We start from the raw sequence: 47,490 nt of genomic DNA, 5'->3' as shown, positions 1-47,490 counted from the left end.
GGGCGAAGGGGCGCTATATTTTAAATATAAACGAGGTGTTTTATTTGCCTTTTGATGGTTTGGTATTACATAAAGTATTAAAAGAAATAAAAGACAACATTGTGGGAGATAGAATTAAAAATATTTATCAACCTATCAAATCCCAAGTATTAATTCAGTTCTCTCAAAGTTTTGTGCTTCTTTCATTAAAAAGCCCTTCATATGTGATCTTACTTTCTCAAAAACCAAACGTACCCATACAACCAGCAAACTTTGCTCAGTTTTTAAGAAAAAAAATAAGAAACGGAAGAGTGATAAATGTCGAACAGTTAGGTTTAGACAGGATAGGGTTCTTTGAAATTGAAAGCTACGATCAAGAAAACTCTACTATGCGAAAATATAAGCTATTTTTTGAATTAATGGGAAGAAATTCCAACGTAATACTCGTTAACGAAGATAATAAAGTAGAAGAATCTTTAAAAAGGGTTTATAAAAAATTTAGACCCATAATTCCAGGAGTTAAATACCTACCTTACTACGATGATTCTCAAATAAATATATTGGAAGTAAATATAGAAAACATTGAAAATATTGATTATGATAGACTCATGGGATTTTCTAAAAAATCAACAGGGTTTTTGAAAGAAATAGGTATCCAAAGAGCTGTAAAAGACCTCAAAAAGCCTTATCTTTTTTACTTCAAAGAGGGGAACACATATGATTTCTCCGCAATAACCCCGAATAATTTTAAATACGAGGGATTAAAACCATCAGAGGCATTGCTCAAAGTCTTTCAAGAAAGGGCTAATCAATCACGACTATTGGAAATAAAAAGGGATTTGGAAAAAAGGGTGAAAAGTGAAATCGACCGACTAGAAAAGACAAAAGAACAAATATTACAAGATTTAAATGAAGAAAAAAATCTTATGGATTTAGAAAAAAAGGGAGAACTTCTTCAAACTTATCTCTACAAAATAAAAAAAGGTGAAAGATACTTTACAGTAACCGATTGGAATACCGGTGAGGAAGTCACAATAGAGATAGATCCACTTTTATCTCCAACGCAAAACCTGGAAAAGCTGTATAAAAATATAAAAAGGACAAAGTCAAAAGTCGAACATGCTAAAAAAAGAATAAAAAAAGTGAATAACGAACTCGAATATTACAATCAGTTATTTGAAACAATCTCTTCCGCAGAAGAAATCGAAACCTTAATAGAGATAAAAGAAGAAATGAAAGATATAGGACTGATAAGTGAAAACAAAAAATCTAAAAGGGAAAGAAAAGTAAAAACAACTTTTCGGAAATTTAATTACAAAGGGTTTGAAATACTAGTTGGGAAAAATAACAAGCAGAACGATGAATTAACAAGATCAGCCGCACAAGCCGACATCTGGCTTCATACACATGAGATCCCAGGTTCTCATACAATAATAAAATCTTCTGGTAAAGAAATACCAGAAGAAGTAATAGATTACGCAGCAAAAATCGCTGCCACATTTTCTAAAGCAAAAATGTCTTCCAATGTAGCGGTTGATTACACTCAAAGAAAAAACGTATGGAAACCAAAAGGAGCAAAACCAGGAATGTGGTTGTATAAAAATTATGAAACCATTATCGTTGAACCTTTTAGAGAAATACCTGAAAAACCTTAACCTTTATACCCCAACAACTTTGAAATATTTTCGGCACATTCTTTGACATAAAGAATATATTCATCGACTTTTTCTTCTTCTGCCCTAGCGGTACTCATCGAAATACTTACACCCGCTATCACTTTTTTATCGTAGTTAAATATAGGAGCTCCTATACAAAAGATCCCAATTTCATTTTCTTCGTTATCTATTGAGTATCCTCTTTCTCTTATTTTTTTAAGTTCATTTTTCAATTTGTTGGAATCAGTAATTGTGTTTTTACCCCTTTTTTTCAACTCCACATTTTCTAGATATTCTTCTATCTCTTCTTCAGGTAAATGAGCCAAAATAGCTTTTCCAAATGCTGTTGCATAAAGGTTTATCTTCATTCCGATCCTTGACATCATTGGTAAAGAATTAGGACCTTCTATCTTTTCAATATATATTCCTTCATATCCTTCTTTAATAGCCAAATGAACTGTTTGACCTGTTTTTACCATTAAATTAACTAAGTGGGGATGTGCAATCTCCCTTAGATTTATTTTTTTTAAAATAATACTCCCATACTCCACAAGTTTAAAACTCGGGAAATATGACTTATCACTATTCTTTGACAGCAGGCCCCCTTTGTACAAGTCGTCTAAATACTTGTAAGCATTAGATATAGACATATCAAACTTTCTTGCAATTTCTGTTACATTAACTGGTTTTGGTGCATAGACTATATAATCTAATACCTCCAGAACTTTTCTGATAGTTTGAATATATTTTCACCTTCCTATTTGTAAAATACTAAATTTCATTATATCACAAATTTTAATAATTAAAAGGACTTTGAAACCCGTTTGATTATTAATTTAATGACATTTTTATCTATCTTTGAATCCTACCTGTGGAATCTCCTTTTGTTAGAGTTTTCACTTCTTCTACTGTAACGTGGTTAAAATCTCCGATTATAGAATGCTTCAGACATGAGGCAGCTGTAGCAAATTCTATTACTTCTTGATGAGGATAATTGTTTATTAAAGCGTATATTAATCCACCGGCAAAGGAATCTCCTCCCCCTACTCTATCAACTATGTGAATTTGATATTTTTTGGAGGAATAAAATTTGCTGCCATCATAATATAAGCCTGCCCAACCATTATCAAAGGCAGAAAAGCTTTCTCTGAGTGTTATAGCGACTCCTTTCAAATCAAACCTTTCAGAAATTTGTTTGGCTAAATTTTTATAATCGTCTAATTGTAGATTTTCTTGGGTTACATCAGAATCTTTAACTTTTATATTGAATACCTTTTCAGCAGCTTCCTCATTCGCTATAACTATATCGACATATTTCATAAGTTCTGCCATCACTTCGTTTGCTTTTTGTGGTGACCACAGTTTTTTCCTATAATTCAAATCACAACTAACAATAATTCCTTTATTTTTTGCTGTTTTCACCGCATCAAGGCATGCCTGTGCCGCATTCTCGCTCACTGCAGGTGTTATCCCTGTAAAATGAAACCACTTTGCCTCATCTAAAATCTTTTCCCATTTGTATTCTGTAGGTTTAGATTCTGCAAAAGATGAGTATTTTCTATCATAAATGACTAAAGAAGGTCTTTGAGATGCTCCAAATTCGTGAAAATAAATACCTAATCTTTCTCCACCTCGAACTATGTAATCAGTTTTTACCCCATATCGCCGAAGATGATTTATTGCCGATTGCCCTATCGGATTGCTTGGAACTTTTGTCACAAAATAAACATTTTCTCCATAATTGGCAAGAGAAGCAGCAACGTTAGCTTCAGCGCCACCGTAAGTTACATCAAAAGAATCTGTTTGAACAAATCTAAAATAATTGGGAGGAGAAAGTCTCATCATAATTTCACCAAAAGTAACAATTTTGTTAGCCATTACAATATCTCCTTTCAAATATTTATTGTATTCTTGAGAATTATCTTGCCATTGCTATGGCTTCAACAAATTTTTTTGCTGTTTCTTGGACAAGCGCATAATCTCCAGACTTTGCGCCTTTTGTTAATTCTCCTCCAACGCCAACTGCAACACAGCCAGCCTTTATCCAATCTTCTACATTTTCGAGACTCACTCCACCTGTAGGAACTATCGGTACTTGAGGAAGAGGCCCTTTAATCGCTTTGACTATTGAAGGGCCAAAAGCACTACCTGGAAATAATTTAACAAAATCAGCACCTTCTTCCATAGCTTCTACAACTTCTTTTATTGACATAGCTCCAGCCATAGAAACTTTTTGATATCTATTGCACATTTTTACCATCTCTTTATTTAGATAGGGACTTACAAAAAATTCTGCTCCAGCTAACATAGCAATTCTCGTTGTTTCAGGATCAAGAACAGTTCCTGCACCTATAAGAATTTCTCCTTTTGAATATACCTTTTTCAGTTCTTTGATAACATCATTCGCTCCAGGAACAGTCATCGTGATCTCAATGGCCTCGATACCACCTTTTCTAACAGCGTCGGCAATTTTCAAGGCTTCTTCAGGAGAATCAGCTCTTACTACAGCAATTATTCCAACATTTATAATTTGCTCCATCACTTTTAATTTATCCATGGAATCCTCCTCAAAATTTTTTCGTTCCTGACCTTTTTATTTATTACTTTACACTCTTTTTTGACTTTTGGACCATAGTAGTTATAAAATCTATTAATAACTACAAATTTTTTATTTTACTAAAAAATCAAAATTACTAAACACCAGAATAAGCTAAAAATCCTCCATCTATTGGAATAACAGTACCGGTAACAAATCCAGAGTCTTCTTCATTACATAACCATTTAATTGTTCCTATAAGTTCTTCAGGCCTACCTAGTCTTCCCATTGGTGTGTTGTTGATTATTTTTTGATGCCTTTCGGTAGGGTTTCCTTCCTTATCTAATAGTAAATTCTTATTTTGTTCTGTTAAGAAGAAACCAGGAGCTATTGCATTTACTCTTACTCCTACCTTTGCAAAATGAACAGCTAACCAAGCAGTGAAATTACTTACCGCAGCTTTTGCTGCACTGTATGCTGCTACTTTTGTCATCGGCGAAAATGCGCTCATAGAGGATATATTAATTACTGTGGAATTTTCAAGCTTTACCATTTCCTCTAAAAAAACTTGAGATACTATAAAAGCACTTAAAAAATTGAGATTAAATACAAACTCAAATCCGTTTTGCTCCAAATCAAAAAAAGTGGTCAAATCTTCTTTTCCCAAATCAGTTAATTCAAAAATTTCTTTTGTGGTGGTTCCTTTAGGATGATTCCCTCCTGCACCGTTTATCAAAATATCACATCTACCATATTTATTAATCACTATCTCTTTCGCTTTTTCGACTTGTTCTTTTTTTAGTACATCGCATTTGATAGCTAAAGCATCTCCGTCTTTCCCAATTATTTCATCTTTTACAGCTTTTGCTTTTTCTTCTGATATATCCAATAATGCTGTTTTTACTCCTTCTTTTGCTAGGCCTTTCGCTATTGTACTGCACAATATTCCTCCACCACCAGTAATTACTGCAACTTTATCTTTCAAATTCATCCTTTTTCTCTCCTTTCTATATTATTTAAGTTTATTTAATGTTTCCCAGATGCCGTATAGATAGCTTACCCCTAATGCCCTATCGTATAGACCATATCCGGGTCTTGCTTTCTCATTCCATATGTTTCTCCCATGATCAGGTCTTAGATATCCATTAAAATTTACTTCGTACAAAACTTTAAGAATTTCAATCATATCTAAGGTCCCTTCTTTAGACATGTGTGAAGTTTCGAAAAATCTTTTATTTCCGATTCTTTTGATGTTCCTAACATGTACAAAAGAAATTTTATCTCTCTCTCCAAAATGCCTAATTATTTGTGGGATGTCGTTATCTTCCCTTGCACCTAAAGAGCCTGTGCAAACGGCTAATGTGTTGGAAGGGCTATCTATGCATTTAACTATTCTTTCAAGTTTCTCTTTTGTGCTAACTATCCGAGGTAAACCAAAGATAGACCAAGGAGGATCATCAGGATGTATTGCTAATTTTATATTTAATTTTTCACATTCAGGTATTACAGCCTTAAGAAAATATTCTAAATTCTTAAAAAGCCTCTCCTCATTAACATCTTTAAAAATTTCAAAAAGTTTTTCTATGTCCTTTAATTTTTCGTTTTCCCATCCAGGTAACGAAAACCCAGCTGAATTGCGCTTAAATTCATCAATGAGTTGTTCAGGAGTTATATCTTTAATTTTTTCGTCAAAATAGGCCATAGTTGTTGATCCGTCGTTTAATTTGTAATATAAGTCTGTTCTTATCCAATCAAAAATCGGCATGAAGTTATAACAGATAATTTTGATTCCTATTTTACTTAAATTTTGTATAGTTTTTATGTAATTGTCTATATAATGGTCTCTCGTTGCAAGACCTGCTTTTATGTCTTCATGGATATTTACACTTTCAATTACTTCTAATTTTAAACCTTCCTTATTTACTTTATTTTTTAAATTTTCAATTTTGTCAAAAGGCCAAACTTCTCCAACAGGAATATCATCTAAAGTTCCAGCTATTCCAGATATAACAGGTATTTGCTTTATTTGTGAAAGCGATACACTGTCATCTCCTTCTCCAAACCATCTCATGATAAATTCCATTTGTACCTCACCTCAAGCCTGTATTTAGTTCCATAATTATTTACAATAACAATAAAGATATTATATTAACTAATTTTGAAAAAAATATTTTTAAATTATACTCTTTTAAAGTTTGGATCTGTAAATATATCAGTTGCATCGTCACTGTGAGAAGAAAATTCAGAAATAACGGCACCTTCTTCTCCAGCCTTGAACCAATGTAAGGTATTTGGAGGTATGGTGTATTGTTCTGCTGAGTTTAAAATTATTTCATGTGAAGCTGTGAAATATTCATTTGGTGGTTGTACATGCCAAGTGTTCTTTTCTCCCTCAACGAAAAGAAATACTTTACCATATCTGCACCTGAAGGTCTCTTCTTTTCCAATATCTCCATCATGAGGCGGATGCTTATGTTCAGGACATGTTTGATTAGGCAAAAGGACCATTTCTTTAGCACAGTATCTATCGGTATTTACATAGGTAACAATTTCAAGACCTAGTTCTTCGACATTTCCTAATCCTCCATCAACGATCTCTATATTTTCCTTTTCATCTTCTCTTAGAGCGATACCTGCTTTCTCAAAAAGTTCTAAACTTTTCTTTCTCACTTTTTCATATGTTTCTTTGTCCAACATAGATTTAAACCTCCTTATTTACCATCTTTTGCAGCCTTTGTAAACCCTAAACACAAATTTTAACCAACTTTTAATACCTTCAATAAACTTTTAAACCTTTTAAAGAGAGTTGAGAAGCAAAATGGCACGCAACTAAATGTTCATTTTCCTCGTTTCCTAAATTTTTTAGAGGGGGATATTCTTTTTTGCATATATCTTGAGCATAAGGACAACGTTGATGAAAATAACAACCTTTTGGAGGATTGGCAGGATCAGGAACTTCTCCTTCCAAAGGTTTCAATTGTTCGGCTCTTTTTTTTGGATCTGGAATAGGGACTGCTTCCAAAAGCTTTTCTGTATATGGATGTTTGGGATCTTCAAAAATTTCATTAGAATCTGCTAATTCAACAATCTTACCTAAATACATAACCGCGACTCTATCACTTATATGTTCAACAACGCTTAAGTCATGAGAAATGAAAAGATATGTCAAATTAAACTGTTCTTGTAAATCCATTAAAAGATTCAAAATCTGCGCTCTTATGGATACATCTAAAGCTGCTACCGGTTCATCAAGTACAACTAATTCAGGCCTTAGAGCTAACGCTCTGGCTATCACTATTCTTTGTCTTTGGCCCCCACTAAATGCATGGGGGTATCTTATTAAATATTCCTTCCTTAATCCTACTGTTTCCATTAATTTTTCAACTTCTTCTTGAAGTTTTTTTCCTTTTGCTACTTTATTTACTTGTAGAGGTTCACCTATAATATCCCTTACTTTCATTCGAGGATTTAGAGATGTAAAAGGATTCTGAAACACCATTTGAGCAGATTTCCTTAGTAACTTTTCATCTTTTTTGCTCATATTGGATACATCTATTTTTTCTCCGTTAACATGAAGAAAGATGTTCCCTTCCGTTGGTTCAAGGGCTTTTAAAATAGTTTTTGCAATTGTAGTTTTTCCACAACCGGATTCTCCTACAAGTGAGAGGGTTTCTCCTTTTTTGATCGAAAAACTTACGTCATCCACAGCCTTCATATGTCCGACAATTTTTGCAAACATTCCTCTTTTTATTGGATAATATTTTTTTAAATTTAATACTTCAAGAAGGACTTTACTGCTAATAGTTTTCTCATTCATTGTTTTTCCCTCCATACAAAAAACATGCAACAGTGTGATCTTTAGAAAAGGTGATATTTTTTGGTTCTTTGGTATCACACACCCCTGCTATGTAATTAGGACATCTGTTATGAAAACTACAGCCTTTAGGTTTGTTGAAAGGATCTGGAACGATACCTTTTATTGCTTCTAATCGTGTCTTTTTTATTCCAACTTTTGGTATAGAAGTCATTAGGGCTCTTGTATATGGATGAAGGGGGTTGTTGAAAATATCATAAACAGTTCCTTCTTCAACAATTTTTCCCAAATACATAACTGCAACTCGATCAGCCATCTGAGCAATAACCCCTAAATCATGTGTTATAAAAATAATCGAACTTTCAAATTCTTTTTGTAATTCCTTCATTAAATATAGTATCTGTGCTTGGATAGTAACGTCCAATGCGGTGGTTGGTTCATCTGCTATTAATATCATAGGATTACATGAAAGGGCTAAAGCTATCATGCATCGTTGAAGCATCCCACCCGATAGTTCAAAAGGGTAGGAATTTATGATTTTTTTTGGATCTGGAATTTTAACTTTTTCTATCATTTCTAAAGCTATCTCTTTTGCTTCCTTTTCTGAAAGGGTTTTGTGCAGTATGATATTTTCTATCATCTGTTCTCCAATGGTATAAACTGGTGAAAAAGATGCAGCGGGTTCTTGAAATATCATAGCTATATCGTTACCCCTAATTTGTCGCATTTTTTCATCAGTTGGTGTTAAACTTGTTATGTTTATTATTCCATTTTCCGTATGAAGTAGAATTTCTCCAGATCTTTGAGCATTCTTAGGTAAAAGTTGTAAAATAGAAGAAGCGGTTACACTTTTACCACAACCTGATTCGCCCACAATGCCGAATACTTCATCCTTTCTAATAGTAAAATTTATTCCATTTAAAACCTTAACTGTACCTTCAGGTAAATTAAAAGAAACATTTAAATCTTTTATATCAAGAATATTTTCACTTTCCATTTTATTCCTCCTATCATTCTCTATAATTCTTAATTATGTATGATAAGGATCAGCTGCATCTCTTAGGCCATCACCCACAAAGTTAAAACAAAGAACCGTTATAATAACGAATAAAGCAGGGAGCATTAACCAAGGTTGTAAGGCTACGGTTCTTATATTTTGGGCTTCTTGAAGCAAAACTCCCCAACTTATTGTTGGTGATTGTAAGCCTAATCCCAAGAAACTGAGTCCTGTTTCTCCCAGGATCATACCAGGAATTGAAAGAGTGATAGAAACTATCATATGACTTGTTAGGGAAGGTAGCATATGTCTAAAGATGATACGGGATTCTTTTGCCCCAGCTAACTTCGCAGCAATAACAAAATCTTCTTCTCTTAAAGTAATAAATCTACTTCTGACAACCCTTGCTAAATCGGTCCACCCTCTCAACGAAAGAATAACTGTTATGGCGAAGTATCTTTGTATTTGCGACATGTATTGTGGTAAAGCAGCAGCAAGTGCCATCCATAATGGAATATCCGGTATACTTCTTACTACCTCCATTAACCTTTGAATAGTAAAATCTACCTTCCCACCGTAATAACCAGATATTCCACCTAAGACCACACCAATTAGTAGACTCAAAAAAACCCCTACAAGCCCTATAGTTGTTGATATTCTTGCTCCATAAATAATCCTTGATAACACATCTCTTCCCATTCTATCCGTCCCAAAAGGAAAAAATTCTCCTTCTTCAACTCCAATAAAATGAATGTTTGATTCCCATATTCCCCATAATTTATAAGAGTCTCCTTTCACAAAAAAAGAGACAGGATATACTTTTGATTCGTCTGTTAAATAAATTCTTTGAAGTGTTTCGGGATCTCTTTCCATTTTGTAACCATACACATATGGCCTAACTAATTGCCCGTCCCTAATAAATCTTATCCTTTGAGGTGGTGCGTATACATAACGACTATTTAATTTGTTAGGATCATATGGAGCGAAAAACTCCGCAAAAATACCTACAATGTATAATAGAATTAGTATTATCATACCCACAATTGCCAATTTATTCCTTTTAAAGCGCCACCAAATCAGTTTTGATTCGGATGCATAATAATATGCTTCTTCAGATTTCTTCTTCTTTTTATTGAACAACTGAATCACCTTCCTTACGAAAGTCTTGCCCTTGGATCTGCCCAAGCAAGTAAAATATCAGAGACTATCGTTCCTATAACAGTAAACATTGTTAAAATTAAGATTATGCTTCCAGCTAAATACATATCCTGAGCTTTCAAGGCATCCATCAACAAAGTACCAACAGTTGGAAGATTGAGTACAATACCAGTAACAACCGCTCCAGAAATAATATTTGGAAGAGTCCATCCTGCGGTGCTTAAAAATGGTATAATAGCAACCCGAAGAGGGTACTTCCAAGTGAGTTTATTCTCAGGCACGCCACGAGCTCTTGCAGCAGTAACATATGGTTTGTTAATTTCATCCAACAAATTTCCTCTGAGGACCCTAATGAGGCCCGCCATTGTAGCTGTCCCTGTTACAATGACGGGTATCCAAAGGTGCTGTAATAAATCTAATAGTTTCCCCCAACTCCATGGAGCTGAGGCGTATTCAGGAGAAAATAAGCCTCCTAAACTTAATCCGAAAGCGGTGAATGCCCACCACATTAAAAGTAAAGCAAAGAGAAAATTTGGTACAGAAACTCCGAAGTATCCCACAACAGTAAACGCATAGTCTCCTACAGTATATTGGTGTGTTCCAGAATATACGCCTATTAAAAAGCCTGTTACCCAAGCAAACGCAGTTGCCAAGGAAGATATTAGAACAGTGTACCACACTCGGGCTCCTAAAAGATCCGCCACCGGTTTCTCATACAACATTGAGTAACCAAAATCTCCTCTAAATAAGTTACCAAACCAATAAAAAAACCTAACATAAACAGGTTTATCTAACTTATATCTTTCTTTAAGGAGTTCTATCTTGGCTAGGTCAACTTCTTCGCCACTTTGTCTCAGAGCCACTTCATATGTTGTCAAATAATCTCCAGGGGGGAGTTCCATTATAATAAAGGAAAGAAGAATTATAATAAGAACTGTAGGAATAGATAAAAGAAGTCGCTTAACTATATATTGAAGCATAGTATCAAACACCTCCAAAACAATTTGTATTTTAGAGACTTTCAGAAGTTTGAATAAAAAATATTTAAAGTTTCCTTCAACCTTTTTTAAAAGGTTGAAGGAAACAAATATACCATAATTATTCAACAATGTAAAATTGCATCGGCATTGTGTTCAATGGAGATCTTAGCACATCATCTGTGACAAGCTCTCTTGCTACGTTTTTGAAATTGTTTTTAACGATAACAGGAGCAATATCTTCTCCAACTGTCCCTATCATCCATATATTTTCTCTGTGTGTTTTTGTAACTTCTTTCATCAATTCTTTTAATTTTTCTTCATCTGTGGTCTTTTGTATTTCAAGCCAAAGATCAACCAACTCAATAACTGGCTCTGGAGGTACTATATCATCTGGTTCTGGTTCATTTCCTTCTATATAGGCTTTTATCCAGTCTGTCCAACCTATGTACCAAGTTGTGGAAATATCTGCAGCACCGGGGAAAACAAAGAAAGGATCAGCTAGAGGTTGAGCAGCTCTATCCATCATCCAAACTTGCCCATCAAAGTCATGTGCGTCTAGCCTTTCATAGTATAAACTTTGTTCTAGGTTTTCTACTTCAATTTCAATACCGAGGTCATTTTTCCAGTATTCTCTTACCATAGTCCAGACGTCTACATGGGGTTGTCCCACTACTTGTACCGTAAATTGCAGAGATTTTCCATCTGGTCTGAGCCTATACTCATGCTTTGAATCCCATACAAGCCCCATCTCATCTAAAAGCTCATTCGCTTTTTCGGGGTTGTACTCAGCATAAGCACTTTCCCATTCGGGATCGTAATAAGCTGACCCGCTTACTAATGAAGCTTGACGAGGCTCAGCTAAACCGGAAAATAAAATTTCATTTATCTCTTCTCTATTGATCCCTAAAGACAACGCTTGTCTAAATCTCACGTCACTAAAAATTTCTTGGAGGATAGGATCACTATGATCAAAAGTGTTTAACATTAACTGGCTCACAGAACCATTGGCTGCTATCCAGTTATAGATTTGATAATCTCCACGTTCCTTATTCATAGCTAAGAGGGTATAATTGCCAGCACCAGCTCCCATCATTCCAATGTGTCTCCATTGCATGTCAATTTCACCAGAAATTGCTTTCAAAAGAACAACTTCATCGTCCATAACGTATTCATGTCTTACGGTATCTATGTATGGTAATTGATTTCCTTCTATGTCAACAGCAAAATAATAAGGATTTCTTTCTAGAATATAAAATGAACTTGTTGGATCCGTCTTGGGTATCCATGTCCATAGACTAGGGAGTTCTAAGTTTGAAATTGGGTCATATTTATCTTCAAATACATCTACCCAAGAAGAATACATCTTTTCTTTTTCTTCTTCAATAATCTTTTCTATTTCTTCCATAGGTGTGTAATCCGGATGAAATTGTTTTAGATAATGTTTTGGGGCACCAGTAAATCCTTGACTGTAAGCCACTTGTAGCAAAAACAAACTGTAAGGTTCTGCAAATTCAAATTTAACGGTATAGTCATCGATTTTTTCTACCTTTGCTCTTTTTCCTCCAGCCATATACCATGCAGGTTTAGCGCTTGTATATTCATCGTTCCCAACTATGTCATTTGCCCAAAAAACTATGTCATCTGCCGTGTAAGGATGTCCATCAGACCATTTCATTCCTTCTCTCAGATGGAAAATGTAAACTTTCCCGTTTTCTAAAACTTCCCAGCTTTTGGCTACACCAGGGAGAAATTCTCCACCATCTGCACTAAAATAAATAAGATGTGGTTCGTTGATTTTGTACACTCCCCATTGATCTGAAGGTCCTTTCCAGACTCTTCTCCATGTTCCTCCAAACTTACCTACTTCTTCTTCGGGTACGATAACCAAGGGTTCCTTAGGAAGTCGCTCTTCTAGTGGTGGTAATTCTCCTTGTTTTACTTTTTCAGTAAGTATTGGTGATTCTTTGAATTCAGTAATTCGTTTGTCCGTTTCTTTGTAATACTCTTGAGGAGTTGAATAAGCATTCCAACCAAAGATGCTTGTTACCAATAAACTAGCCATCAACAAACTTACTACAACTACCTTTTTATTCATAATTACACCTCCTTGATCACTTATGCTTTTTACCCATTTACTCAATATTTTGATGTTTTTCACCTCCTTTTTGTTAAATCATTACAATCTTTATAAACTCTAAAATCTGTTTTGTTGAACATCTTCTATTGGCAACAAAAAAGGGATAAGTTTTCTGCCAACTATATGATGTTGGGAAAACGTCCCCCTATTCCCCTTAGTTCATTCCCTACAAATGATTTTTTCGTTTTATAAATCTATTTTGTAATTTTATGAAAGTATGGGAATTGCCAATTATAATTTTTACTCCTACCAATATGTCACAGAGCAAAAACTAGGTTTATTCCCTTATTTAGTAGTTAAAAAGTAATGAAAAAAGCTTTTTCCAGTAGAATAGTAAGTTTATTCAACCAACTAATATTTAAGATAAAAAACTTCAAATTTTTATACTAACTTTTAACGTGCTCATACATTAAAATATTCTTTCAATTCTTTATTGATTGGATGGTTCATAATATCGGATAATACTTCTTCAACTTGTTTAAATGATTTAGTTCGTGGGTCCCTAACTAAAAACTCTTTTAATATTTCCACATCTCGTTTTATGTAAGCTTCTAAAGCCATTTTCATTCTCATAATTCTTGGAATCAGATAATATTCTTTAATCCTCTCGTCCAGATCGGGTTCTAAACTTTGCGGGTGCAAGCCACTTTTATCAACCAAAACGGGAACCTCTACAACTATATCATCGGGGATATCTTTAATTATTCCTTTGTTTTCCACATTCAATATTAATCTTACCTGTTTATTATGAGCTAAGGCGTTAATAAATGGAACATGTTGTTCCCCACTCATTACACCTTTTTTGAAAATTTCTGGCCAAACTTCTGTTAATTTAATATTAGGATCTTTTTCTATTTCTTTAGATAATTCGATCATCCTTTTCCTTGACTCTCTGAGAGAATTATGAAATTTTGGCCTTTCTATTTCATTATCTATTCCCCCAAATTTTCCATACCATTTCTTTTTCGTTTCTAAATTGTAGTTGTATTTCCAACTTCCATTTCTAACAGTGTCACCAATTGGGATCATTCCATAAAATCTGTACATATCGATAGCAGCTGGAGATAATTGTATATCCCACGGCTCTCTTGATTCCCATTTGTATGATTCCTCTTCTATCCATTTATCGAGCAATTCATAAGCATTTTTCCCTTCATAATTGAATCTATTCAACCATATACCGTGATTGATACCAGCAACTTGCCAATCCACCTTAGATGAAGGTAAATTTAAACGGTTAAATATTCCATTAACGCCAGAACTACCGTGACAAAAACCTACTATCTTGGCTTTAGTTAGTTTTTTGACAATCTGGGTTATTTCAAAAACAGGGTTAGCCGTTTGCATTAACCAAGCATTTGGTGCTAACTTTTCTATTTTTTCTGCAATATCAAGTGCCAATTTTATATCCGGATAAGAACAAATAACGTAAGAGTAAGTTGATACCATGTTAAACTCTTGACTGTCTATTCCTCTATAGTACCCATGTTTCTCACCTATTTCTGTTACTATCTCCCATCTCTTATATCCGTCTTCTATTTCTTTGGGATAAGGGTAGGCGGTGTTTATTATGAAACTTGCTCCCTTTATTGCCTCTTCTAAATTCATAGTTTTTTCAATTTGAATATTTGACCCAAGTTCTTCACAATACTTTTTAGCTAATGAATATGTTGCATTTAATCGTGTTTCGTTTACATCCATCATGCATATTTCACAATCTGCCAATTCCTCTGTTTGAGCTATATCACCTATTAACTGCAATGAAAATCTAACACTACCTGCTCCTATAATTCCTATTTTCAATCTTTACCCCTCCTGTATAAGTGTATTTTATGATTTTTTGGAAACTCTAAAAACGCATTTTAAATTTCTTTTAAAACCTTTTACATATTTAAGAAAATCAATAACTTTACTGTTTGTACTGAAAGTATTTGTTTTCTTATTAAGAAAGTAACTTTCTTAATTTCAAACCAAAAAAATTATAATAAAATGATACCTACTTGTCAAATCCGATTAGAAGGAATTAGGGGCATTTATTAGCGATTATTTAAGATTAGCTAATAAATACTTGGATTTTCTTAGTTTTTTATTTTATTAAACTTTTCTAAAACCGCATCTAAAATGTCTTTACTTTTATTAATAATATTTTTATCTATTTGATTAAATGGGAAAATTGCTGTTGGATTTAATTCTACCCCTCTGTATACCATCAGCAATTTGAATAAATAAGAAAAATTACTATCCATATTATATAAAGGCATTAATTCTTGAATTAATGATTGATAATTAATAGATTTGTCAAAATACCCTTCATTGGATGCTTTCACTAATTCACTCCATATCTCTGGCACGATGTTACTTAATGCGGAAATACATCCTTTTCCACCCGCAGCAATATTGTATAAGAATTGATCATCAAAACCAGAAAAAACATTGAAATTATCTTCTCTTGTTTCTAATATGCACAAATTAGTATGAACTGGTTCTGACACTGAATCTTTAAGGCCTATAATATTAGTGTTGTTGTTTATTAATTTTTTTATTGTTTTGTGGTTTATAGAATATCCTGTTCTAGCTGGGAAGTTATAAAGATATACACTTCCATTTACAGATTTCGCAAGTTTATCATAATATATAAATATCTTTTCTTGATCTAAATTATAATAATAAGGACCAATAACAACAGCTCCTTTATAATTCAGATTCTTCACGTCATTTGATAATGTTACAACTTCATCAAAACTCATACATCCTGTTCCTGCATAAAGGTCTATTCTTCCATCTACATATTCAGAATAAAATTTAAAAAAGTCTTTTTTTTCTTCATAGCTTAATCCTGTAAATTCCCCAGCAGAGCCAAGAACCAATATACCATTTACACCACCCTCTATTAAAAAATCGATAATTCTTTCGTTTGCTTTGTAGTCTATTTCTTCGTTCTTATTAAAAGCTGTAACTACAGGGGTAATTATCTCATAATTCATTTAATTTATACCTCCAAACATTCAATTTAAACTTTAAAATATTATACAGGTTTACATTAAAATGCACTTCTAGCTCTTCTCCAAAATCATAACTAAAACTTTAAATGTATAGCTTGCTTTATAAATTTGTAAAATTTCATTAGCGAAACAAGAATTAAAGATTTTTTTCCGGTATGCCATAGGCAATTACAGATACAATGGTCATAATTAGTCCTATTAACAGTCTAAAAGGCAAAAACTTTAGCCGTTCTTTTATTTCCTTAAATACAAACCATTACTGATGTTGTAATTTTATTGATTTTATCACTCCATATATGCGCCCTTCATAGCTGAAGTAGCTCTCTCTGTATATTTTTTAAAAATTCCTCTTCTACCTGAATAATCAGGTTTTACCCAATATTCTTTTCTCTTTGCTAATATCTTTTGGATGTCCTTTTCTTCCATCTCTTGTCCATCAATACCAATGATATTTAATTTTCTATTATTAATATCTAATTCAATTAAATCGTTATCTTCAACAAAAGCAATTGGTCCACCTACCATTGCTTCCGGAGATACGTGCCCTACACATGGTCCTTTTGTTGCACCAGAAAATCTTCCATCGGTTATTAGTACTGTTGAGGATCTTAGTTTTGGATCATTCATAATGGCTTCAGTTGTCATAAACATTTCAGGCATTCCTGATCCTCTAGGTCCTTCATATCTGATAAAAAGAACATCTCCGGCATCAACTTTTTCCTCCACTACAGCTTTATTACAATCTTCCTCACTGTTAAATACTCTAGCTTTTCCTACATGATACATCATATCTTCTGAAACTGCCGAATATTTTATGACTGCACCTTCAGGAGCAATGTTTCCTTTTAATACAGCTACTGAACCATACTCTTCACATTTATTTATAGGTGTAATGATTTCTTCTTTTTTCAAATTATAATTAAATAAGTATCCTAAATTTCTCTCGTAAAAACCAGACTCTTTAATATCTTTTAAGTTTTCACCCAATGTTTTTCCAGTCACTGTCAAAACATCCAGATTTAAATATTCCTTAAGTTCTTCTTCGACAGCTGGAATTCCCCCTGCAAACCATAAGGTTTCTGTTGGATACTTTCCGCTTGGAGCTATATTACACAAATGTGGTATAAATTTATTAATTTCATCAAATTCTTCCACTTCTAATTCCCAACCTAACTCGTGTGCAATGGCTGGAAGATGAATCATAGCATTCGTTGAACCTCCAATTGCCGCATGTACAATAATAGCATTTCTAAAAGCCTCAGGAGTTAAAATATCTCTTGCGGTAATGCCTTTCTCCATAAGTTCTATAATTTTTCTACCTGCTTGTCTTGATGTATGTAATATATCTATCATGGTAGAAGGAGATAAAGCCGTACCTGGTAAAGCTAAGCCTAATGCTTCTGCCATACATTGCATAGTGCTTGCAGTCCCCATAAATTGGCACGCACCACAAGAAGGGCATCCTGTCTTTTTATATTGCATGACCTCAAAATCATCAATTAATCCTTGTTTTACTTTTAAGCTTATTTCTCCGGCCCTACCTGAAGTTGTCATATATGGGCCTGGTCTCATTGATCCACCTGGAACAAAAATAGTTGGATAATCCAACCTAGCTGCTGCTATTAGATGAGCTGGAATAGGTTTGTCACAAGATGAAATTAAAATCATACCATCAAATGGATTTACATTACCATGTGTCTCCACCATATCAGCAATTACTTCTCTGGATGCAAGTATATAGTTCATGCCATTGTGACCTTGAGCCCATCCATCACATATATCGGTGACATGGAAATCATGTGGCCTGCCACCCTTCTCTATTATTCCTTGGTTTACTTGATCAGTTAATTTATTAAGATGGATACTTCCAGGATGAGATTCGCCAAATGTATCTTCAACTAAAATATATGGCTTCTCTAGATCATATTCATCCCATCCTATACCCATACGTAGAGCATCACTTTGGGCCCATATTTTTCTTACTTTTCTTGCCTTTTGCTTTTCGTAATATGTAGCCATAAACTCTTTCCTCCTCATATAATATGTATTATAGACACTTTAAAAACTCTGGAACATGCATTTTAACCAACTTTTAATACCTTCAATATAAAATATTCGCCTCCTCATGGTAAAACATCATATTATTTTTAGAAATTTGTGAACCCGAATCCAAATCGCCTTCTTTTTTCTAAACTGTATTTAAACCATATTTTAACGTATTTTCTATTGTTTTTTCCAAAATGATGATTTTTGCTGCATTCGGTAATCTTTTTAAAAAATTTATTCATTTCTCAAAATTTTTCTATTCTAAGTGCTTTTTGGCTTTTTCAGGATTACTTTGATTTTTCAAATCATAGAAATATAATTTTTTCTTTGTCGGCAGATTGAAGGGCTTTTAAACATATCCTTGTCACTTCAAAAGAATCCTCAGCAGTGACCATACACTTTCCTTTCTTCTCTATCTCACTTAAAAAATCTAGAAATATGCTTTTTTCTTGTTCTAACGGTAGTTCACGAATCCCAGGCACTTCATTATTGATTAAATATACTTTATTATGCATTATTTCTATTATGCCTTTTGTGCCAACAACTCTTAATCTATCGTCATCATGTGTAGGAGCATTGTTGGGTCTGTAGTAATCTATCGATAATGAAGCAAAAATTTCATTTTCAAGTTCAAAGTGGCATAATGCACTTGTCTCTAAATCCCCATAGTTATTATTGTATTTTTTCGAATGAGCTGCATATACAGAAATAAAATTTAGTCCTGTAAACCACCGGATCCAATCAACCCCATGGCTTCCAACCCATGGAATAGTGCCTCCATAAGTTTTTCTTTGTTTATAAAATGGCTCTCTTTGACCAAGTTTATAAGATTTTTGAGCATTGAGAAGTCTTATTTCTCCTACAACACCTTTTTTTAAATAATTATAAGCTGTTAAAAACCATGGTTTGTACCTTATACCGAACATAGCTGTGAAAGAACATTGACTTTTTAAGTAAGCTTCCTTTAATAAATCAAGATCTTCAAAATTTGTGGCTGCAGGCTTTTCTGTAAAAACATGAATCTTTCTGTTTAGAGCTTCAATTGAAGCTTTAGCTAAATCACCAAAAAAGCAATTAATAACGGCTATATCTGGGTTAGTTTCGTCAAACATTTTTTTGTAATCTTCATATATTTTTGGTTTATATCCCAAGTCTTCTATTTCTTTACGTAATTTATCTATGCTTTCTCCAGTTGATCCGGGAGCAATCCCCACAACATGTATATTCAGATCATGGTAAAGTCTTAAAGGCGTTAAAACATCATGATAATGGCCACTTGAACCTACAAAGCATACCTTCATATTAAAGACTCCTAAGCTTCTTTTTTCAAAAATGGGTTGAAAGATTTATATTCCTTTATATTTATTTCTTTTGTTGCACGAGCCCATGGGATTTCTAAATCTGAAAAAAGCACTTTCTTTTCAAAGGCTTCATCTATTATTTCATCAATATTATTTAAAACACCTGAGTTTGACAGTTACAAAAACGTAAGAATTCTAAAACAGGCATGAATAATTGCAAAAAAGCGTTTTTTGCTTTCTCTGTTTTTCAAAAGTGTCACTACATGCCTTTCTTTTCCTTTATTTATCAGTGTTTTAGACTTACGCTTTTGCTTTGCTCCTTTCTAATCCTTTATTTTCCTCATTTTGGCCCTGTAGTTTCAGTTTCTCTATGAATTCCTCATATGGGGTTACCACTTTTGGAATTGGTATATTAAGTATCTTCAATATCTTTTGAGCTAAAAGATTCATGTTGGTTCTAATGGCAAAATGCTGTTCGTTGGTTTTAATATCTATGTATTCCATGTTTTTAATCGCTTCTCTTATCTTTTCGTGTGAGTATTCTATATTGTTTCTTTCAAGTTCTAATTCAAGTGTTCTTTGCATTATGTAAGATACGAAACTCATCACTATGTGTCCCTTTATCCTTTTCTGTGTCCAATGAAATATCGGTCTTGTTTCAAGATAATTCTTTAGTGTTCTGAAACTTTCTTCCACTTTCCACAAGGTATGGTATTGCTCTAATATCTGTTTTGGATTCAATTGTGTGTTTGTTATTATTCCATAGTATCCGTCATATTTTTCGTCTTTTTCTATCTTTTCGATATCAAGTGTATAATCTACTTCGTTCTTCGTCTTTAAGTACTTTTTTGCACCTCTTTTGCTTTTTGATTCTATTTCCCCATCTTTCAACATTTTCTTCGCTTTTTCAATCAATCTAATCCTGTCTTTTCTATCTTTTTCGGCCCTTTCCTTTGAATGTATTATGAGTAATCTTTTCCCTTCGTATTCTATTTCTCTGTATTCAATCCCTTTTGATATTTCAGTGAACTCCCCATCGAATATATCTACCTTTTTTAACTGTTTTATCGATTTACCAACTATGAATTCGTAATCGGAATTCTCTACTATTTCCATATTGGTTCTACTCATCATCCCCCTATCAGAAACCACTATTACCTTTCCCAACTGATATCTATTTTTCATTGCCTCTATCGTATCTTTGAACGTATGTCCTTCAAACGTGTTACCTGGATATATATCAAAACTAACTGGCATCCTATCCCTATCTATCGACATCCCTAAAACCACCTGTGATTCGTTGAACTTCTTATCTTTAGAATATCCCATTTGTAGTAACTCGTTCGTTTGTTGTGTCTCAAAGGCTAACGTCGTTACATCGTAAAACACTAAATCTACTACAGAATTGAATAAACTTATCCTTTGATCGTACAGATGTTTCTCCAACTCTTCCTTCTTTTGCGCTAACACATCTAGCGTCCTGTACATCCATTGTAAGGCTATCCCTTCTTCGTCCGTTTCTGCCTCATCTATTCTTTTGAATCCATAATAATCTAATTCTTTGAATATTCCCAACTTGCTTTTCGGTTCTATTATTCTGTTCATAACCATTATTTTCAACAAATCCTCCACATCGAATCTTATCTTTTTATCCATCTTTTCAAAGAACTTATCCATCTCATACCTTTCAAACAATCTATCCACTATTACCTTTATCCCATAATTCTTCTTATCAGGTGCTTCCTCAACATTATTCAAATTCACATAACCTTTTATATCATATATCTGTACGAGTTTTTTAATAATATTTTTCACTTCTTCTTCACTGATCGTATCGATTCTACCCAAATTAGCAATTATCTTTTGTTTATTCTTACCGTTTTCACGATAACTTTCCACTATTCTTAAGTATTCTTTCCCTTGATTGTTTTTTACGGTTCTAACATACATCCAAATCATCTCCCAACTTCATAATGTCTTTAATATTATACCACAAAACTATTATGAAGTCAAGAGAATAATATAATTAGAGAAGAAAAAAGTGTCACTACAGTAAAAGAATTTTTTCAAAAAAATAGGTGTTTTATCCCCTCAAACCCGCTTTCTTCCGTTTGGTTTATTGAAAAAGCATCTCCCAACTGTCAAACTCAGGAAAATGGGTTGAAAGATTTATATTCCTTTATATTTATTTCTTTTGTTGCACGAGCCCATGGGATTTCTAAATCTGAAAAAAGCACTTTCTTTTCAAAGGCTTCATCTATTATTTCATCAATATTATTTAAAACAGTTTTATATTCATTTTCTTCTTCATATTCTTTTATGAAATTTTTTGGTATAGGAATAATCTTTTCAGCTGAGTCGTAGACACCATTTACAGCTACTACAAAGGGTCGTGAATTTTTTGGTGTGGAGTATAGTTCATCTATAATACCTAAATGCCTTTTAGCTACAATTCTAAAGACTTCTAAATGAGGGTCTATTCCTTCATTATCAAACTCTATTTTTTCCCCATTATTTAAATATATGGTTGTTTTTTCAGAAAAATCCCAAAAGGCTTTCCCTTTTGTTCCTTCGATTACCATATAGGGATCTAATTTTTTATTTGAAGCATGAGTTACATAGAAATGTATCTTTGTACCATTAATTGCTTTAGCTTCTATACATGAAGTATCTTCTGTTTCAATGTAAGTGTGAGCTCTATATAATTCAGCTCTCACAGTTTCAAGATCGATTGATTCGTTCATACTAGGACCTATTAAGTAAAGCATATTATTTAAGTAATGGGCTAAAGCGTTATTTATAGGTCCATCTAATATAATATGTCCGTTGTATATACTTTTACCGGCCCATTCATTTCTGGTATAATATGAACGATATCTTGGCCATATAGCTTTACAACTGATTTCTTTAATTTGCCCTAATTTTCCTTGCAAAATAATTTCTTTCAACTTTCTGATAGATCTCGAATGAATCATATGAAAGCCTATCGAACAAAACTTTCCCGTTTCTTTCTCTGCTTCTATAATTTTATCCACTTCTTGAACGGTAGCAGCTGGAGGTTTTTCTAATAAAACATTATATCCGTATTTCATAGCTTTTATTGCCATTTCGCTATGAGTATGAATAGCAGTCGGTAAGGTGATTACATCTACAAAATCTCGAGCGTTTTTTAAAAGGTCATCATACGAGTAGAAAATCTCTACTCCTTCTTTTTTAAATTTTTTCTCAAGGTCAAAATTTTTCCTTCTATCTTCTACCCCTATTCCTATTCCTGCTAATTTGAGTTCTCCCTCATTTTCCAATTGTTTTATAAACTTGATATGTTCTGCTGCAAAGTTTCTAACTCCTACTACTGCAAAATAAACTTTTTTCATACACTTTTCTCCTTAATTAATATATTTTTACTGAGTTTACAAATTCTAAAACATGCATTTTCTCATTTTTTAATGCTTTCGGATATTTAGGAAAATCAATAATTTTACTTTTGAGCTGGGGATATTTCTTTTCTTATTAAGAAAGTAACTTTCTTTTTTTAAATCAGAAAAATTATAGTAAAATAACATTTACTTGTCAAATCTGATTATAAACAATTAAGAGCATTTATTAGCAATTATTTAAGTTTAGCTAATAAATGCTCCTGTTTTCTTAGTTTTTTGTTTTTATTTTGTTTCTTCAATTTTAAGTTCTTTAACATGTTTCTCTATATGATTTTCAACGTTTTCATGGTATTCATTTTGGTATTTTATAAGGATCTCAAAGAACTTTTCTCTGAAATCGTATTGTGGGTTCAAAACGAACATATATGAAACATGCAGTGTTTGCCTTGCATCTGGATTTTTGAGGTACTCTGTTGGGGATAGATCTTTTGGAACAGAGAAAGGGTCACAGGAAAGATGGTAATATTTATCCATCTCTTCTCTTTTATCAAGGCATGTTTGCCAAATTTTTTTGAAGAATTCAGGATCTTTTTGAGCTATAACCTTAATTGCTTCGAGATAGCTGGTTCCAGATGTTTTTAGGTGGTAATTCCCTTGAGTAACTTCACCTATTATGGGATAAATAGAGAATTTATCGCTACCAGAATGAATGGAAAGCCTATATCCAAAGTATTTGGCTATTTTGTCTTGTTTGATAAGAGACTTTTTAAACTCTTGTATATTTCCTATATAGTCAATACCTTTTTGAAACTCTCCAGGGAAGCGAGGAGCCAGTGTATCTATTTTTACTCCTTCATCGTAGATATATTTAGAGATCAAAAAATGTGTTTTTTCATCTGTTGGAACATCTGTCTCGTCAACTGAAACTTCAAAAGTTACCTCTTTTTTATTTACCTTTGGAAATTTGTTCCATACATCTATAACTCTTTCGATAACGCTGGCATAAATTGAAACAATTTTATTCAATTCGTTTTTATCTGAATATTCTATGGGCATATCGTTTACAAAAAAGCTTTTGTTATAAAATTGTTCAAATATTTGGTCTTTTATAGAAGAATCTTTATTCATATGTTCCGAACAATCCAAAGTCAACATTGTAATTCCCGAATCTAAAGCATATTGAATCTCCTCGTCACTTTTCAAATGATCTCCATCAAATCCACTGTTTCCAACATAATTTTCTTCAACAAGCGCGTTTAGTACGTCTTTTCTTACATCAGTAAACGTTCTTCCTGTAAAATTTAACTCCCTAATACTTTGTTGTGCGAAAACAGGAAAGAAGTTGTATTTTTTTGCAACTTTTATATGGCCCGTGGTTGCAATCCCTATTCTATCTCCAAGACCCAAAGAGATCCCTTTCTTTGGTAAAATTGTAAACATTTAAATTTTCCTCCTCATGGTATTAATTCTTCTCTTGCATATTTTTCGAAGGCATAAGTCGCAGCTCCACAAGCTGTTATATATTCTCCTATCGAAGAAACTTCAATAGTTACATCTTTATTTGCGTAAAATATATGCTGGTTGTAACTTTGTTCAGTGGAGTCTTTGAGAAATTCCCATCCGTTTGACACCCCACCTGCTATATAGACCTTTTCTGGATTTAAAATATTGACTAAAGTAGCAATGCCAATTCCTAAATATTTTCCAGCTCTTTCAAACGCTTTTACCGCATTTTCATCACCTTTTTTGGCTAATTCATATACCAATTTAGATTCACAACTTCCTTCACACTCTAATTTTTTCCCGGATATTTCTTCGTAATTTCTAACAATCGCCTTACTGGAGCTTTCTGTTTCCAAACAACCATTTTTACCGCAGTTACACCTTCTTCCTTCGGGGTTAACCGTAACATGGCCTAACTCTCCCGCAGCGTTCTTATATCCCCTCAATATCTTTCCATTACTTACTATCCCTACTCCTATACCTGGACCAATGTTGATTACACAAAAATCTTTCTCTTTGTGGGAATTGTTAGAAATTAAGCTCCGTGCCATCATTATTGTGTTATGATCCACGTAAGCTGGCAGATTGAACTCTTTTTTCATTACCTTTTTTACCTCAAAGTTTGATATATCAATATTGTGACATCTTATAACCACACCACTTTCTGGGTCTATATAACCAGGAAAAGCCATCCCTATACCGATTATGTCGAATTTGTTTTTAACAATTTTTATATTTTCATAAATCTGCTTCAACAATTTGTCGTTTTTCTCTGAGGCGAATCTTTTGGAATATAAGATGTCGCCCTTCCCGCTTGAGACAATAACCCTTGAGTATGCAGAACCCACATCATATCCAATAAACAAGAAATTATCGTAGTTTATATCAAGTAGAATACCCTTTTTCCCAACGCGAGAAACATCCTCACTTCCAACTTCTTTCAAGACCTTTTTATGTATTAAAAGGTTCGTTATATAACTCACAGTCGAAGGCATGAGTCGTGTTTCTCTTGCAATTTTGGCCCTTGTCATAGGGCCATTAATCCTTAATGATTGAAAAATAAGTGCTGCATTATTTTCTTTTAAAGAAGACAAGGATGCTTTTTTCATCAAATTGGTACCTCCGAGTTTAATAATTTTTATCTAAATTTTTTCAAAAAACAACCTTTTTGGTCTAAAGTAACTAATATCTCTCACCAAATCAAATGCTTCCCTGATAGGTATTTGACCTTTTTCTACCATTTCACCAACCACGTTAGACAACTCTCTTCTGAACATCTCTGTCCTTGAACCGTAGGAGATTAGCTTTCTTGAATCTGTTACCCAACCCGCTAAGTCGCTAAGAAGGTCAATGGTGGATATATATTTTAAATACATCTCCATTCCAAAGGGGCTGTCGTTGAACCACCAAGGTGCTCCAAGGCTAACGTTTGGAAAGGCCCTTGCTATTGTGGCAACGGTTGGAAATAGTGACGGATCCAAACAGTACAAAACAACTTTCAATTTTTCATCAAATTGGTTTAAAAAGTATCTTAACCCATTTGCCAAGTCAACGTTGCTGGTTGAAATATCCCCTCCAGTGTCTGGCCCCAAAGTATTATATAACTTGTCTCTATAATCTCGCACAGCACCAATATGTAATTGCATAACCCAATTGCTCTCAGCGTTCATCTTGCCAAATTCATAAAACATGAAGGATTTAAAGTCTGAAATTTCTTGTTTAGTTAACTCTTTTTTTGAAAGTGCTTTTTCATATACTTCTTGTACCCTTTCTTTTTCAACTGGGTATGAAACGGGTTCAAATATCCCATGATCGCTCGACACTCCACCAAGTTCTTCAAATTTTTTGTGAGTCTTGTAAAGAGCATTTAAGAACCCTTCAAAGCGTTCAACATTTTCTTTTGTTATTTCTCCTAGCTTTTCTACAAATTCTTTCCAATTTTCTTTTTCAATGTTCATAGCTTTGTCTGGTCTCCAAGTGGGAAGAATCTTTATTCCTTCAATATCTTTAGCTTTTTCATGGTATGAGAGATCCTCAGTTGGATCATTTGTTGTACACATTATTTCTACGTTCATTTCTTTTAATAATCGTTGAGGTTTCATACTTTCACTTTTTAGTAATAAAGAAGTATCTTGCCATATCTTTTCAGCGGTATACTTTGAAATGGTATCCTCTATTTTAAACCTTCTTTTTAGATCGAGGTGTATCCATTCGTATGTAGGATTGCCAACGAACCCAGGGAAAACTTCAGCCAATGCCATCCACTTTTCCTTATTTGAAGCATTTCCAGTTATTTTTTCTTCGGGAACACCTCTTTTTCTCATTAATTCCCAAACATAATGATCTGTCTCGCCTTCAACTTGCCAGATGTCATCCCAACCTTTGTTCTCAACGATCTCTTCCACATCCCCGTGATTGTGAGCATCTAAGATAGGGAGATCTTTAATTGAATTATACAACATCTTCGAAGTGTTGTTTTGTAGTAAATAATTTTCGTCTAAAAAAGACATTTTTCTAACCTCCTATCGTAAAATTTTATACCACCTTTAGAAAGTTTAAAACTTATTTTGGCGCCCCTTCACCCCGCAACCCGCCCACAAGGATAACTGTCTATTAAATTTTATACATCTTAATTCTATATAATATCAACCTTCTGAGGTCTCTTGGTTCTTGATGATTCATATAACGCTAATACTACTGATAAGGTATTTCTGGCATCTATTCCAGTGACCATAGGTTTTTTATTTTCTAAAATACTTTCAATTATATTTTTTAACTGCCTTTGATGTAAATAATAATCGATTTCTGGAGAGCTTTGCCCAGATATTTGCTTTTCGCTTTCTTTTCTTTCAAAAGTGTATTGGTCCGTTTTCCAAGTGTCTATTTTTTCGTCGACAATTACCACTAATCCTTTTTCACCATAAACGTCCAATCTAGTATACAATCCTGGGTAAGCAGCTGTGTTAGCTTCAATAAGTCCAAGTGCCCCATTTTTGAACTTAACTGTCCCAGTTAAAATATCTTCTACTTCGATATCATGCGTCCTTGTAGCGGAAAAAGCAAAAACCTCATCAATTTCTCCCATAGTGTAACGCAGGAGATCAACATAGTGTATTGACTGGTTAATTAATGCACCGCCTCCATCTAATTGCCATGTTCCATGCCAATTACTATCGTTAAAGTAATCTTGGCTTCTATACCATTTAGTATGAGCTGCACCAAAATTCAATTGTCCAAAATTGTCTTTTTCTATGGATTTTTTTAATTTTATTATCGCATCTGAAAATCTCCTTTGAAAAATCACACTTAACTGAACATGTTGTCTTTCACACTCATTTATCAATGCATCTGCCTTTTTAAGTGTTATATCTATAGGCTTTTCAACTACTACATGTTTTCCGAATTTCGCAGCTTCTATTCCAATATCCGCATGTAATCCACTTGGAAGAGTAACACATACTACGTCTATATCACTTTTTTCTAGGAGCTCTCTGTAATCAGTGTAATAATCACAATTAAACTCTTTTACAAAAAATTCTCCTTTTCTTTTGTTTCTTGTAGAGATTGATACTAATTGGCCATCTTCTAAATTATGTAAAGCTTTAGCATGAACTTTTGCCACACTTCCCGCACCTATCAAACCAAATCTGACCTTATTGCTCATTTCAATCCGCCTTCAATTTCTAGAATGAGATTAGAGATGGTAACCATTCCGCAAAAAACGGAACATATGTTACTAGTAACAGTATTCCAATCATGGCAAGATAAAACGGCCACATCGCTTTGAAAACATTTTCGATAGTTGACTTTCCGACTACAGTTCCAACAAATAAAGTGTTTCCGACAGGAGGGGTACATAATCCTATTCCCAAGTTTACCATCAAAATTATTCCAAAGTGTATTGGACTAATACCTAGATCCACTACCAGGGGTAAGAATATTGGAGTAGTTATAACTATCAAAGGTGCCATATCCATAATCATCCCTAACAACAACAAAACAGCGTTTATTATTAGTAAAATGATGTACTTATTGGAGGAGATATTTAAGATTGTATTTGCAACCAATTCTGGAATATTTAGATAGGCTAATAGCCAACCAAAAGCTGAAGCTGCCCCAATTAAAAAAAGAACGGCTATAGTAGTTGCTAAAGTTTCTCTCATAATTTTGAGAAATTTTGTTGTTGTTAGTTCTTTATATACAAAAGTAGCAACTAATAAAGCATATACTACAGCAATTACTGAGGATTCTGTTGCCGTAAATATTCCTGACAAAACGCCTCCAAGAATTATGACAATAGTCATCAGGCCCCAAATAGAATCTAAAGCGACTTTTAAAGCGGCTTTTCCTTTTGGAGGATTCCCTTTAGGATATCCTTTTTTTACTGCTATAATGTAAGCTGGTATCATCAAACCTAAACCTATCATAATTCCTGGTATTGCACCAGCTAGGAATAAACTCGCTATAGAAACGCCACCAGCAGCTTGAGCGTAGATTATTGCGTTGTGACTAGGAGGTATTACTAAACCTTCCGTTGAAGACGTAACAGTAACTGCGATAGAATAGTCTTTCTCATAACCATGTTTTTCCATTTCTGGTATTAAAATAGAACCAATTGAGGCTGTATCGGCCACGGAAGATCCTGACATTCCGCCAAAAAACATTGATGCAACAATATTCGCAAAAGCTAATCCCCCGCGTATTCTTCCAACCAAAAGATTGGCAAAATCGACTAATCTTTTTGCTATTCCTGATTCAGCCATTATCTGCCCAGCTAAAATGAAAAAAGGGATAGCCATCAAAGAAATGTTGTCAAGAGGGTCGGCCATTCTTTGTAATACAATCATTGGAGGGAGACCCAAATAAAATACTGTTAAAAAAGAGGAAAATAATAGAGAAAAAGATATAGGTATTCTCAAAAAAATCATTACTAAGAAACTTACAATAAGTATAATAGCAGCATTCATATTTTATCCCCCTCTTTTTTGCTTTTCCACAATGCAAATATTCTTTCAAATACAAAATAAAACATTATAAATCCACTAATAGGGATAACTCCATAAATGTAAGATTGCTTTATTCCAAGGGTAGGCAATGTTTGAAATTTTGTTAAATCTGCAAGTTGGAATCCATAAATGATTGCTAGAATGGAGTAAGCAATATATGCTAAAATTTCCAATATATCGGGTATTATAGGGGCTTTCTTAAATAAAAAGTTAGAGACTACTGAAATCGAAATATGAATAGATTTCCTGATTCCCCATGTAGTTCCTATAACCACTAAATAAATCATTGTTACACCTGACATTTCCTCCTGCCAAAACAAAGGAGAATTAAAAATATATCTAGCAATCACTTGTGAAAATGTGATAGCAACATTAAAAAGTAGTGCGGCACCCAATAAGGCAAAAAAGATTTTGTCAACCCTCTCGAAAAATCTATGCATTTTCGTTTCCTCCTTGTGTTGGGAAGTTAATGCTACCTTTAAAATTATTAAGAGAAGGGGAGAGTTTCCCCTTCTCCAAAAGGAAACTCATTCTATCGATTGGATTTGTTCAATGAGATCAGAATATTTTGCACCATATTTTTTATAAACATCCTCCATAGCATCTATAAAAGGCTGTTTTTCTGGATGAATAATCGTCACTCCTGCATCTTGTACCTCTTTCAAAGCAGCTTTTTCTTGATCAAGCCAGAGTTTAATTTCTGCTTCTTGAGCTGCTTGAGCAGCCATTTTTATAATTTGTCTGTCTTGTTCTGATAATTGATCCCAAGTAACTTTACTCATATAAATCATTTCTGGAACCATTGAATGCTCATCTAAAGAATAATAAGGAGCTACTTCATAATGAGCTGTTTCTAAATAACTAGGAGGATTATTTTCTGCCGCATCTATAACGCCAGTTTGTAAAGCTGTATATACTTCTTCAAAAGCCATTGGGGTAGGCTTTGCTCCCAATGCCCCCACTACATCCATCATTAATTCACTTTTTTGAACTCTAATTACCATACCTTTCATATCATCCGGTGAATATATGGGCTTTTTAGCATAAAAGCTTCTTGCACCGGAGTCCATGTAAGCTAATCCTACCAAACCTACTTGTTGTAATTCTTCAAGAATGCTCTGACCAATGTCGCCGTTTAAAACATTCCACATATGGTCTCTATCTCTATATAGGTAGGGTAATGCTAAAACGTTTAGCTTATCGTATAGCGAAGTTAAAGGAGAAATAGAAGTTCTGTTTATGTCTATTATACCCATTTGTGTTTGTTCGATAGTTTCTTTTTCAGATCCTAAAGTAGCGCTAGGATAGATTTTTATTTCTATTCTTCCGTTAGTCCACATATTAACTAGTTTTGCCATAACATCTAAACCTTCTACCGTTGGATAACCCCATGCATGATCGTCAGAGGCTCTCAAAATGATTTTGTCACCTTGTTTTTGTAAAGGAAAGATAGTTACTGAAAACACCATTACCAAAGCTAACGTAACAATAAACAACTTTTTCACCACAAACACCTCCTGTAATTTGGTTTTTTCCAATCTCCAAGAATCAGAATACCTGGTATCATCTTCGACAAATATTGAATCTTTTTGCACGGTTTATAAATCACCTCCCTCGTTTAAACACGTTATTAACTTCTATAATGTTCCTTCATTTCCTTGTTAAATGGTAGATCGAATATCTCATTCCACAATTTAGGAATATCATTATAATTTTTGGTTCTTGGATCTCTTACTAAAACTTCTTCTAAGATATTTCTGTTTCCCGTTATAAAGGCTTCTAATGCCATTTCCATTCTTGTGATTCTGGGGCTTATATAGTAATTTTTAATCTTTTCTGGTAGATCTGGTTGTATCTTTTCAGGGAATATTCCATTTTTGTTAACTTTTACAGGCACTTCTACAACTACATCGTTAGGAATGTTTTTTATCGTTCCATTATTCAAGACATTCAAGAATAATCTTGCTTCAACATCGTTAGTTAAAGCGTTTATAAAAGGTACCTGTTGTTCACCGCTCATTTTTTCTTTAGGGAATTCTTCAGGCCAGTGTTCTGTTATTTTGATACTTGGATCTTTCGAAACTTGAATTATCAATCTTTTTATTTGACGTAGTTCTTCATAGAACTTCGGCCTTTCAACTTCGTTGTCTATTGCCCCGAACTTTCCATACCATTTCTTTTTTGCTTGTAAACTATGATGATGTTTCCAAGTGCTGTTTCTAGTTGTGTCTCCTATGGGTAACAATCCATAGAATTTGTACATATCGATAACTGCAGGAGCTAAATGTGTATCCCAAGGGTCTTTTGGTTCCCAATTGTTTGATTCTTCTTCTATCCATTTATCTAAGATTTGGTAGCCATCTTCGCCTTTGTATAGAAATCTGTTCAACCAAATCCCATGGTTTACTCCAGCTACCTGCCAATCAGTTTCTTTTTCTTCTAATCCTAAAGTTTTTAGAACTTCATGGACACCACCAACCCCATGACAAAAGCCTACTACTTTTACGTTGGTCAGCCTTTTAATCAATTGTGTAATTTCAAAAACGGGGTTAGCAGTTTGTATAAGCCATGCATTCGGACATATTTTTTCAATCGATTTGGCTATATCGAGTGATAATTTCAGATGGTTGTAGTTTGTGAATGTATAATAATCCGATACCATGTTGAACTCTTGACTATCTATTCCTCTGTAGTAACCATATTTTTCTGCAACATCTCTCATGATTTCATAACTTACATAACCATCTTCATGATCTGGTGCTCTGTATAATGCCGTGTTTATAACAAAGTCTGCATCTTTTAAAGATTCTTCACGGTTGGTAGTCTTCTCAAATTTAAGATTTCCACCTATTTCTTCTGTGTATCTTTTAGCAAGGTTATCTACGGCATTTAACCGTTCTTCGTCTATGTCCATGAATGAGATTAAACTTCCATTTAATTCCTTTGTCTTTACTAAATCACCTACTAATTTCACTGTGTATCTGACACTTCCTGCTCCTATAAAAGAAATTTTAACTGGCATGTTTTTTAGCTCCTTTAATTAATTCATTCTAAAATCGAATTTATTTATATCCATTTTAAATTAAAATAAACAAAAAGTCAATCTTGATTTTACTTGATCATAGTCAATGTAATCCAATTAAATGCAAATATTTTTGATTAGGTTGATTTTTCTCATTTTTTCTAAAGATTTGAAAACTAGAGTATAATTAAAAATAAGAGGTGATCGAGGTGAGATTTTTAATCTCGTTGATTGCGAGTTATCTTATTGGTTCGATACCATGGAGTTTTATTTTTGCAAAAATTTTTTCAGGAAAGGATATTAGAAAAGAAGGAACTAAAAATGTTGGCACAACTAACGCTTGGAAAATAGCCGGACCTGAGGCAGGTGTATTGTCTTTTACGGGAGATTCTACCAAAGGGGTTTTGGCTATTTTAATTGGTTTTACGCTTGGTATAGGTAAGAGTTGGTGGCCATTACTTGCTTTAGTAGCAATAATAGGTCATTCTTGGTCTATTTGGCTGAAGGGTAAAGGTGGTGTTGGGGTAGCAGCCGCTGTGGGATCTTTTGTTGTTTTGTTTCCATTAGAGTCTGCAGCTTTTGGTATATTAGCTGGAACGTTATGGCTTACTTTTGGTAAGGGGATAATGTTTGTTTTGTCATTTTTGTGGCCTTTTGTTATTTTGATAGGATATCTGAGAGGTACTATGGATTTATTGGGTATTATTTTGACTATTATTTTGGTGGCTTGGCTTTTTATTAAAGGTTGGGAGAATTTGAAAAGTGCTTTCAAAGAGGTTAAAAAGCCTTTAAAAGAGAATTTTGTTAGAAGAAAGATCTGGCGTTATATGGGCCTTTTGTTTCCAGCACTTGCTTACCCTCTCTGGGGTCCTGTAGTTTTTAGGTATATTGTTGTAATTGCTGGTTTAATAGCACTTTCTCTTGAATTAATAAGAAAATATTCAAAGAGTATAAATGAATTTTTGAAGAAAATTTTTAAACCCGTTGGAAAAAGTGAAGAAGCTCATAAGATTTCGGGAACAAGTTATTTTCTTATGGGTTCAGCTATTGCGGGATTGTTCCCTGTTCCATATTCTTTGATCTCTATTGTGATGTTAGTACTGGGAGACTCTTGGGCTGTGTTGGTAGGAAAAAAGAGGGGTAAACATCAATGGTTGAAAGGGAAGTCCGTGGAAGGGAGTTTAGCATGTTTTTTCATTTCTTTTGTATCAGGAGTTGTTTACATGAATTTGCTCGGTTTACCAATTAGTTATATGAGCTTGGTTGCGGGTGCACTTTCGGCAACTGTTGTGGAGGGGTTTGGTAATTGGTTAAACGATAATTTGACTATGGCTCCAATAGCAGCTTTTTTCATGTGGCTTGTTAATATATAAAAAGTCGTTTCTTTCATAAAAGTTTAATTTGAATGTCAGAAAATTAGTTGTGATAGAATATTAATTATCGAGGTGAATAATTATGAAAATCCTTGTTGTTGAAGATGAAGAAAAACTTGCGAATATAATAAAAAGGGGACTTACGGAAGAAGGATACTGTATCGACGTTGTTTACGACGGAGAAGAAGCGGAAAACTATGCAAAATATGCTTCATACGATTTGATAATTTTAGATATTATGCTACCAAAAAAAGATGGGATAACCGTTTGTCAAAATTTAAGAAAAGAAAACATCAATACTCCAATATTGATGCTAACAGCAAAAGATAGTGTGGGAGACAGAGTTAAGGGTTTAGATTCCGGAGCAGATGATTATTTGATAAAACCTTTTGATTTCGACGAATTATTTGCAAGGGTTAGATCTTTGCTAAGAAGAGAAAGTTTTACTCGCAACCCAATTCTTAAAGTTGGAGATTTAACTTTAAACACCTTAACAAGGGAAGTTTGGATGGGGGAGAAAAAATTGAAATTAACCCCAAAGGAATACAATATCTTGGAGTATTTTATGAGAAACCCAAAAATAGTAGTTACCAGAACTATTCTTGAGGAAAAAATGTGGGATATCGACTTTGAAGGGAATTCAAACGTTATAGACGTATATATAAGAAGGTTGAGAAAGAAAATTGGTGATAAAGAAGGTAAAATTTTAGAAACTGTCAGAGGAGCTGGTTATAGGTTAACGGTATCTTAAGTTTTTTTAAGAGCATAAAATTCAAATTGACCGTTTGGTACTTGCTGATCATGGCCATTTTGCTTTTAGTATTTGGGCTGAGCTCTTATTATGCTTTGAGCTATAGCCTATATGATAACATTGATAATTTTTTGTTGACAAGAATGGATGATTTTAAAGGAGTATTGAAAAAAGCAGTGAATGTTGAAGATATTGAAAATATAAAAGCCTTGCCAAACGAAATGATTTTCATTTATAGTGACGATGGTAGCTTATTACGATTTTATGGTTATCTTATAAAAATACCTGATATTCAGGGTAAAGTGCAAAAAGCTAACTCTGGCGAAACATTTTTTTTCAATTTAACTACTGATTTCAATTGGAACACTAGATTTTATATTTCAAACGCACAACTAAACGAAAATTCAAATGTTGTCATAATCATTGGAAGATTTACAAATGAAATAGAGAATGTTTTGGCTCGTTTGAAAATGATTTTGATATCGACTGGTGTTTTAGTAATGATTCTTGCGGGGATAGGGGGATTTTTTTATGCCGATAGTTCTCTTCGACCTGTTGAAAAAATTATAGATACGGCAAAAAATATCGAGGAAAATAATTTGAATGAAAGGATAAAAGTAAAGTCACAAGATGAGTTAGGAAGGCTAGCCTCCACATTGAATCAAATGATTTCTAGACTTGAAAAAGCCTTTGAACAACAGAAGCAATTCACCGCAGATGTTTCTCATGATTTGAGAACGCCACTTTCTGTAATTCAAGCTGAAAGTAGTTTGTCTTTGAAAAAAGACAGATCGGTAGAAGAGTATAAAAAATCTTTAGAGTCGATCTTAGAAGAAACTTCTTATATGTCAGAAATTATCGATAAATTGCTTTTTTTAGCTAGGAGTGATAACAAAACTCAATTCTACAATTTTACGAAAATTAATTTGAAATCTTTGTTGGAGGAAGTCATAAAAAAAGTAAGTCCTTTGTACCACAACAAAGGTTTAACTTTGCAAGTTGAAAAATTGGAAGAGTTAAATATCTTGGCAGATAAAGATAAATTAAAAGAAGCAATCATAAACATTTTAGATAATTCTTTAAAGTACACGGATAAAGGAAAAGTTACTATTTCTTCTGTTAAAATTAGTAATTTTGCTAAAATATCGATAAAAGACACCGGTAGAGGTATTCCCCAAGAAGATTCACATAGAATATTCGATCGTTTCTATAGAGGAGATAAAGCAAGGACAAGCAGTGAAAAAAGTACCGGCTTAGGGCTTGCAATTGTTAAAGAGATCGTTAATGCTCATGATGGAAGAATAGAAGTCAAGAGCGAAGTTGGAAAAGGAACTGTGTTTTCTTTGTTTTTACCTGTTGAAAAATAAGGGCCAAAAGGCCCTTATTAGCTCCTTGCAAGATAAGTTGTGTGCAACAATTCATGAGATTTCTCGCTTAATGGTTCTTCTAGAAATTCTTCGTATAAAGTTTTGATAGCAGGGTTTTCATGAGATTTTCTTATTGGTGAAGATCGGTCAATTTCGTATATCGCCTGCATTCTTTTTAGAATTATTTCATTGTTTGTAGGGATAGGTTGACCACCTCCACCAATACATCCTCCCGGACATGCCATGAATTCCACAAAGTGATACTCTTTTTCACCGCTTTTGATCATTTCTAAAACCTTTCTAGCGTTCCCCAAACCATTCACAACAGCTACTTTTAAATTTATTCCGTTTATTTCTACCGTTGCTTCTTTTATTCCTTCAATACCTCTGACGGCTTCAAAGTCTAATTTTTCTAATTCTTCACCAGTTATCACTTCGTAAGCAGTCCTAAGTGCGGCTTCCATAACACCACCTGTTGCTCCAAAAATAGCGCCGGCACCAGAAGAGATGCCTAAGGGCTCATCGTAGTCCTCCGGTGGGACGTTCAACAAATCTATACCAGCTAGTTTAAACATTTTTGCCAATTCACGGGTAGTTAATACATAATCGACATCACCCTTCATCTCGGGTCTAACCCGTTCAAATTTCTTAGCGGTGCATGGCATTATAGAAACTACAACCATATCTTCTTTTGAAATTCCTAATTTGTTTGCATAATATGTCTTAGCAATAGCCCCAAACATTTGTTGAGGAGATTTACATGACGAAAGATTATCAATAAAATCGGGATAATTATGTTCTAAGAATTTAACCCATCCAGGACTGCAAGAAGTGAATAAAGGAAGTTTCCCATTGTTTTTAAATCTTTCAAGGAATTCACTAGCTTCTTCCATTATCGTTAAGTCTGCGGAAAAGTTAGTATCGAATACTTTGTCAAATCCTAACAATCTTAATCCTGCCACCATTTGTCCTGTAGCGATTTTTCCGGGTTCCGCTTCGAATTCTTCTGCTATTGCAACTCTAACGGCAGGAGCCGTTTGAACGATTACAAATTTACTTTCGTCAGAGAGAGCATTCCAAACTTGATCCATTTGATAAACTTCATGTAATGCTCCTGTGGGGCATTCTAAGATACATTGCCCACAATTTGTACAATCTACGTTCCCCATGCCTTTGTCCATGAAAGTTGTCACGTATGTATCGGGCCCTCTGTTTGCAATCGTTAATATGTTAACCGACTGAACTTCTGAGCATTTTCTGACGCATCGGTTACAAACAATACATTTTTGAGGCTCTCTCACAATAGAATAACTGCTTCTATCTTCTGGAAGACCATTAGATATCGGAGGAACCCTTATTTCAGTAACACCTATTTCTTCAGCAATCTCTTTTATCTCACAACTGCCCGATTTTGAGCATGTAAGGCAATTTAAGTTGCAGCTTATTCCATGAGAAGCTATTATCAATTCCATGATAGTTTTTCTTGTTTTTCTTACTCTTTGAGAATGAGTAAAGATTTCCATACCATCGGTTATTTTTGTTACACAAGCTGGTTTTAAGGTTCTTTCACCCTTTATTTCAACAGAGCAAAGTCTACAACTTCCAAAAGGTTCAAGCTTTTCAGAATAACAAAGTGTTGGTATTTTTATGTGAGCATTCTTTGTGGCATCTAAAATACTAATTTCATGGTCAAATTCATATTCTCTGTTGTTTATCTTTACTTTCATACTTCCACCTTCTTTGTGTAAAATTTCTCAAACAGGGAGAGAATGAGGTTCAACGAAGATTCTCCAAATCCACAGCGTGCTGCAGAACTTACCGCGTACTGTATATCAGAGATTATTTCTATATCTTTTGAAGTCGGATATCCTCTTTTATATATATCCGAAACGATTTTGCTTATATTCTTGTTTCCTTCTCTACATGGGAAACACGTTCCACATGTTTCGTCTCGGAAAAAGTCGGAGACATTTTTAACGATTTCTAAATAATTTCTTTGTGAAGAAACTACTATCATTCCGCCAGATCCGATGTTACTCCCCATTTTTTGAAGATTTTCATAGGTGTAAGGTACATCTAATTCCTCTTCAGTTAATACTTCGGTGGAAATTCCACCTGGGATAACAAAACCGATTTTTTCCCCTTTAACCCCTCCTGCCAATTCTTGTACGATATCTCTAACTGTTAACTTTCCAAATTCCACTTCGTAAACGCCGGGTTTGTTGACGTCACCACTGATAGAGACTAATTTTGTTCCTCTACTTTTTTCAGTTCCCATTTCTGAATAAGGGTTGTTATCATAGTTCATTATTTCTGCTGCTGCAGCTAATGTTTCAACGTTATTGACAACTGTCGGTTTGCCATACAATCCTTCAAAAACTGGTAAAGGAGGTTTTATACGAGATTTTCCTCTGTCTCCTTCAATGGAATTGATTAAAGATGTCTCGTCTCCACATACGTAGGCGCCTGCACCTCTCACTAACTTCAAATCAAACGAGAAATCTGAGTTTAGAATATTTTCTCCCAATATATTTTTTTCATAAAGTTTTTCGATTGCTTTCTTAACGATTTTTATTGCCTCTACGTATTCACCTCTAATGTAGATGTAACCATATTTTGATCCAGTGGCATATCCGCTGATTATTATACCTTCCAAAACTTTAAAAGGTAGATTTTCCAACAAAAATCTGTCTTTGAAAGTTCCTGGTTCTCCTTCATCAGCATTACATATGATAAACTTGGTGTCATCTTTAATTGAAAGTACCGTTTCCCATTTTATACCTGTAGGAAAACCAGCTCCGCCTCTGCCCCTTAAACCGCTTTCTTTCATTTTGTTGATTACTTTTTGGGGTTCCATCTTCAAAGCATTTTTCAAGCCGGGAAAGTCGTATTCTTCCAAACTTTTACCCAAGTCCTTTTTTAAAAAGATTTTTTCCATTTATTTAGCCTCCTATTCGAGTGAATCGAGTATTTGAATAGCCTTGGTAACCGTTAGATGAGTATAATAAGTATCGTTAACCATCATTACAGGTCCTTCATCGCAATGTCCCAAACATTCAACTACTTCTAAGGTGAATTTTTTGTCTTTTGTGGTTTCATTTTCTCCAACTTTGAGATAATCTTTTAGGGCTTTAACTAGTGCTGCGGACTCGTTTAATCTACATGAGACACTGTCACAAACACGTACGATGTATTTCCCAGTTGGTTCAAGATGGAACATAGAATAAAAACTGATCACTCCATACAACTGAGCTTTGGGGATGTCTCTTTTTTGTGAGATTCTCAAGATATCCTCTTCAGAGATGAACCCGTATGTTTCTTGAATATCGTGAAGTTCTTCCAAAAGTTCTTTTTCATAATACTTTTCCATTCCTTCGCCTCCTTCTATTTTTGAGATTGGAAACTTCTAATTTTGAAATGCAAAAATTTTAATGGTATTTATTAATAGAATCTAAATTGTTAATATTTTCATTAAATTTGAGCAATTTTTAACATATTTATGTGAAAAAAAGCACTAAAATAATACTATATACACTCTTAAAAAGCTTTCTTTAGCGCCCCTTCGCCCCGCTCCCCACCCATAAGGATAAAGAGTTTTTATCCTTCATCCCGGCTCCGCACTCATAAGGATAAAGAGTTTTTATACTTCATCCCGGCTCCCCACCCATAAGGATAAAGAGTTTTTATACTTCATTCCGGCTCCCCACCCATAAGGATAAAGGGTTTTTATACTTCACTCCAATTCCCCGCCCCTCTAAGGAAGGATCTGCAGTTTATAACCCGTAGGGGAAGAGCCATGTAGCCCACTTCATGATCTGTATTTTTATTATATCATCAAATTGTAAAACTACTCTTGGTAAAAACTTTAAAACCGAATATGCTATAATAATTATACATCCCAAAGGAGGCGATTTTTATGAAAAAGTACTTCAGTGTTTTCTTTGTTGTTTTGTTCTTATTTTCCACTATTTTCGCTTTCAAAGTAACCATGGTCACCGACGTAGGAGGATTGGGCGACAAATCTTTCAACGACGGAACATGGCAAGGCGTTTTAAGAGCGAAGGACGAATTAGGGGTAGAAATCGCAGTAATCCAATCATCTGAACAAACAGATTATTTACCAAATCTATCTAACGCTGCAAGAGATTCAGACGTGGTAATCGCCGTGGGATTTATGATGACGGATGTTTTATTCAACGTAGCTCCTCAATTTCCTGATGTTTATTTTGTGGGCATCGATATCGAACCATCTCCTGGACAGATAGTCCCTTCAAACGTTGTTTGTTATGTTTTCAACGAGCATGAATCAAGCTTCCCAGCAGGTTATTTGGCTGCAATGATGACCAAAACAGGAAAAGTAGGGTTTATAGGAGGAGTTCCAGTTCCTGCCGTCACCAAATTCGAAGCTGGCTACGCAGCAGGGGTTAAAGTATACAATGAATTACATAACGAAGATGTCCAAGTCATATCAGGTTATGCGAACACATTCAACGACCCTGCTTTAGGAAAGAGTTTAGCTCTAACACAGATGGAAAACGGTGCAGATATTGTTTTTCATGCAGCTGGACCAACGGGGAACGGCGTAATTGATGCTGCTAAAGAAAGAGGAAGTAATCTATACAATCTACCCAAAAATGCCCCCTTAGAGCAAATCATCGATAAATACTATGAATTAGATAAAAACTTTTTTGCAATAGGTGTGGATGTAGACCAAGATTACATGGCTCCGGGCTACGTATTGACAAGTGCTATGAAAAGAGTGGATACAGCTGCTTTTGAAGGCATTCAAAGCGCCATGTCTGTAAGAACCTTTGAATCTGGTGTCTTTAGATTAGGTATGAAAGAAGACGGTGTAAGTATAACGCCAATGAAATACACAAGAAGCATGGTACCCATTAGATATTTTGTCGAAATCGAATATCTAAAAAAATTGATAAAAGAAGGTAAACTGACAATACCATCAGATCCATCCCAAATAGGATCATTTGAAGTTCCTGAGATAACTTTTCCATATTAATAATTAAAATATCCCGCTTTTTGCGGGATATTTTCTATTTTAACTAAAAACTCTCACCAACCATTTTCACCTATTAAAGGCACAAACATACAACCATCAGAGTATTCAACCTTCATATTTCCATCCTCTAACTTGGTTATTTTATGTAAACGTTGAAAGGTTCTAGAACCAATCGGAATTACCATTCTTCCACCAACTTTTAGTTGAGAAAACAAAGGATCAGGAACTTTTGGCGCTGCTGCTGAAACTATAATTCCGTTAAATTCAACCTTTTCTTTTTTCCAACCTTTTGTTCCATCCCCAACCTCTAAAACAATATTTTTATAACCTAATTCCTCAAATTTACTTTTTGCTCTTTGGGCTAACGTTTCATTTCGTTCTATCGTATAAACAAAACGTGCTATCTCTGCCAGTAAAGCCGTTTGATAACCAGACCCAGTACCTATTTCTAAAACTACGTCTTTTTCTTTTAATTCTAATAGTTGAAGCATTAAGCCTATTATATAAGGTTGAGAAATAGTTTGCCCTTCACCAATAGGCAAAGGGCAATCATCATATGCATACTTCTCAAGATTTTTTGGAACAAACAAATGTCTTTTAACCTTCAAAAAAGCATTTAGAACTTTTTCATCGATTATACCTCTTCTTTTAAGCTGATACTCAACCATCATTCTATTTTCTTCCTCAAAATCCATCAAAATTTTCCTACCTTCAATGAAATATATTCATCTATTGCCTTAGCAGACCTTTTACCTGCCCCCATTGCCTCGATAACGGTTGCTGCTCCTGTAACTATGTCGCCTCCTGCCCAGACTCCTTCAACAGAAGTAGCACCGGTAACGGGATCTGCCTCTATATAACCCCATTTATTCAGTTTCAATTCAGGAAATGCGTTGAGTAATACCTTGTTTGACTCTTGACCTATAGCAACGATAAAAAGATCTGCAGGTATTTCAACATTACTATTTTCAATGGGGATAGGCCTTCTTCTACCAGAAGAATCAGGGTCTCCCAGTTTCATCTTTTGACAGATTACATTTGTCAATTCTCCCTTTTCGTTTCCTTTACACTCTATTGGATTAGTCAGCCACATAAAATTAATTCCCTCTTCAACGGCGTTTTCATATTCTTCTTTCCTTGCAGGCATCTCTTGTTCCGTTCTTCTATACACCACTGTGACGGTTTCAGCACCAAGCCTTAACGCCGATCTTGAAGCATCCATCGCGACGTTCCCTCCTCCAACAACTACCACATGTTTGCCTATCTTAACGGGAGTATCAACCAGAGGGAACTCATAGGCTTTCATCAAATTAACCCTTGTTAAGAATTCGCTTGAGGAGTAAACACCATTCAAATTTTCTCCTGGGATATTCAAGAATCTGGGGGTTCCTGCACCTGTTCCTATAAATATAGCGTCGAACTCTTCTCTCATTTCATCTATTGTAACTGTCTTTCCTACAACAACATCGGGCTCAATTTCCACCCCTAGTGATTTAACATATTTAACTTCTTCAAAAACTATCTCCTTTGGAAGCCTAAACTCAGGGATACCATAAGTCAGAACTCCTCCTGGTTTGTGTAAGGCTTCAAAAATTTTTACGTAATATCCCATCTTTGCCAAATCTGCTGCCACCGTTAGTCCCGAAGGTCCTGCACCTACAACAGCAACCTTCCCTTTGATATTGTTTTTAGACACTTGGATATTATTCTTTTCACTTTTTCTTTGAACTCTTTCCCAATCCGCCACAAACCTTTCTAATCTACCTATGGCAACTGGTTCAAAAGCACCTGATTTACCCAAGGTACATGCACCTTCACACTGATTCTCTTGCGGGCAAACCCTTCCACAAATGGCGGGTAAATTGTTGTAACTCTTCAGTATCTCTGCAGATTTAGCAAGGTTACCATCTCTCAACTCTCTTATAAACCCTCTTATATCTACCCCAACAGGACATCCGTTTATACAATTATATGCGCTATCTGGACATTGTAGGCATCTATCGGCTTCCATCATAGCCTCTTCCAAACAATAACCATATGCAACCTCTTGAAAGTTGTGCTTTCTCTCTTCAGGAGGTTGTTTTTTCACAGGAACTTTTTTCCTCAAAATCTTTTTTGGACGTTTTTTCTTTTTTTCTTCTAAAGACTCCTTTTCCTCGACTTTGTACTGCCCCAGCCTCTTTAACAATTCATCCCAGCCAACGAGCTCACCTTCAAATTCAGGGCCATCCACACAGGCAAATTTAACGCTATCTCCAACAGTTACTCTGCAACCACCACACATTCCTGTTCCATCTACCATAATTGGATTCAAAGATACTATTATGGGAAAACCAAGTTCTTGAGCGGTCTTTGTGGCAAATTTCATCATTATAACAGGTCCAATAGCCCAAGCCTTATCTATTTTTTCACCATCTGACACTACTTTTTTCATACCATCGGTAACCAAACCCTTGATACCTTTTGATCCATCATCTGTTGTTACTATTAACTTATCAGAAAACTGTGAAAACTCATCTTCTAAAATTAAAAGATCAGCGGTTCTTGCTCCCATAATCGATATTACCCTGTTGCCTTTTTCTTTCAACGCTTTTAAAATAGGTAAAATTGGGGCAACACCTATACCTCCACCAATCAATAATACCGTCCCATAATATTCGATTTCTGAAGGATTGCCCAAAGGTCCAACGACATGGGCAAAGGAATCTCTATTTTCAAAAGTTGCCATTTTCTTCGTACTTTTACCAACCACTTGAAATATGAGCCTTATCTTATCTTCAGCTTTATCGACTATAGTTAGAGGAATCCTTTCTCCATCTTCCTCTGCTATAACTATAACGAACTGACCGGGTTGTGCATGTGCTGCTATCTTTGGTGCTTCAACCCAAACACTGTATACATCTTGAGCTAACTTCTTTTTCTCGGATATTTCGAACAACACTTCCACCCCTTTTTAATTTTTTTCTATGTTTCTATTAAGATATTCTTGCAATCGTTCGTATGACATCGGTTAAATACTCTCCAACATTTGTAGTTTTTTTGGTAACTTCAGACCATTTATTTTACACGCCGCTTCCCAAAGCCAATTTTCTAAAGTTTTAGTATCAAGGTTATTTTGAGCCATTTGTTATCCTCCTATGTTCCTCACAAATAATTTAATCAAAATTTATCAAAATGAATAACCTTTTCAAGAGGCCTTTTTGGAACGTGGAAATTGCTGTTCTCGTCTATATAATATTCAACTGTCTCATCGTTATCCTCTGCAAAAGATTCATGCCCTTTATAACCTAAGGGAATTACTGTATCAATCTCATAGTCATCAGGAACTTTTAGGATTTCTCTTACATTTTCCCTGTTGATAGTAACGATAGGACATCCCCCTATACCTTTTGACCAAGCAGCTAACAAGATATTTTCAAACGCGGCTCCTATATCGTGACCAATCCATTTCGTGGCTCTATGTTTGTTAACTAAAATAAAAATATAAGCAGTTGGCTTTTCCCCTTCTTTAGGAGTCCCTTTTGGGGATATGTAGCTAGCCCAACCTAAATTTTCAAAGACTTTATCGCAAATTTCTTTATCTTTTACAACTATAAACTCTAATGGTTGTTTATTTGAAGCGCAAGGGGCTAACCTTGCACAATCTACTAACTCTTTCAATATTTCATCATCGATGGGATCTTGCTTGAACTTTCTGATGCTTCTTCTTTGTTTGATTATTTCTATTACATCCATGTTGTTGTTTTCCCTCCATTAATTATTTTTGTTAATGTTTTTTTAGAAGTTCTAAACCTTACTTTAGCGCCCCTTCGCCCCGCTTCCCACCCATAAGGAAAGGGTATTTTAATCCCTTTACTCTGCTCCCCAACCGTGAGGAAGAGTTAAGGTATTGATCCTTAGCCTCGCTGCCCATCCATGAGGAAAAAGAAATTTTAATCCCTTTAGCCTGTTCCCCACCCACAGTTGGCTGACATCTCTTATTGAATTTCTATGCCTAATTCTTTAAGAGGTATTTTGAACTCTCTTATACCAGATGAATATGGAGCAATTTCATAGAGCTGGTAGATTATTACCAGATCTTCATTTGTAACATAATAATCTCTATCATACCCTATCGTGTCTAGAGTTTCATCAACATTAAAATAAATTTTAGGGTCTGAGTTTATTTCTTCGATTATGGTTTCTTTGATTATTTGAAAAGATTCACCTGTGTCGTTACTATATAAATCTAAGAAATCGTAGAGATTTAGAAATTTACTTAGAGTTAGATCGTAATTGTAAGTTTCTCTTGTAGTCATTGGATGAGCTTGTAGATAAACAAAAGAAAAATAGTCCGCATAAAAACTGACAAAACTATCTGAATCAAATCCAACTTCTGATTCTATTATCACTTCAACGTATGGCCCTTTAGAATCTTCTATACTATTTCTAAAGCTATAAGACTCATCGAGATATTCACTTAAGAAGTCTTCAACATCTTTTGCTAAGTAACTATTTAAAAGAAAGGCACTTGGTGCATCCTTTGTACCGTAAAAAAATGGAATACTTACCCTTCCACTTAAGTTTTCCGTTAATTCTGACGATAGGGTTACATATTCGATTGAATAGAGAGTCATAGAAAACAGTATAAGCAACAAAAATATACTTAAAAACTTTTTCATAGTCGCTCTTCCCCTTAAAGCAAGTTTTTGATTGATTCAAGATACTCTTTGATTATATTTTTTGATCTTTCAAACTTTTCAGTTTCTTCATCATTCAAAGTTATATCGATAGTTCGTTCCACACCGTCTTTGTTTATAACCGCCGGATATCCTATGTACATATCATCCAGCAACACCGAAGGTGTATATACCCTACCTTCATTCTTTATTATCGATTCTACTAGTGCAGTTGTTGCTGAAGCTATTCCATAATTAGTTGCACCTTTTTTGCTTATTATAGTGTAAGCAGAATTTTTTACATCTTCAAAAATCTTACTCAGATCTTTATTACAGTTATCTTTGTACGGGCAATTACGGCAAAAACCTTTAATTGGAACACCTCCAATCATTGCCGAACTCCACGCTACCAACTCTGAGTCACCATGTTCCCCTATTATATAGGCGTGAACACTCATTGGAGAAACCCCACAATTTTTACCTATTAAGGCTCTCAGCCTTGCAGTGTCCAATATAGTTCCAGTTCCAATTACTCTATTAGATTCAAAACCAGTTACTTTCCATACCACATAGCTCATAACATCAACAGGGTTAGTAATATTTATTATCAACGCATTTGGAGCATATTTTTTTATGTTCTCTGAAATGCCTTTTATTATTTTAGCATTTTTTATGGTCAAATCTAACCTTGTTTCGCCAGGCTTTTGTGCGGCTCCTGCTGTAATAATTACTATATCGCTTCCTTCTATATCGCTATACTCCCCAGCCCTTATGATCATTCTTTTGTGAAAAGTTGTAGCATGCAGTAAATCCAATGCTTCACCTTCAGCCATTTCTTTGTTGAGATCGTAAAGAACGATCTCGTCAGCAACCGCTGCGTTTATTAAAGCGAAAGCGGTACTTGAACCCACTCTTCCCGTTCCTATTATGCTTATTTTCAAAATTGTATCCCTCCAATTTTCGTTTTTTTACAATCTTTGGAATTCCTAAATTTAGTAACTATTTAAATAAAGGAAACCTAATTTAATAAAAATCCAGAAATCACTCATAATTCTTACCACTAATTAATACTTTCAAATTTTTTAAATTTCAATAACCTTTCCTGCGCCACCTTCTATATACGCTTCTGGAAAAAGCCTTTTAATATCTTCTTTGTGTTGGGTACAATGTGTTGCACAAATTAGTTTTAAACCTTTCAAAGATTCTGCAGGTGTTCCGTGTAACCCTCCAATTATTCCATAGACATCTCCAAATGTTGAAGCGGTTTTTAATATATTCTCCATCTTTGGATGAGAGCATCCAGCTATGACTATTATTCCTTTTTCAGTTTTTACACAAAGAGATTGTTCTATCCCTTCTAATTCTCCAGTGGAATAAATGCCTTCATGTATTTCAGTAGGACCTTTTATGGTAACAACTTCTTTCGCATTTTTCACTCCCTTAAAAGATGGTGGAACGTAAACCGTTACATTAGGGTTTTCCGAAAGAAAACCCGACAAGCCTCCCACATGATCGTAGTGATTGTGAGATATAAAAACCTCATCTATTGTAGATGGATCAACTCCCAACTTTTTCATGTTGTTTAACAGAATCTCTCCACTTCCACCAGTATCGAAAAGTATCTTAGGTGCTTTTTCTACTTCAATCAAAGCAGAAAATCCCCAATTAGCTTGGAGATCTTTGTCATACACTGTGTTATCGTATAAAATAGTAACTTTCAATTGTTTACTTTCTGCCATCGTTGTTCCCCCTTCTTTATAATTACTTTCTTAAGAAGATCTAAAACATTATAATATAGCGCCCCTTTGCCC

The 47,490-nt window shown here is 34.4% G+C and carries 39 protein-coding genes; 5 read left to right on the top strand and 34 right to left on the bottom strand.

The window, feature by feature from the left end; translation table 11 throughout:
* The coding region (locus AA81_RS12305; RefSeq protein WP_146050395.1) for an Rqc2 family fibronectin-binding protein at positions 1-1,634 on the top strand (1,634 nt) is incomplete at its 5' end.
* On the opposite strand, the gene AA81_RS12300 is transcribed toward AA81_RS12305, so the two are convergent.
* The 25 genes from AA81_RS12300 to aglA (AA81_RS12180) form a co-directional block, all read right to left on the bottom strand.
* The gene (locus AA81_RS12300; protein WP_281256305.1) at positions 1,631-2,356 is read right to left on the bottom strand and encodes an IclR family transcriptional regulator; all 726 of its coding nucleotides are present in this window, start codon (positions 2,354-2,356) and stop codon (positions 1,631-1,633) included. The two genes, AA81_RS12305 and AA81_RS12300, sit on opposite strands and share 4 nt — an antisense overlap.
* A gap of 130 nt (positions 2,357-2,486) precedes the next feature.
* Positions 2,487-3,512, bottom strand: a complete 1,026-nt coding sequence (locus AA81_RS12295; protein WP_103899199.1) for a sugar kinase — start codon at positions 3,510-3,512, stop codon at positions 2,487-2,489.
* Between the two features lie 40 nt (positions 3,513-3,552).
* The gene (locus tag AA81_RS12290) at positions 3,553-4,191 is read right to left on the bottom strand and encodes a bifunctional 2-keto-4-hydroxyglutarate aldolase/2-keto-3-deoxy-6-phosphogluconate aldolase (protein ID WP_103899198.1); all 639 of its coding nucleotides are present in this window, start codon (positions 4,189-4,191) and stop codon (positions 3,553-3,555) included.
* Between the two features lie 136 nt (positions 4,192-4,327).
* Positions 4,328-5,161, bottom strand: coding sequence for an SDR family oxidoreductase (locus tag AA81_RS12285; protein WP_103899197.1), 834 nt, complete (start codon positions 5,159-5,161; stop codon positions 4,328-4,330).
* A 21-nt stretch (positions 5,162-5,182) separates the two neighbouring features.
* Positions 5,183-6,253: a mannonate dehydratase gene (uxuA, locus tag AA81_RS12280; RefSeq protein ID WP_103899196.1), complete on the bottom strand. Its 1,071-nt coding sequence runs from the start codon at positions 6,251-6,253 to the stop codon at positions 5,183-5,185.
* Positions 6,254-6,348: 95 nt separating this feature from the next.
* Positions 6,349-6,867 (bottom strand): D-lyxose/D-mannose family sugar isomerase, encoded by a 519-nt coding sequence (locus AA81_RS12275; RefSeq protein ID WP_103899195.1) that lies wholly within the window; start codon positions 6,865-6,867, stop codon positions 6,349-6,351.
* Positions 6,868-6,946: 79 nt separating this feature from the next.
* Positions 6,947-7,987 (bottom strand): ABC transporter ATP-binding protein, encoded by a 1,041-nt coding sequence (locus AA81_RS12270; protein ID WP_103899194.1) that lies wholly within the window; start codon positions 7,985-7,987, stop codon positions 6,947-6,949.
* Positions 7,980-8,981, bottom strand: a complete 1,002-nt coding sequence (locus AA81_RS12265) for an ABC transporter ATP-binding protein (protein WP_103899193.1) — start codon at positions 8,979-8,981, stop codon at positions 7,980-7,982. Before AA81_RS12265 ends, AA81_RS12270 begins: the two co-directional genes overlap by 8 nt.
* A gap of 33 nt (positions 8,982-9,014) precedes the next feature.
* Positions 9,015-10,121 carry an ABC transporter permease gene (locus AA81_RS12260; RefSeq protein WP_211292712.1) on the bottom strand — a complete coding sequence of 369 codons (1,107 nt, stop codon included), beginning with the start codon at positions 10,119-10,121 and terminating at the stop codon, positions 9,015-9,017.
* Positions 10,122-10,135: 14 nt separating this feature from the next.
* A complete protein-coding gene (locus AA81_RS12255) occupies positions 10,136-11,119 on the bottom strand; it encodes an ABC transporter permease (protein ID WP_103899191.1) in 984 nt (327 codons plus the stop codon).
* A 118-nt stretch (positions 11,120-11,237) separates the two neighbouring features.
* A complete protein-coding gene (locus tag AA81_RS12250) occupies positions 11,238-13,214 on the bottom strand; it encodes an ABC transporter substrate-binding protein (protein WP_103899190.1) in 1,977 nt (658 codons plus the stop codon).
* A gap of 444 nt (positions 13,215-13,658) precedes the next feature.
* Complete coding sequence (aglA, locus tag AA81_RS12245; RefSeq protein ID WP_103899189.1) at positions 13,659-15,059, bottom strand: alpha-glucosidase AglA; 1,401 nt, start codon at positions 15,057-15,059, stop codon at positions 13,659-13,661.
* A 275-nt stretch (positions 15,060-15,334) separates the two neighbouring features.
* Positions 15,335-16,240, bottom strand: coding sequence for a dihydrodipicolinate synthase family protein (locus AA81_RS12240; RefSeq protein WP_103899188.1), 906 nt, complete (start codon positions 16,238-16,240; stop codon positions 15,335-15,337).
* Between the two features lie 303 nt (positions 16,241-16,543).
* Positions 16,544-18,277 (bottom strand): dihydroxy-acid dehydratase, encoded by a 1,734-nt coding sequence (gene ilvD, locus AA81_RS12235; protein WP_103899187.1) that lies wholly within the window; start codon positions 18,275-18,277, stop codon positions 16,544-16,546.
* A 332-nt stretch (positions 18,278-18,609) separates the two neighbouring features.
* Positions 18,610-19,605, bottom strand: coding sequence for a Gfo/Idh/MocA family protein (locus AA81_RS12230; protein WP_103899186.1), 996 nt, complete (start codon positions 19,603-19,605; stop codon positions 18,610-18,612).
* Positions 19,606-19,905: 300 nt separating this feature from the next.
* Complete coding sequence (locus tag AA81_RS12225) at positions 19,906-21,555, bottom strand: IS1634 family transposase (protein WP_158245243.1); 1,650 nt, start codon at positions 21,553-21,555, stop codon at positions 19,906-19,908.
* Positions 21,556-21,752: 197 nt separating this feature from the next.
* A complete protein-coding gene (locus tag AA81_RS12220) occupies positions 21,753-22,979 on the bottom strand; it encodes a Gfo/Idh/MocA family protein (RefSeq protein WP_103899185.1) in 1,227 nt (408 codons plus the stop codon).
* A gap of 285 nt (positions 22,980-23,264) precedes the next feature.
* Positions 23,265-24,422 carry a tagaturonate epimerase family protein gene (locus AA81_RS12215; protein WP_103899184.1) on the bottom strand — a complete coding sequence of 386 codons (1,158 nt, stop codon included), beginning with the start codon at positions 24,420-24,422 and terminating at the stop codon, positions 23,265-23,267.
* 14 nt (positions 24,423-24,436) lie between these two features.
* Entirely contained in the window at positions 24,437-25,594 is a 1,158-nt protein-coding gene (locus tag AA81_RS12210) for an ROK family transcriptional regulator (RefSeq protein WP_103899183.1), read from the bottom strand.
* A 33-nt stretch (positions 25,595-25,627) separates the two neighbouring features.
* Positions 25,628-26,995, bottom strand: coding sequence for a glucuronate isomerase (gene uxaC / locus AA81_RS12205; RefSeq protein WP_103899182.1), 1,368 nt, complete (start codon positions 26,993-26,995; stop codon positions 25,628-25,630).
* Positions 26,996-27,120: 125 nt separating this feature from the next.
* Complete coding sequence (locus AA81_RS12200; RefSeq protein WP_103899181.1) at positions 27,121-28,149, bottom strand: Gfo/Idh/MocA family protein; 1,029 nt, start codon at positions 28,147-28,149, stop codon at positions 27,121-27,123.
* 19 nt (positions 28,150-28,168) lie between these two features.
* Positions 28,169-29,452, bottom strand: coding sequence for a TRAP transporter large permease (locus tag AA81_RS12195; protein ID WP_103899180.1), 1,284 nt, complete (start codon positions 29,450-29,452; stop codon positions 28,169-28,171).
* Entirely contained in the window at positions 29,449-29,931 is a 483-nt protein-coding gene (locus tag AA81_RS12190) for a TRAP transporter small permease (protein ID WP_103899179.1), read from the bottom strand. The genes AA81_RS12195 and AA81_RS12190 overlap by 4 nt, the downstream gene beginning before the upstream one ends.
* Positions 29,932-30,018: 87 nt before the next feature.
* The gene (locus AA81_RS12185; protein ID WP_211292711.1) at positions 30,019-31,086 is read right to left on the bottom strand and encodes a TRAP transporter substrate-binding protein; all 1,068 of its coding nucleotides are present in this window, start codon (positions 31,084-31,086) and stop codon (positions 30,019-30,021) included.
* A gap of 35 nt (positions 31,087-31,121) precedes the next feature.
* The gene (gene aglA / locus AA81_RS12180) at positions 31,122-32,513 is read right to left on the bottom strand and encodes an alpha-glucosidase AglA (protein WP_103899178.1); all 1,392 of its coding nucleotides are present in this window, start codon (positions 32,511-32,513) and stop codon (positions 31,122-31,124) included.
* Between the two features lie 209 nt (positions 32,514-32,722).
* Here aglA (AA81_RS12180) and AA81_RS12175 point away from each other — a divergent pair, with 209 nt between their 5' ends.
* From AA81_RS12175 to AA81_RS12165, 3 genes are all read left to right on the top strand, one after another.
* Positions 32,723-33,886, top strand: a complete 1,164-nt coding sequence (locus AA81_RS12175; protein ID WP_169999782.1) for a glycerol-3-phosphate acyltransferase — start codon at positions 32,723-32,725, stop codon at positions 33,884-33,886.
* A gap of 82 nt (positions 33,887-33,968) precedes the next feature.
* Positions 33,969-34,637, top strand: coding sequence for a response regulator transcription factor (locus AA81_RS12170; protein WP_103899176.1), 669 nt, complete (start codon positions 33,969-33,971; stop codon positions 34,635-34,637).
* Between the two features lie 26 nt (positions 34,638-34,663).
* Entirely contained in the window at positions 34,664-36,004 is a 1,341-nt protein-coding gene (locus tag AA81_RS12165) for a sensor histidine kinase (RefSeq protein ID WP_103899175.1), read from the top strand.
* A 17-nt stretch (positions 36,005-36,021) separates the two neighbouring features.
* Here the strand turns inward: AA81_RS12165 and AA81_RS12160 are convergent, their stop codons facing one another.
* From AA81_RS12160 to AA81_RS12150, 3 genes are read right to left on the bottom strand one after another with little or no spacing between them, the layout of a single operon-like run.
* Positions 36,022-37,731 carry an NADH-dependent [FeFe] hydrogenase, group A6 gene (locus AA81_RS12160; RefSeq protein ID WP_103899174.1) on the bottom strand — a complete coding sequence of 570 codons (1,710 nt, stop codon included), beginning with the start codon at positions 37,729-37,731 and terminating at the stop codon, positions 36,022-36,024.
* On the bottom strand, positions 37,728-38,942 hold the full coding sequence (locus AA81_RS12155; protein ID WP_103899173.1) for a complex I 51 kDa subunit family protein: 1,215 nt from the start codon (positions 38,940-38,942) through the stop codon (positions 37,728-37,730). The genes AA81_RS12160 and AA81_RS12155 overlap by 4 nt, the downstream gene beginning before the upstream one ends.
* 12 nt (positions 38,943-38,954) lie before the next feature.
* Positions 38,955-39,374, bottom strand: a complete 420-nt coding sequence (locus tag AA81_RS12150; protein WP_103899172.1) for an NADH-quinone oxidoreductase subunit NuoE family protein — start codon at positions 39,372-39,374, stop codon at positions 38,955-38,957.
* Between the two features lie 546 nt (positions 39,375-39,920).
* Here AA81_RS12150 and AA81_RS12145 point away from each other — a divergent pair.
* Positions 39,921-41,021, top strand: coding sequence for a BMP family lipoprotein (locus AA81_RS12145; protein WP_103078226.1), 1,101 nt, complete (start codon positions 39,921-39,923; stop codon positions 41,019-41,021).
* A 53-nt stretch (positions 41,022-41,074) separates the two neighbouring features.
* Here AA81_RS12145 and AA81_RS12140 read toward each other — a convergent pair whose 3' ends face one another.
* The 6 genes from AA81_RS12140 to AA81_RS12115 form a co-directional block, all read right to left on the bottom strand.
* Positions 41,075-41,716 carry a protein-L-isoaspartate(D-aspartate) O-methyltransferase gene (locus AA81_RS12140; protein ID WP_103078225.1) on the bottom strand — a complete coding sequence of 214 codons (642 nt, stop codon included), beginning with the start codon at positions 41,714-41,716 and terminating at the stop codon, positions 41,075-41,077.
* Positions 41,716-43,959 carry a bifunctional dihydroorotate dehydrogenase B NAD binding subunit/NADPH-dependent glutamate synthase gene (locus tag AA81_RS12135; protein WP_103078224.1) on the bottom strand — a complete coding sequence of 748 codons (2,244 nt, stop codon included), beginning with the start codon at positions 43,957-43,959 and terminating at the stop codon, positions 41,716-41,718. The genes AA81_RS12140 and AA81_RS12135 overlap by 1 nt, the downstream gene beginning before the upstream one ends.
* 221 nt (positions 43,960-44,180) lie before the next feature.
* A complete protein-coding gene (locus AA81_RS12130) occupies positions 44,181-44,756 on the bottom strand; it encodes a nitroreductase family protein (RefSeq protein ID WP_103078223.1) in 576 nt (191 codons plus the stop codon).
* A 242-nt stretch (positions 44,757-44,998) separates the two neighbouring features.
* Complete coding sequence (locus AA81_RS12125; protein ID WP_103899171.1) at positions 44,999-45,682, bottom strand: RsiV family protein; 684 nt, start codon at positions 45,680-45,682, stop codon at positions 44,999-45,001.
* Between the two features lie 14 nt (positions 45,683-45,696).
* On the bottom strand, positions 45,697-46,620 hold the full coding sequence (locus AA81_RS12120; protein ID WP_103899170.1) for an L-lactate dehydrogenase: 924 nt from the start codon (positions 46,618-46,620) through the stop codon (positions 45,697-45,699).
* Positions 46,621-46,761: 141 nt separating this feature from the next.
* Positions 46,762-47,418 (bottom strand): MBL fold metallo-hydrolase, encoded by a 657-nt coding sequence (locus AA81_RS12115; RefSeq protein ID WP_103899169.1) that lies wholly within the window; start codon positions 47,416-47,418, stop codon positions 46,762-46,764.
* Positions 47,419-47,490 lie beyond the last annotated feature (72 nt).

The sequence above is a fragment of the Petrotoga halophila DSM 16923 genome (assembly GCF_002924615.1).
Note: the sequence above shows the minus strand (reverse complement) of the source record. Positions and strands in the feature narration are given on the sequence as shown.

Excerpts from the sequence above, each read along its gene's own strand:
- AA81_RS12295 (WP_103899199.1), bottom strand. The coding sequence starts at position 3,512 with ATGGCTAACAAAATTGTTACTTTTGGTGAAATTATGATGAGACTTTCT.
- AA81_RS12290 (WP_103899198.1), bottom strand. The coding sequence starts at position 4,191 with ATGGATAAATTAAAAGTGATGGAGCAAATTATAAATGTTGGAATAATT.
- AA81_RS12285 (WP_103899197.1), bottom strand. The coding sequence starts at position 5,161 with ATGAATTTGAAAGATAAAGTTGCAGTAATTACTGGTGGTGGAGGAATA.
- uxuA (WP_103899196.1), bottom strand. The coding sequence starts at position 6,253 with ATGGAATTTATCATGAGATGGTTTGGAGAAGGAGATGACAGTGTATCG.
- AA81_RS12275 (WP_103899195.1), bottom strand. The coding sequence starts at position 6,867 with ATGTTGGACAAAGAAACATATGAAAAAGTGAGAAAGAAAAGTTTAGAA.
- AA81_RS12270 (WP_103899194.1), bottom strand. The coding sequence starts at position 7,987 with ATGAATGAGAAAACTATTAGCAGTAAAGTCCTTCTTGAAGTATTAAAT.
- AA81_RS12265 (WP_103899193.1), bottom strand. The coding sequence starts at position 8,981 with ATGGAAAGTGAAAATATTCTTGATATAAAAGATTTAAATGTTTCTTTT.
- AA81_RS12255 (WP_103899191.1), bottom strand. The coding sequence starts at position 11,119 with ATGCTTCAATATATAGTTAAGCGACTTCTTTTATCTATTCCTACAGTT.
- AA81_RS12250 (WP_103899190.1), bottom strand. The coding sequence starts at position 13,214 with ATGAATAAAAAGGTAGTTGTAGTAAGTTTGTTGATGGCTAGTTTATTG.
- AA81_RS12240 (WP_103899188.1), bottom strand. The coding sequence starts at position 16,240 with ATGAATTATGAGATAATTACCCCTGTAGTTACAGCTTTTAATAAGAAC.
- ilvD (WP_103899187.1), bottom strand. The coding sequence starts at position 18,277 with ATGGCTACATATTACGAAAAGCAAAAGGCAAGAAAAGTAAGAAAAATA.
- AA81_RS12230 (WP_103899186.1), bottom strand. The coding sequence starts at position 19,605 with ATGAAGGTATGCTTTGTAGGTTCAAGTGGCCATTATCATGATGTTTTA.
- AA81_RS12225 (WP_158245243.1), bottom strand. The coding sequence starts at position 21,555 with ATGTATGTTAGAACCGTAAAAAACAATCAAGGGAAAGAATACTTAAGA.
- AA81_RS12220 (WP_103899185.1), bottom strand. The coding sequence starts at position 22,979 with ATGAAAAAAGTTTATTTTGCAGTAGTAGGAGTTAGAAACTTTGCAGCA.
- AA81_RS12215 (WP_103899184.1), bottom strand. The coding sequence starts at position 24,422 with ATGTTTACAATTTTACCAAAGAAAGGGATCTCTTTGGGTCTTGGAGAT.
- AA81_RS12210 (WP_103899183.1), bottom strand. The coding sequence starts at position 25,594 with ATGAAAAAAGCATCCTTGTCTTCTTTAAAAGAAAATAATGCAGCACTT.
- uxaC (WP_103899182.1), bottom strand. The coding sequence starts at position 26,995 with ATGTCTTTTTTAGACGAAAATTATTTACTACAAAACAACACTTCGAAG.
- AA81_RS12200 (WP_103899181.1), bottom strand. The coding sequence starts at position 28,149 with ATGAGCAATAAGGTCAGATTTGGTTTGATAGGTGCGGGAAGTGTGGCA.
- AA81_RS12195 (WP_103899180.1), bottom strand. The coding sequence starts at position 29,452 with ATGAATGCTGCTATTATACTTATTGTAAGTTTCTTAGTAATGATTTTT.
- AA81_RS12190 (WP_103899179.1), bottom strand. The coding sequence starts at position 29,931 with ATGCATAGATTTTTCGAGAGGGTTGACAAAATCTTTTTTGCCTTATTG.
- aglA (WP_103899178.1), bottom strand. The coding sequence starts at position 32,513 with ATGCCAGTTAAAATTTCTTTTATAGGAGCAGGAAGTGTCAGATACACA.
- AA81_RS12170 (WP_103899176.1), top strand. The coding sequence starts at position 33,969 with ATGAAAATCCTTGTTGTTGAAGATGAAGAAAAACTTGCGAATATAATA.
- AA81_RS12160 (WP_103899174.1), bottom strand. The coding sequence starts at position 37,731 with ATGAAAGTAAAGATAAACAACAGAGAATATGAATTTGACCATGAAATT.
- AA81_RS12155 (WP_103899173.1), bottom strand. The coding sequence starts at position 38,942 with ATGGAAAAAATCTTTTTAAAAAAGGACTTGGGTAAAAGTTTGGAAGAA.
- AA81_RS12150 (WP_103899172.1), bottom strand. The coding sequence starts at position 39,374 with ATGGAAAAGTATTATGAAAAAGAACTTTTGGAAGAACTTCACGATATT.
- AA81_RS12145 (WP_103078226.1), top strand. The coding sequence starts at position 39,921 with ATGAAAAAGTACTTCAGTGTTTTCTTTGTTGTTTTGTTCTTATTTTCC.
- AA81_RS12140 (WP_103078225.1), bottom strand. The coding sequence starts at position 41,716 with ATGGATTTTGAGGAAGAAAATAGAATGATGGTTGAGTATCAGCTTAAA.
- AA81_RS12130 (WP_103078223.1), bottom strand. The coding sequence starts at position 44,756 with ATGGATGTAATAGAAATAATCAAACAAAGAAGAAGCATCAGAAAGTTC.
- AA81_RS12125 (WP_103899171.1), bottom strand. The coding sequence starts at position 45,682 with ATGAAAAAGTTTTTAAGTATATTTTTGTTGCTTATACTGTTTTCTATG.
- AA81_RS12115 (WP_103899169.1), bottom strand. The coding sequence starts at position 47,418 with ATGGCAGAAAGTAAACAATTGAAAGTTACTATTTTATACGATAACACA.